The organism is Nocardia sp. NPDC049737 (assembly GCF_040674755.1).
GTDB lineage: Bacteria > Actinomycetota > Actinomycetes > Mycobacteriales > Mycobacteriaceae > Nocardia.
The window spans coordinates 113,811-161,271 of sequence record NZ_JBFANH010000022.1; the positions used below are offsets into that span (position 1 = coordinate 113,811).

At 64.1% G+C, this 47,461-nt stretch carries 37 protein-coding genes and 2 pseudogenes (1 of these 39 running past the window's edge); 15 read left to right on the plus strand and 24 right to left on the minus strand.

All coding sequences use genetic code 11. The features are described from left to right. On the minus strand, positions 1 to 131 hold the 5' portion of the coding sequence (locus AB0J47_RS27495; protein WP_364351938.1) for a hypothetical protein. The gene continues 40 nt to the left of window position 1, outside the view; only the first 131 of its 171 coding nucleotides appear in the window; it begins with the start codon at positions 129 to 131; the stop codon falls past the left edge of the window. Positions 132 to 149: 18 nt separating this feature from the next. Here AB0J47_RS27495 and AB0J47_RS27500 point away from each other — a divergent pair, with 18 nt between their 5' ends. Beyond that, positions 150 to 1,403 carry a DUF4192 domain-containing protein gene (locus AB0J47_RS27500; RefSeq protein ID WP_364351941.1) on the plus strand — a complete coding sequence of 418 codons (1,254 nt, stop codon included), beginning with the start codon at positions 150 to 152 and terminating at the stop codon, positions 1,401 to 1,403. Positions 1,404 to 1,499: 96 nt separating this feature from the next. Here AB0J47_RS27500 and galE read toward each other — a convergent pair whose 3' ends face one another. After that, positions 1,500 to 2,480, minus strand: a complete 981-nt coding sequence (gene galE / locus AB0J47_RS27505; RefSeq protein ID WP_364351944.1) for a UDP-glucose 4-epimerase GalE — start codon at positions 2,478 to 2,480, stop codon at positions 1,500 to 1,502. A 3-nt stretch (positions 2,481 to 2,483) separates the two neighbouring features. Continuing rightward, positions 2,484 to 3,170 carry an iron dependent repressor, metal binding and dimerization domain protein gene (locus AB0J47_RS27510; RefSeq protein WP_364351947.1) on the minus strand — a complete coding sequence of 229 codons (687 nt, stop codon included), beginning with the start codon at positions 3,168 to 3,170 and terminating at the stop codon, positions 2,484 to 2,486. Positions 3,171 to 3,491: 321 nt separating this feature from the next. Here AB0J47_RS27510 and AB0J47_RS27515 point away from each other — a divergent pair, with 321 nt between their 5' ends. Beyond that, positions 3,492 to 4,646, plus strand: coding sequence for an acetoin utilization protein AcuC (locus AB0J47_RS27515; protein ID WP_364352068.1), 1,155 nt, complete (start codon positions 3,492 to 3,494; stop codon positions 4,644 to 4,646). After that, positions 4,639 to 7,407 (plus strand): GNAT family N-acetyltransferase, encoded by a 2,769-nt coding sequence (locus AB0J47_RS27520; protein ID WP_364351950.1) that lies wholly within the window; start codon positions 4,639 to 4,641, stop codon positions 7,405 to 7,407. Before AB0J47_RS27515 ends, AB0J47_RS27520 begins: the two co-directional genes overlap by 8 nt. A 510-nt stretch (positions 7,408 to 7,917) precedes the next feature. On the opposite strand, the gene AB0J47_RS27525 is transcribed toward AB0J47_RS27520, so the two are convergent. Next, a complete protein-coding gene (locus AB0J47_RS27525; RefSeq protein ID WP_364351953.1) occupies positions 7,918 to 8,934 on the minus strand; it encodes a LacI family DNA-binding transcriptional regulator in 1,017 nt (338 codons plus the stop codon). A gap of 510 nt (positions 8,935 to 9,444) precedes the next feature. On the opposite strand from AB0J47_RS27525, the gene AB0J47_RS27530 reads away from it, so the two are divergent. Beyond that, complete coding sequence (locus tag AB0J47_RS27530) at positions 9,445 to 9,639, plus strand: hypothetical protein (RefSeq protein WP_364351956.1); 195 nt, start codon at positions 9,445 to 9,447, stop codon at positions 9,637 to 9,639. A 168-nt stretch (positions 9,640 to 9,807) separates the two neighbouring features. Here the strand turns inward: AB0J47_RS27530 and AB0J47_RS27535 are convergent, their stop codons facing one another. From AB0J47_RS27535 to AB0J47_RS27560, 6 genes and pseudogenes are all read right to left on the minus strand, one after another. Then, on the minus strand, positions 9,808 to 10,776 hold the full coding sequence (locus AB0J47_RS27535) for a sigma-70 family RNA polymerase sigma factor (protein ID WP_364351959.1): 969 nt from the start codon (positions 10,774 to 10,776) through the stop codon (positions 9,808 to 9,810). A gap of 194 nt (positions 10,777 to 10,970) precedes the next feature. Continuing rightward, positions 10,971 to 12,074 (minus strand): annotated as a pseudogene (locus tag AB0J47_RS27540) (methyltransferase); the annotation flags it as partial. Positions 12,075 to 12,211: 137 nt separating this feature from the next. Then, positions 12,212 to 13,465, minus strand: coding sequence for a hypothetical protein (locus AB0J47_RS27545; RefSeq protein WP_364351962.1), 1,254 nt, complete (start codon positions 13,463 to 13,465; stop codon positions 12,212 to 12,214). A 320-nt stretch (positions 13,466 to 13,785) separates the two neighbouring features. After that, positions 13,786 to 13,971 (minus strand): helix-turn-helix domain-containing protein, encoded by a 186-nt coding sequence (locus AB0J47_RS27550; RefSeq protein ID WP_329406653.1) that lies wholly within the window; start codon positions 13,969 to 13,971, stop codon positions 13,786 to 13,788. Positions 13,972 to 14,710: 739 nt separating this feature from the next. Continuing rightward, positions 14,711 to 16,219 carry a transposase gene (locus AB0J47_RS27555; protein ID WP_364351966.1) on the minus strand — a complete coding sequence of 503 codons (1,509 nt, stop codon included), beginning with the start codon at positions 16,217 to 16,219 and terminating at the stop codon, positions 14,711 to 14,713. A gap of 55 nt (positions 16,220 to 16,274) precedes the next feature. Beyond that, on the minus strand, positions 16,275 to 17,729 hold the full coding sequence (locus tag AB0J47_RS27560) for an NF041680 family putative transposase (protein WP_364351969.1): 1,455 nt from the start codon (positions 17,727 to 17,729) through the stop codon (positions 16,275 to 16,277). A gap of 554 nt (positions 17,730 to 18,283) precedes the next feature. Between AB0J47_RS27560 and AB0J47_RS27565 the strand changes: the two genes are divergently transcribed. Continuing rightward, positions 18,284 to 20,200: a TerD family protein gene (locus AB0J47_RS27565; RefSeq protein WP_364351972.1), complete on the plus strand. Its 1,917-nt coding sequence runs from the start codon at positions 18,284 to 18,286 to the stop codon at positions 20,198 to 20,200. 205 nt (positions 20,201 to 20,405) lie between these two features. Here the strand turns inward: AB0J47_RS27565 and AB0J47_RS27570 are convergent, their stop codons facing one another. Further along, entirely contained in the window at positions 20,406 to 20,642 is a 237-nt protein-coding gene (locus AB0J47_RS27570) for a hypothetical protein (protein ID WP_364351975.1), read from the minus strand. A 622-nt stretch (positions 20,643 to 21,264) separates the two neighbouring features. Here AB0J47_RS27570 and AB0J47_RS27575 point away from each other — a divergent pair. Beyond that, positions 21,265 to 22,227, plus strand: a complete 963-nt coding sequence (locus tag AB0J47_RS27575; RefSeq protein WP_364351978.1) for a hypothetical protein — start codon at positions 21,265 to 21,267, stop codon at positions 22,225 to 22,227. A 214-nt stretch (positions 22,228 to 22,441) separates the two neighbouring features. Here the strand turns inward: AB0J47_RS27575 and AB0J47_RS27580 are convergent, their stop codons facing one another. Continuing rightward, positions 22,442 to 23,740, minus strand: a complete 1,299-nt coding sequence (locus AB0J47_RS27580) for a competence protein CoiA family protein (RefSeq protein ID WP_364352071.1) — start codon at positions 23,738 to 23,740, stop codon at positions 22,442 to 22,444. Between the two features lie 728 nt (positions 23,741 to 24,468). Between AB0J47_RS27580 and AB0J47_RS27585 the strand changes: the two genes are divergently transcribed. Both AB0J47_RS27585 and AB0J47_RS27590 read left to right on the plus strand, forming a co-directional pair. After that, positions 24,469 to 25,068, plus strand: coding sequence for a hypothetical protein (locus AB0J47_RS27585; protein WP_364351981.1), 600 nt, complete (start codon positions 24,469 to 24,471; stop codon positions 25,066 to 25,068). A gap of 634 nt (positions 25,069 to 25,702) precedes the next feature. After that, the gene (locus AB0J47_RS27590) at positions 25,703 to 27,490 is read left to right on the plus strand and encodes an AAA family ATPase (RefSeq protein ID WP_364351984.1); all 1,788 of its coding nucleotides are present in this window, start codon (positions 25,703 to 25,705) and stop codon (positions 27,488 to 27,490) included. Between the two features lie 87 nt (positions 27,491 to 27,577). Here AB0J47_RS27590 and AB0J47_RS27595 read toward each other — a convergent pair whose 3' ends face one another. Both AB0J47_RS27595 and AB0J47_RS27600 read right to left on the minus strand, forming a co-directional pair. After that, positions 27,578 to 27,781 (minus strand): alpha/beta hydrolase, encoded by a 204-nt coding sequence (locus AB0J47_RS27595; protein ID WP_364351987.1) that lies wholly within the window; start codon positions 27,779 to 27,781, stop codon positions 27,578 to 27,580. Beyond that, positions 27,769 to 28,368 carry an alpha/beta fold hydrolase gene (locus AB0J47_RS27600; RefSeq protein ID WP_364351990.1) on the minus strand — a complete coding sequence of 200 codons (600 nt, stop codon included), beginning with the start codon at positions 28,366 to 28,368 and terminating at the stop codon, positions 27,769 to 27,771. Before AB0J47_RS27600 ends, AB0J47_RS27595 begins: the two co-directional genes overlap by 13 nt. 134 nt (positions 28,369 to 28,502) lie before the next feature. Here AB0J47_RS27600 and AB0J47_RS27605 point away from each other — a divergent pair, with 134 nt between their 5' ends. After that, positions 28,503 to 28,886, plus strand: coding sequence for a GFA family protein (locus AB0J47_RS27605; protein ID WP_364351993.1), 384 nt, complete (start codon positions 28,503 to 28,505; stop codon positions 28,884 to 28,886). A gap of 150 nt (positions 28,887 to 29,036) precedes the next feature. On the opposite strand, the gene AB0J47_RS27610 is transcribed toward AB0J47_RS27605, so the two are convergent. The 4 genes from AB0J47_RS27610 to AB0J47_RS27625 all read right to left on the minus strand — a co-directional run bounded on the left by AB0J47_RS27610 (position 29,037) and on the right by AB0J47_RS27625 (position 32,457). Beyond that, entirely contained in the window at positions 29,037 to 29,843 is an 807-nt protein-coding gene (locus tag AB0J47_RS27610) for a class I tRNA ligase family protein (RefSeq protein ID WP_364351996.1), read from the minus strand. Positions 29,844 to 29,920: 77 nt separating this feature from the next. Continuing rightward, positions 29,921 to 30,385, minus strand: coding sequence for an NUDIX domain-containing protein (locus AB0J47_RS27615; RefSeq protein WP_364351999.1), 465 nt, complete (start codon positions 30,383 to 30,385; stop codon positions 29,921 to 29,923). Between the two features lie 22 nt (positions 30,386 to 30,407). Beyond that, entirely contained in the window at positions 30,408 to 32,120 is a 1,713-nt protein-coding gene (locus AB0J47_RS27620; RefSeq protein ID WP_364352002.1) for a ribonucleotide reductase N-terminal alpha domain-containing protein, read from the minus strand. Between the two features lie 124 nt (positions 32,121 to 32,244). Beyond that, positions 32,245 to 32,457, minus strand: coding sequence for a hypothetical protein (locus tag AB0J47_RS27625; RefSeq protein ID WP_364352005.1), 213 nt, complete (start codon positions 32,455 to 32,457; stop codon positions 32,245 to 32,247). A 432-nt stretch (positions 32,458 to 32,889) separates the two neighbouring features. On the opposite strand from AB0J47_RS27625, the gene AB0J47_RS27630 reads away from it, so the two are divergent. Genes AB0J47_RS27630 through AB0J47_RS27640 form a run of 3 tightly spaced genes read left to right on the plus strand, consistent with a single transcriptional unit; the run spans position 32,890 to position 34,453 of the window. Beyond that, the gene (locus AB0J47_RS27630; RefSeq protein WP_364352008.1) at positions 32,890 to 33,090 is read left to right on the plus strand and encodes a hypothetical protein; all 201 of its coding nucleotides are present in this window, start codon (positions 32,890 to 32,892) and stop codon (positions 33,088 to 33,090) included. Further along, complete coding sequence (locus tag AB0J47_RS27635) at positions 33,087 to 33,626, plus strand: DUF6879 family protein (protein ID WP_364352011.1); 540 nt, start codon at positions 33,087 to 33,089, stop codon at positions 33,624 to 33,626. The genes AB0J47_RS27630 and AB0J47_RS27635 overlap by 4 nt, the downstream gene beginning before the upstream one ends. Continuing rightward, positions 33,623 to 34,453, plus strand: coding sequence for a helix-turn-helix transcriptional regulator (locus AB0J47_RS27640; protein WP_364352014.1), 831 nt, complete (start codon positions 33,623 to 33,625; stop codon positions 34,451 to 34,453). Before AB0J47_RS27635 ends, AB0J47_RS27640 begins: the two co-directional genes overlap by 4 nt. Before the next feature lie 47 nt (positions 34,454 to 34,500). Here AB0J47_RS27640 and AB0J47_RS27645 read toward each other — a convergent pair whose 3' ends face one another. Next, on the minus strand, positions 34,501 to 35,736 hold the full coding sequence (locus tag AB0J47_RS27645) for a helix-turn-helix transcriptional regulator (RefSeq protein WP_364352017.1): 1,236 nt from the start codon (positions 35,734 to 35,736) through the stop codon (positions 34,501 to 34,503). Positions 35,737 to 36,265: 529 nt separating this feature from the next. On the opposite strand from AB0J47_RS27645, the gene AB0J47_RS27650 reads away from it, so the two are divergent. The 3 genes from AB0J47_RS27650 to AB0J47_RS27660 all read left to right on the plus strand — a co-directional run bounded on the left by AB0J47_RS27650 (position 36,266) and on the right by AB0J47_RS27660 (position 37,293). Next, the gene (locus tag AB0J47_RS27650) at positions 36,266 to 36,868 is read left to right on the plus strand and encodes a hypothetical protein (protein ID WP_364352020.1); all 603 of its coding nucleotides are present in this window, start codon (positions 36,266 to 36,268) and stop codon (positions 36,866 to 36,868) included. Positions 36,869 to 36,874: 6 nt separating this feature from the next. Beyond that, a complete protein-coding gene (locus AB0J47_RS27655; protein ID WP_364352023.1) occupies positions 36,875 to 37,090 on the plus strand; it encodes a hypothetical protein in 216 nt (71 codons plus the stop codon). Between the two features lie 74 nt (positions 37,091 to 37,164). Next, entirely contained in the window at positions 37,165 to 37,293 is a 129-nt protein-coding gene (locus tag AB0J47_RS27660; protein ID WP_364352026.1) for a hypothetical protein, read from the plus strand. A 413-nt stretch (positions 37,294 to 37,706) separates the two neighbouring features. On the opposite strand, the gene mobF is transcribed toward AB0J47_RS27660, so the two are convergent. The 5 genes and pseudogenes from mobF to AB0J47_RS27685 form a co-directional block, all read right to left on the minus strand. Further along, positions 37,707 to 43,712 (minus strand): MobF family relaxase, encoded by a 6,006-nt coding sequence (gene mobF, locus AB0J47_RS27665; RefSeq protein WP_364352029.1) that lies wholly within the window; start codon positions 43,710 to 43,712, stop codon positions 37,707 to 37,709. Positions 43,713 to 44,095: 383 nt separating this feature from the next. Then, the gene (locus tag AB0J47_RS27670; RefSeq protein ID WP_364352032.1) at positions 44,096 to 44,482 is read right to left on the minus strand and encodes a hypothetical protein; all 387 of its coding nucleotides are present in this window, start codon (positions 44,480 to 44,482) and stop codon (positions 44,096 to 44,098) included. A gap of 99 nt (positions 44,483 to 44,581) precedes the next feature. Then, positions 44,582 to 46,147 (minus strand): hypothetical protein, encoded by a 1,566-nt coding sequence (locus AB0J47_RS27675; RefSeq protein WP_364352035.1) that lies wholly within the window; start codon positions 46,145 to 46,147, stop codon positions 44,582 to 44,584. A gap of 373 nt (positions 46,148 to 46,520) precedes the next feature. After that, positions 46,521 to 47,060: a hypothetical protein gene (locus AB0J47_RS27680; protein WP_364352038.1), complete on the minus strand. Its 540-nt coding sequence runs from the start codon at positions 47,058 to 47,060 to the stop codon at positions 46,521 to 46,523. 113 nt (positions 47,061 to 47,173) lie between these two features. Then, positions 47,174 to 47,461: pseudogene (locus tag AB0J47_RS27685) on the minus strand (hypothetical protein); the annotation flags it as partial.

Genomic DNA, 47,461 nt, shown 5'->3' on the forward strand with positions numbered 1-47,461 from the left:
GCCGCGGTGCGCGAATCGGCCAGCCATCGGAAAGTCCACAAGTCGACGAGCCGAATGACATCACGGATTCGAGTGACATTGCCTGTGCGTCGCGTTTCGCTGAACCAGCGGGCGATAGCGTTGGGGCGCATGCATATCGCACATGGCCCGTGGATGAGGTCTCGGCCCGATTCGATTCGATGTCCTTCTTCGACCCGGATGTCGACGACGAATCGCCGGAGTGCACACGTGGTTTCGGGAAAGAGTTGCGCCCGGGTATCTGTGCGGAACCGCCGCCGGAATTCGGGGATCGGATTCCGGGGGATTCGCTGCATGTCGACGATCCCGGTGAATTGATTGTGGCGGTGCCCGCCATGGTCGGATTCGTGCCGGAGCGGTCGCTGGTGGTGGCGGTGCTGCGCGGCGCCACCGATGCGGAGCAGAGTCCGATCATCGATGCGGTGGTGCGGTTCGATTTGGATCAGGAGGGTGGAAGTCGGCGCGGCCTCGCAGCGGCGTATGCCGAGTGTGTTTCGCATATCTGTGCCGCGGAGGGGGCGACGGAAGTACTCGCGGTAGTCGTCGATGACCGGGCGCGCGAACCGCGACGCACGCGCCGAAACGGTGTGGGGAGTACCGGGCCGTGGGGCACGCTCATCGCGGCGTTCGCGCGGCGACTGGCGCGGGCCGAGGTATACCTCGAGGGTGCCTGGGCGGTGCGCGCCATCGAGGCGGAGCAGCGGTGGTGGAGTCTGCTCGATGTGAATCACCGTGGGACGCTGCCGGATCCGGCGACATCGATGGTGACGGTGGCGCATGTGCTCGAAGGGCGACCGATCCGGGGCACCCGCTCGGAGCTGACCGATCTGGTCGCACCCGACGAGGAGCTGGCGCAACAGGTCGCGGTCCATCTCGACAGCGCCCGGGCACTCGCGCACGAGCGGTACGCGGCCGCCGTCCGGCGCGGTGATCCCGACGGATATCACCGGCGGGCGCTCGAACATATGCTGTGGCAGATCGCCAACATCGACTCCGGTGTGGCCCTCGCCGCCCAGGAGTACGCGGAACTGGCCGCGGCTCTGCGCGATCGGACAGTGCGCGACTCACTGTTCGGGTTGGCGGTCGGAGCCCACGCGGCCCCAGCCGAAACCCTGTGGGTGGTACTGACACATGCGCTGTCGGGCAGCGACCGTGCCGACGCCGCAACACTTCTCGGCTACAGCGCCTATATCCGCGGTGACGGGCCGCTCGCAGGCATCGCGCTGCAAGCGGCTCTCGAAGCCGATCCCGCCCATTCCATGGCGAGTCTGCTCGAGATCTCCCTACGCACCGGGATGCGCCCGGATACGCTGCGCCGCCTTGCCTACTGCGGGCTCGGTATTGCCGCGGACCTCGGCATCGACCTGGGGCCGGTTGTCCGGTGAGCCCGTACTCGGGCGGTCAGAGGTGAGCCGGCGAGTCACATGGTGGTTGCGGCAAGTACAGCACCACCATGTGACCGCGCTCGATAGTGAGCTGGCTTACTTCGCGCTGTGTGCCAGCGGACCGAGGTCGCGCAGGAATTCCCAGGCATCGGAGACGATTTCGTCGAGGTCGTTGTGCTTGGGCTGCCAACCGAGATCGGTGATGGCGCGATCGCTGGACGCGATCAGCGTGGCCGGGTCGCCGGCACGGCGCGGTGCGTCCTCGGCGGCGATGGGCAGGCCGGTGACGCGCTCGCAGGCCGAAATCACCTCACGGACCGAAAAACCGGTGCCGCTGCCGAGATTGAAGATGCGATGGGTGCCGGATTCCGCGGAGCCGAGGGCCAGCAGGTGGGCGTCGGCGAGGTCGCGGATGTGGATGTAATCACGGACCGCGGTGCCGTCGGGGGTGGGCCAGTCGGTGCCGAAGACCGAGATCGCCTTGCGATGACCGAGGGCGACCTGCAGCACCAGGGGGATGAGATGGGTTTCCACCACCCGGTTTTCGCCGAGGCCGCCGTAGGCGCCCGCGACGTTGAAATAGCGCAGGCTGGTCGCGGCCAAGCCGTGTGCGATCGAGTAGGAAGTGATGGCGTGGTCGATGGCCAGCTTGGAGGCACCGTAGGGGTTGGTCGGCCGGGTCGGCGCATCCTCGGTGATCGGCACTTGTTCGGGTTCGCCGTATACGGCTGCGGTCGAGGAGAAGACCAGCCTCGGCGTTTCGGTACGCCGCATCGCCTCCAGCAGTTCGAGCGTCTTCACCACATTGCCGTGCCAGTACTTCTCCGGCTGCAGCACCGACTCACCGACCAGCGACTGCGCCGCGAAATGCAGGACACCGTCGAAGGATTCGGCCTCGAGCAGTGCGGGCGCGGCGACCGCGACATCACCCTCGACGAACCGCGCCTCGGTGGGCACACCCTCGGCATTGCCGGTCGACAGATCGTCGACCACCACGACCTCGTGCCCCGATTCGAGCAGAACCTGCGCGCAGACGCCACCGACATAGCCCGCGCCACCCGTGACCAGAAGTTTCACGCCTCAGACCAACTTCACCTGGACGGCGTGGGCCATTTCGTCCGAGAGCTCGAAACCCTCGTGGCCGGGCACGGTGATGACTACCGAACCGGGCTTGGTCTCGACCGTCACACGGGCGTCGGGCACCACACCCGCCTCCCGCAACTGGCCGATGACCTCAGGATCGGTCTGGATGTGCTCGGCCAGGCGACGCACCACGACGGCATGCACCTGTCCGTGCGGCAGATCCGACAGCCGCACCAGGGTTTCGTCGGCGCCGCTCGACGGGATGATGCCCAGCTCGTCCAGCCCCGGAATCGGGTTGCCATAGGGGGAGGTCGTCGGGTGGTTGAGCACCTCGACCAGTCGCCGCTCGACATCCTCGCTCATGACGTGTTCCCAGCGGCACGCCTCGGCGTGCACGTTCTGCCAGTCGAGCCCGATGATGTCCACGAGCAGCCGCTCGGCGAGGCGATGCTTGCGCATGACCGCGACCGCCATGCTGCGGCCCTTGTCGGTCAGTTCGAGATGGCGATCACCGGCGACCAGCAGCAGACCATCGCGTTCCATCCGCGCGACGGTCTGGCTGACCGTCGGGCCACTCTGCTCGAGGCGCTCGGCGATGCGCGCACGCAGGGGCACCACGCCCTCTTCCTCGAGGTCGTAGATGGTACGGAGGTACATCTCCGTGGTGTCGACCAGATCCTTCACCTGTTACCCCTTCGTCGGCACGAATTCTACCCACGCACGTCGGCACCCCCGCGTGCCGCGTGGTTTCGCGCTACACCCGTGACTGCGCTGTGGGAATTCTGTCGGCGCACGGCCTGTCACCGTGTTCGCTCTTGCTTGTATTTCTACTGCATACGAACGTCCAACGGGGCCGTTACCTTCCCGCGTAGCGTTGCGAGCATGGCCACTGCACCGCACGGCGAACAGTCCGCGCCGCTCGACGAAGGTGATCTCGAGGCGCGATCCGGGACCGTCGTCTGGACCGACCGTTTCCTCGACTACGCGTGGACGCCGGAGCATCCCATGAAACCGGCGCGCCTGCAGTTCACCATGGCCTTGGCGGAAAGTCTCGGATTACTCGACGGTGTCGAGCGATTGGTGCCCGAGCGGGCCGAAGTGTCCGATTTGCTGCGCATCCACACCGCGGACTACATCGAAGCCGTCGAACACGCCACACCGCCCGCGGGTGCGCCGCTCGCACCTCCGTATGGCCTCGGCTCACCGGACAATCCGGTATTCCCGCGGATGCATCAGGCGGCCTCGGTGATCGTCGGCGGCACATTGACCGCCGCGCGCGAGATCGCCCACGGGCGGACCCGGCGCGCGGTGAGCATCGGCGGCGGCATGCACCACGCGATGCCGGATTCGGCGGCGGGATTCTGTATCTACAACGATGCGGCCGTGGCCATCTCCTGGCTGCTGGACAACGGATTCGACCGGATCGCCTACCTTGATGTCGACGTGCATCACGGCGACGGTGTGCAGCGCGCCTTTTACGGCGACCCCCGGGTACTGACGATCTCGATTCATCAGCATCCGGCCACCCTGTGGCCCAATACCGGTTGGCCGGAGGAGACCGGCCACGGTGCTGCCGAGGGCACCGCGATCAATCTGGCGGTCCTGCCGGGCACCCGAGATCCCCAGTGGCTGCGCGGCTTTCACGCGATCGTGCCCGGTGCGCTCGCGGCCTTCCGTCCGCAGATCGTGGTGAGCCAATGCGGTGTCGACACTCATCGCGAGGACCCGCTGGCCGATATGGAACTGACCGTCGACGGGCAACGCGCCGCCTTCATCGCCATGCGCGATCTGGCCGACGAATACGCCGAAGGCCGTTGGCTCGCCGTCGGTGGCGGTGGCTACGGCCTGGTGCGGGTGGTGCCGCGCGCCTGGACGCATCTGCTGGCGACTGCGCTGGACCGCACCATCGCACCGGAAACCGCGGTGCCGCAGGACTGGATCGATATGATCCGATCCGCGGCGCCGACCGTCGATCCGCCGCGCACCATGGGTGACGGTGGTAACACCGCCTACCACCCATGGGATGGTCCCGGCGGCACCGGGGAAACTGGGGACGCGCGCACCGACCGTGCGCAACGCGCAATCGATATGGCCGTATTGGCCACGCGCCGAGCCACCTTCGGGTTGCTCGGCCTGGATCCGGAGGACCCCCGTGACTGAGAACCCACCCGTCCCGGACTCCCCGAGCACGCCCGCGGTGCCGCCACCGCCGCCGCAGCACTGGTTCGCCGATGTACTGGCCTCCGACGGCGGCGTGGTGCGACTGTGCCCGATCACGCCCGATGATGCCGAGCGGCTGCAGGAATTCCACGCGGCGCTGTCGGATCGTTCCCGATATCTGCGCTACTTCGGTCCGTACCCGCGCATTTCGCCCAAGGATCTGTACCGCTCCACCCACGTCGACCACCACGACCGGGTCGGACTGCTGCTGGTCCTCGGTGAGGCGATCATCGCGGTCGGCCGCTATGAACTGCTGACCGACCGCATCGGACCACGCGCCGCCGAAGTCGCATTCGTGGTGGCAGACGAACACCAGGGACGCGGACTCGGATCGATTCTGCTCGAACATCTGGCGGGCGCGGCCGCGGAGAACAAGATCGAGACGTTCGTCGCGGAGGTGCTCGCGGAGAACACTGTGATGGTCACCGTATTCCGTGACGCGGGCTACCAGGTGGAGCGCGCCAGGGACGGTTCGGTGCTGCATCTGGAATTCGCCATCGATCCCACCGAAGCTCTGCTCTCGGTGCGGGATTCGCGTGAGCGCGCCTCGGAGGCGCGCAGTGTCGGCAATCTGCTCGCGCCGCGTTCGGTCGCGGTGATCGGCGCCACCATGGGCCCGGCCCGGGTCGGTGGAGTGATCCTGGCCAATTTGCTGTCCGGAATGTTCCAGGGGCCGGTTTTCCCGGTCAATCCGAATCGGCGATCGGTGCGCGGGGTACGGGCGTACCCGACGGTGCGCGATATTCCCGATGAGGTGGATCTCGCGGTGGTCGCCGTGCCACCCGAGGCGATCAGTTCGGTTCTGGACGACTGTATGGCCAAGGGCGTCAAGGGATTGGTGGTGCTCACCGCGGGCTTCGCGGAAACCGGCGAAGATGGTGTGGTCGCCGAACACGAGCTGGTAGCCGCGGTGCGCGGGCACGGGATGCGGGTGGTCGGGCCGAGTGCGCTCGGCATCGCCAATACCGATGCCTCGGTTTCCTTGAACGCGACCCTGGCCTCGGTGCTGCCCGGGCGCGGGCGCATCGGATTCTTCTGTCAGTCCGGTCCATTGGGTGCGGCCATCCTCGGTGAAGCTGCCGCACGCAATCTGGGGTTGTCGACCTTCGTTTCGGCGGGCAATCGCGCCGATGTGTCCGGCAACGACCTGCTGCAGTACTGGGACACCGACTCCGCCACCGATGTGATCCTGCTGTATCTGGAGAGCTTCGGTAATCCGCGCAAATTCTCCCGGATCGCGCGTCGGGTCGCGCGGAGTAAACCGATCGTCGCGGTGAGCAGTGGACGTTTGGCAGCGCGGTCCCAGCCGACCGGGGATATGGATCGATCCATCGTGCGCGACCTGTTCGTGCAGTCGGGAATCGTTCAGGTCGACTCTATTTCGGAACTGTTCGACTGTGCGGCGCTGCTGGGTTATCAGCCGCTGCCCGCGGGTCCGCGGGTCGCTGTGATCGGCAATAGTGCGGCGTTGAACTGGTTGGCCGTCGATGCCGCGCGCGGTGAGGGGCTCGAGGTTCGACGTCCCGCCACGGTGCCGTACGACGGCGTTCGACGCCCGCGCCCGACCGAGCGTGTGGTGGACGAGCAGTCGATCGGCGATCCAGTGAGCCTGGGACCGGACGCGACGCCGGGTGCCTACTTGGATGCGGTGGTCGCCGCGTTGCGCTCGGACGAGATCGATTCGGTGATCGTGGTTTTCGCGCCGCCGGTGCCGCTGCGGATGGCCGGATTCGCCGATGCCATTCGCGAGGCCGCGGCGGCCGTACCCGATGCGGCGAAACCTATTCTCACCACTTTCGTCGCCGAGCAGGGGATTCCGAACCTGCTGGCCATGCGTGGTCCGGCCGGTACAGCGGTGCGCGGCTCGATACCGTCCTATCCGGATCCGGAGCGCGCCGCACGGGCGCTGGCCAGGGCACATCGGTACGCGCAGTGGCGCACGAAACCGGTGTCGACGGTAGTGCGTCCGGCCGGTATCGACGCGGAACAGGCCAAGCGGCTGGTCGCGGGCTGGATGGCCGAATCCGACGGGCGTTGGCTCACCGACCTGGAAGCCGTCGATCTATTGGACTGCTACGGGATTCACGTCGTCGAATTCCGCGAGGTCCGCAGCGCCGACGAGGCGGTGGCGGCGGCCGAGGAACTCGGCTATCCGGTCGCGGCCAAGGCGACCGGCGAAATGTGGCGGCGCCGACCGGATCTCAGCGGGGTTCGTTTGGACCTGTGGCGCCCGGAGGCCGTTCGCCAAGCCTATGCGCATCTGGTGGAACTGTGCGGTGATCCGGCCGTGCACATCCAGAAGATGGCCTCCCCCGGTGTTGGCTGTGTGCTGCGGGTGCAGGACGACCCGTCCTTCGGTTCGGTCATCGAATTCGGCCTCTCCGGCATGATCATCGAACTCCTCGGCGACCGCGCCTACCGCGCCCTCCCACTCACGGCCGACGAAGCGAGCGCCCTCATCGACGCCCCTCGCGCCGCCCCTCTCCTCTCCGGCACCCCCGCCAGCCCCCGCGTCGACAAACCCGCCCTTGTCGAACTCGTCCAACGCGTCTCGGCCCTCTTCGACGACCTCCCCGAAATGCGAGAACTGTCCTTCGACCCCGTCCTCGCCTCCGCCAACGCCGCCGCGATCCTCTACGCCCGAGCCCGCTTCGGCCGCCAACCCAGCCGCTTCGACTCCGGCCCCCGCCGCCTCGGCTGAGCCCCGCTGCCCCGGACCGTGCGAGCCCGCCGCCACCCAATTCGCCGATCTGCTGTTCTCGCACGCATCGAAATCCCACGTCAGCGGTGCGAATCGCCGCCGGGCGTTGGCCGGTTCGATCGGGGCGCGCAGTGCACCCGCACCCGCGGCGGCGCCGGGGAGTATCGGGCGCTCGTCGACCACCGCGGAGTTGCGCGGGCTGCTGGTGCTGTCCGGTCAACGCGGCGGCGGCCTGCTGCACTCGCGAGCGTAGGGGTCTCGCGTTGGCTGGTGCGAAGCGCCGTCGGGTAGCGCATATACCGATTCGCTCGGTGGTTAGCGGTGCAGAGGACCGTGGCTGCGGCCGAGGAATCTGTGGGGTTGCGGTTGCGGTCGGATCGGTCAGCGCGGAGGCCCGGAGCAGGTAGTTCGCATCGCCGCTGCGTAGCGCACGGACCCAGTTCGATCGGTGGTGAGTATGCAGGGACTGTGGCCTGTGCGCGGGAGCACGCGTAGTAACCGCGGGATACATCAGCGGTGCGGTGGGGCGGTGGAGCTGCGTACGACGAGGGACGGGGGGAGGAGAACGGAGCGGTGGGTTCGGGTGGGTTCGGCGATGGATTCCAGGAGCATGCGCGCGCCTTCGCGGCCGATGTCGCGGTGCGGGATGGCGATGGTGGTCAGCGGGGGACTGAGCTTGTCGAGATAGGGCATGCCGTTGAAGCCGGTCACGCTGATGTCGGTGGGGCAGCTGATGTTTCGTTCGGCGAAGACGTCGTAGCAGCCGAGGGCGATGAGGTCGTTTCCGGCGACAATCGCGGTGAAATCGTCGGCGGAGTTCAGTGCGGTGTGCAGCGCTCGGGCTCCGGCGTCTTCGGTCCACCTGTCGCACACCATGATTCGATCGGAGTCGTCAAGACCGTGTTCGTGAGCGGCGGTCCGGAAGGCACGCAGACGCTCGACACCGGTGGAGGTGGTTTGTGGGCCTGCGAGGTGCAGGATCCGGCGGTGGCCCAGTTCGACGAGATGCTTGACGGCGAGCCCGATGCCAGCCGCGTCATCGGCGGCGACAGATCCGACAGCGAGACCCTGGGTGCGGCAATTGACCAGCACCATCGGCACGCGCTGCTCATGCAACTGCTGCAGCAGTGGATGTTCCAGCAGTGCGGTGGCGATTATCAAACCCTCGGCCTGGCGCGAGCGCAGCGAGGTGATCTGCGCCTGCTCGCGATCGGGCCGGTGGTCGGTGTCGACGATGAGGCTGCTGTACCCGGCGGCGGCCAGTACATCCTCGATGCCGCGCACGATCGACGGAAACAACGGGTTGGTGAGATCGGGGATGACCAGCCCGATCGTCCCTGACTTTCCGGTCTTCAAACCCCTGGCAATCGGATTCGGCCGATAACCGAGCGTTTCCGCCGCCCGCAACACCCGCCGCGCGGTCTCCGGATTCACCAAGGCGCGGGCATTGGGATTCAAAGCGCGCGACGCCGTTGCCGTGTGCACACCAGCCGCGTTGGCCACATCCCGGAGCGTGGGTCCCTGCATCGCAGAAATACTAAGCGGCCGCCGCACCACCCCACCTCCCGTCATCCCTACTCCAAGCGCCGGATTCAGATCCGGGAGCAGCCTGCCCGCCATGGCGTGCAGATATCAGCAGCGCGGCAGGCGTCCCTCCGTTGTCCTCCGATAACGACTACAGCCACCATCTGGCGCGGTTCGGGCGTTCAGCTGAGTCGAATTGTTTACGCCGGCGGCGGGTGATCAGTGGCGACGGGTATCGGATATCGGCGCAAGCGCGATAGACGGCAGCGTGCGGTGGACAGGCGGCGGCGCGCGATAACGATGGGCCGCGGCGTCCGATAGGCGGTGCGCCCGATAGGCGGTGCGCCCGATAGGCGGTGCGCCCGATAGGCGGTGCGCCCGATAGGCGGTGCGCCCGATAGGCGGTGCGCCCGATAGGCGATGCGCCCGATAGGCGGTGCGCCCGATAGGCGGTGCGCCCGATAGGCGATGCGCCCGATAGGCGATGCGCCCGATGGGCGGCAGGCGGGATGGATGGCAGGCGGGATGGGCGGCAACTCGATGTGCCTGCCGCTCGCGCCGGCCACCGCACGACCTGTCCAGGCCAGCGTCGGAATCGGCCGAGTGCAGGAGGATTTGGCGATTCGGTTCGATCTGCAGGCCGAGAACTCCGCACTCGCACTGAAACCGGAGAACGTCACGGTCAACGACGAACTCGGCGGGGATTGAATGAGGTTCGCCGACCGGCTCGCGCGAACCCGGAGGGGGCGGGACGCGCGGTCACCGGCCGGCGTTCGAGGTGACCGCCCGGGTCACCAAGCCGGACGCCGGAGCGGCCTCGGAGGGGTCCGGCGTCATGGGCACGTGCCGGGATCACCGGCACGGGTTATTGCGAAATCAGCTGGCGTAGGCGCGCAGGCGGTCGGCCCGCTCACCCTTGCGCAGCTTCGACATGACCTCACGCTCTATCTGACGAACACGCTCGCGGGAGAGTCCGAAGAGCTTGCCGATCTGATCGAGGGTGCGCGGCTGGCCGTCGTCCAGGCCGAAGCGCAGCCGGATGACCTGCTGCTCGCGCTCGTCCAGGGTGGCGAGCACGCTGCGCACATCGTGGTGCAGGAGCCCGGCGATCACGGCGGATTCGGCCGAGGTGGCCTCGGAGTCCTCGATGAAATCGCCCAGCGGTGCCTCTTCGTCATTGCCGACCGGCATATCCAGGCTTACCGGGTCGCGGCTGTGGTCGAGCAGATCGGAGATCTTGTCGACCGGAATGCCGGACTCCTTGGCGAGTTCGGCATCGGTGGCCTCGCGACCGAGCTGCTGATGCAGTTCGCGCTTGATCCTGGCCAGCTTGTTGACCTGCTCGACCAGATGCACGGGCAGGCGGATGGTGCGGCTCTGATCGGCCATACCGCGCGTGATGGCCTGTCGAATCCACCAGGTGGCATAGGTGGAGAACTTGAATCCCTTGGAGTAGTCGAACTTCTCCATTGCCCTGATCAGGCCGAGGTTGCCCTCCTGGATCAGGTCCAGCAGCGGCATACCGCGGCCGGTGTAGCGCTTGGCGAGGGAGACCACGAGCCGGAGGTTGGCTTCGAGTAGATGCGAGCGTGCCGACTGGCCTTCGCGAACGATGATGGCCAGATCGCGCTTGCGGGTGGCCGACAATCGCTTGCCGGTCTCCAGCAGATGCTGCGCATAGAGGCCCGCCTCGATGCGCTTGGCCAGCTCGACCTCATCGGCTGCCGTGAGCAGTGCGGTACGGCCGATCCCGTTCAGGTACACGCGTACCAGGTCGGCTGCAGGGCTCTGGGCGTCGAGGTCCGAATCGCTGGTGCGCACACGAGTGGTGGCGGGGCTTGTCATGACTTGCCTCCTGTCGGTGGTGTCTCACTCCGAACAACGGACCCGACAAGTAGAAAGTTCCCCGCTATAGCTCCGATAAACCGCTCTGAACTGCGGTTTCCATCACTTGCGTCTGAGAAGTTCCTGAGAACCCCGCCCTGTCGGAACCACCCGTGCGCGAAGCGTCCGGCGGGACGGGAATGGTTGCCGCTTCGTTACACGGGCCGCACCAAACCGTGGCGAACCAACCCGGCCACCACGGATAATGCGTCCGCCGTGAACTCCTCGGTGACTTCGCCCGATCCGTGGGCGAGCGCGAGCAGTTCTATCAGCTGTTGTAACGGCAAACCGTCGGCGCGCATTCCCGCGACGAGTGCGATGGTGGACTCGTCCACCTCGTGCTGCCAGCGCGGACCGTCGCCGCGGTGCAGCCGCGCGACCTGCTGCTCCCAACCGAATTCGCCGTGCAGATAGACCCGTTCCAGTGCGGTCGCGGGATCGACCACGAAACGTGTTGACCAGGCGAGGTTTTCCTCGGCGGCGGCACGGCGCAACCAGGCCGAGCGCTCGAAATACGCAGTGGCTTCGGCGCCGAGCGGATCGTCGAAGCCGTGCGTCAGATCCTCGGCAAGCAGTTCGGTCGGACCATCGATGGCATGCAGATAGACGAAGCCGAAGCCGATGCCCTCGACATCCGCGGCGGTGAAGGCGTCCAGCCACTGTTCGGCGCGGGCCTGTGCGGCCGGGTCGCGCGGATCCAAACCCGCGTCGCGTAGCCATGTTCCGACATAGAGGGCCGGATCGGCGATATCGCGTTGGACCACCCAGGCATCGACGCCGTGCGGCGGCAGCCAGGACGAGACGCGCTGGCGCCAGTCCTCGCCGTCCACATGCACCCACGCGGCCAGCATCGCGGCGGTGCCACCGGGGGCGAGCACACTAGGAACCTGCGAGATCACCAATTCGCTTGCGCCGTCGAGTGCTAGGCCGGAGTCGCGGTAGGTGTGCTCTATGCGTGCCGGCCCGACGACGAACGGCGGATTGGCCACCACCTGGTCGAAGCGCCGACCGGCCACCGGCTCGAACCAGGAACCAGGTAGAAGTTCGATATCGAGTCCGTTGAGTGCGGCCGTCGCCTCGGCCAACCACAGGGCACGCGGGTTCACGTCGGTCGCGGTCACCCGGTCCGCATACGCGGCGGCGTGGACGGCCTGAACGCCGCAGCCGGTGCCCAGGTCCAGGACCGAACCGACGCGGCGGGTAGGAGTGGCGCGCAGCAGCGAGAGGGAGGCGTGGCCGACGCCGAGCACATGATCCTCGGTCAGGGTGCGTCGCAGGTTCAAATCCTGTCAGCCCGACAGAAAAACCCCTTCTGACCTCGGTCGGGAGGGGTTTTTGTTTTCAGGTCGAGGGTCGGGATTTGACCCGATCCCACATTAATCTCACACTTTCGGGCCTATTCGCCCCGTGCCCACCGCTCGAGGACGTCCCGATTGTCCGGCACGGTTTCCGGGATGTCGATGTAGTGGCCCTTCGCTACAGCCGTGGTGTTACCCAGTTGGCGGGCCGCGCGCTCGGGGTCGTCGTACTCGTGGTCGACGGCGGTGGCGGCGCCCTTGCGGAAGGTTCGCGGTGTGATCCATGCGAAGGTTTCGCCGCGGGCGGCGCGCCAGGTCCTGCCGAAGTTGTTCGGGTTGCGCAGTGTCCCGACTCGGGACGGGAACAGCAGTCCCATCGGGTTCGGCTGCCCTGAGGTCTTCAGGTGCTCGATGGCCTCGCGGATCGACTCGATGGTGTGTGGTGGCAACAGGATTCGGCGCCATCCGTTTTCGGTCTTCGGAGCGGGCTTGCGGATCCATCCGCCGGTGCCTTTGCCCTTCTGCTCGACCAGGGTTCCGGTGATGTCCAGATACGGGTCTTCAGCATCGAGATCGATGTCTTCGAGGAGCAGCGCGAATACCTCGTGCGGGCGCATGCCGGTCCCGGTGATCACGTCGATCACCCACACCACTGCCCAGTCCCGTGCGGGCCCGGTCGTGTAGGCAGGGGTGCCGGGGATCTCCTCGCCACGCGCCCACGCGCGGACCTGGGCGCGGAAAGCGGGCAACGCATGCTGGTCTTGGACCTTGCCGCGGGCTTGCTTTTTGCGCCTGGTGAACGCGCCGACACCGTCGATCGGGTTCGTCTCGACGGCACCGTGGCGGACAGCGATCTGCAGCATCGCGCGTAGGACGATCTTGTGCTGCTTGGCTTTGCGGCGTAAACCCAGGATCACCAGGCGTTTGAGGTGCCGATCCAGTTCTCCGGCCGTGGCCTGCCAGACCTGAAGGTTGCCCAGGGAGTTCTCGATCTTGATCGTCTTGGGGTCGGCACGCTTGTCTTTGGATACGTAGATCTCGCGGCGGTAGTCCTCGATGTTCCCCTCGGTGTAGGCGTCATCACCCTCCAGCTCGACGAGGAGTTCGGCGGCCAGATCGATCAGCTTGGTGGTGCGGGTGATGCGCCGAGATCCCAGTTGTTCCCGGTGGTCGCGCATGGCTTCGGCAAGCCGGTTGCGTGCGTCGTCGGCGGTAACACCGATCCGCTCGATCTGGGTACTTCCCGCGGCACCATAGAACCGAACGGTGGCGCGCCAGCGTCCGTTCTTCTGCTTCTTCGGCTTCGTCGGTGTGCCGAAGGTCCCAATGGGTTTGGGGAGTCTGCCGCCCAATTGTGCTTTCTCCGTTCGGTACTCGGTGTGCGGATTGCTGCGTGTTGCGCTTGGTCCAGTCGGGGACTTAAGTGGCGTGACAGGTCCGTGAGATGGCTTCGTCGGACTGGCTGATCGTTCGAGGTAGGTAGCGATGCCCAGCGGCGACGAGTCTCGAAGATCGAAAACTCGTTTTCAAGACCCGAAAGTTTGCTAACTAGTAGCTAACAATGGCAATGCTCAGCCTGGTTGCGGCGATTCCGTGGTGAAACCGCGCGCGACAATGGACAATTGGGATGAGTGGCTGCCGTGCGCTCGGTGCGCAGCAACACAGCAGCCGGTCACGTCTTGTCCAGTTGCTCTTGCTCCCACGCGAGTAGATCGCTGAGTCGATAGCGCCGGTACCGTCCCATTCGTGCGAATCGAGGACCGCGTCCAGCGCTCGCCCAGGCGGCAAGAGTCTTCTTCGGAATCTTCAGCCGTTCGGCGACATCGTCGGTGCTGAGCCAGACCACTTCACCGGACATGGGGGTCTCCGTGTGAAACCGCCGCACTGCACTGGCTGTCGATGTGTTCGTCGCCGAGGACGAGGTGAGCCGAACAGGACTGTGCTACAGGCCGATTCGCTTCTCGTCGGCGCAGAGGTGGCCCGGAAGACTCCACGCTGAGTCGGTGAGCAGCTGTGCGCGCACCGAGGAAACTGACTGGCAGTCCATGGCCAGTGACCGAAGTGATGCCGATCGATCGACGGGGCCAACTGACAGCGATACGCCCTCGCTTGGAATCCCTTGCCCCGAACATGGACAGCGCTGTTGTGCTTGGTGGAATGGCCGCGCGGGAAGAATCAAGGGGGAGTGGATACATGGGTTACTCATTCCTCACCCGATCCGCGATTCATCCCCAACTTCCATGAAACCCCAAATCCCACATTTTCGCCACCGATCTTGTAACGGCGAACGCTTTCGTGTGCGCGCCAGTCTTCACATTCGGTCGACAACTCGGGGAGCATGAAGTTGCCCGTCGGCCGGAGTTGGCGCTCGATGTGACCAAGGACGATCGCCGAATGAAGCCATCGGTTATCGGGGCCGAGTTCTTCACGGTGAGCTCGAAGACGCTGTCGCATCCGGTCGGCGGAACGTGTGATGCGCTGAAAGTTCGAGTGTCACAGTCACATCGAGGTTAAGGAGCCTGTTGCCGAATTGGTTGTGGTCTCTGGTCGGGTGTGATGGTGATCGTGGTCGGGGGCTATGGGCCCCGCGGCCGCGATCAGGTGGCGGGTGCGGCTTGGTGGGTGATGTAGCGCAGCAGGTTGGTGGCGGTGGCGGCGAGTTTCAGCTCGGCGGCGCAGGCGGCCAGGCCGCGGCGGGAGAATCGTGAGAGTCCTCGCCGGTCTTTGATGTGGGCGTTGACGGGTTCGACGATCGCGCCGCGGCGACGGTAAATATGTTGTCCTTCAGGTGTTTTCAATCGTTGGGCCATGGCTGTGAGTGTCGGGTTGGTGTGGTGGCGAGCGCCGGTGTCGGGGTTGGTGCCGCGTTGGAATCGGTCCTTGGCCACCGCGATCAACCGGTCCGGCCCCGGGGTGTGTGCGGGGTCGATGTTGGTGATCGAGCAGTAACCGGCATCGGCGGTCACGACACCGATCCTGCGCTCGTGCCCGGCTGCCCGTAGCGCGTCGAGTTCGTTGCGGGCCGCAGCAAGCATCGGAACGAATTGGTGGGTGTCGGCCGGTTCGTCGGTGAGCTCGCAGGCGATGATCACGTGGTCCTCGGAAACGACGAGTTGGGCGTTGTATCCCTGAACGAATCCGGTGCGGGTCTTCATCAGTCGTGATTGCACGTCGGTGAGATTGCGTTTCTTGACCGGTTGTTTAGCCAGTTTGGCCGTCATCGCCGCCTGGGCCGCCTCCACCCGTGCGGCCAACGCCATGATCCGAGTGGTCTGCTCCGGTGGTTTACGCACCCGGCCGGTGATCTTGCCGCCCGCCGCGAGGATGTCCTGCTGGGCCTGCCACGCCCGCTGCTGAGTGGCCAGGACCCGCTCATAGGTCGCGCGCACGGTATCCAGGCGCCGCTGTGAGAACCGCATCGCCTGTGATGGCTTCTCGATGCGTTCGGTCTCGATCGAGGCCAACGCCGCACGGATCGTTTCCCGCCGCCGCCCCGCACGCATCGACGCTGGAGTGTCATCGTCACCGTCATCGGTGCGGTCCTCGGCCTCATCGACGGCCTGGGCTTCGGCCACGATGGTGGCCGCGGTCTCGGCGAGCATTTTTCGCAGTGTGTCCTCGCTGCGGTTGGCGAACATACTCGCATCCGCGGCGATCTTGGTGCCATCGAGGGCGACCACTCCCACCCTCACCATCCCCGCCCGCGCGCACAACAACAACACCTGGGAAAACAAGGCCGTGAACGCCGCCTCATGCTCGGCGCGGAACCGCGCGATCACCGTGTGATCAGGCACATCCTGAGCACACACCACCCGAAACGCCACATCGGTGTGACACGCGCGTTCGATCGCCCGCGACGAACGCACCCCGACACAATAGGCATACAACAACAACCCCACCAGCATGTCCGGGTCGTAACCACGCTGCCCCGCAACAGATTTCACAGTCTTGCGCCGTGACCGGCAGCGATGCAACACCGAGGTATCCAACTCGGCGACGATATCGAGCAACTGCCATACCAGGTGATCGGCATCCAGCCACTCCCGCATATCCGGCGGCAACAAAAACTGCTGATCCCGCACCACCGGCCGATACGACTTCGCCACCGACCCATACTCCTCGAGACCACACCAATTCGGCAACAGCCTCTAAGCTTGCCGTTTAACCCGTGCGCCGAGGCTTGGTGCCCTTCTTGTGGTGTGCCGGGCGGGTGTAGGGCTCGCCGGTGGCAAGGATCCGTCCCACGTCGTGGCGGGCGGCGCGGCTGCGGTTTTTGGAGCCGGAGGGGCGGCCAGGCCCGGGTCGGGTAGGTTTTGGTGCATCCGCTGGTGATCCCGTCTTCGCGGCGATGCAGCGAAACCCCCGCCGAACTCGTGCGGGTGTAAGCCGTTGCGGTTCAACGGGTTTCTCCCAGGGACGCCGGAGGTCATCGGCCAGCGGTCGGGCTAAGCGTAGCTGGGTATAGGCCACCAGGGTCAGCCAGGTCCAGCGGTCGGCCGATTCGGGCTCACGCAGCTGCGGCCGTGTCCAGCCCAAAGTTTGTTTCCACATCCGGAACATGTGCTCGATATCGAAGCGGCGCAAGAACATGCGCCAACACCAGTCGACATCCGCGGCGGTGGCATCGACACCGGACCACCACAGCCACACCGGTTTGTTCACCCCACCGCTGGGAAGATGCTCGACCCGCAACCGGATGACGGTTCCGGAGATGATCGGCAACTCACCTTCGTATCCGGCCCACGCTGCTCGGCGGGTCAAGATCGGATGCAACCGATCCCACGCCTGCGCGGTCACCGTTCCGTAAAGCCTCGTGCCACAGGAAGTTTCAACGTCGGTGTCCTGCCAGGTGGCTGGGTCGCCGAAGACGAACTCGCTACCGTGTTTGGGTGGGCGGCCACCGGCAGGGTTGGGCACCCACGCCCCGGCCGCGCGCCGCAGCACCCGGTCCGACCGCATCCGCGCCAGAATCTGCACCGGCAGATCCGCCAGCAGGTAGGCGATGCGCGGCCCCTCGTAGCCGGCGTCGAGCACGAACCAGATGTCAGGATCTCCTTCACGCCACTGACCAGCGGAGATAAGGCGCTGGGTGACATCACGGATCTGGGCGACGGTGACCGCGGCGACATCGGCGCCGGGCGCGAGGCGCTGCGCGTCTAACGGCGCCGTCCATGACGTGCCGCCGGTTTCCAGCGCCGCGACGATCGAATACGGCCAGCCCGGAATCATCCGATGCTCGTCTTTCCCGCGCCCGTAGGTGTGGCAGAACGACCGATCCGGGCAGGTCGCGCCGTCCGGGCGCAGCCACGGTGACACATCCACCGCCAATACCAGGCGTCCATCGGCCGCGCGTGGCAATCGCACCTGCGTCAAGGCTGTTCGCAGCCGGTCGATTTCGACCCGGCCGTGGTTCACCGCGTCATACAGGGCGCCGTGGCCGCGCCGGTGTTCCGGTGCCAGGGACAACCCGACCATCGACCGCACCGGCCCGTCGCTGCACAGCACTGCCTCACACAGCTCGAACAACGCATCGCCGCGTCTGGCCAGGCTGTCGTAGAAGCCCTGCCGGAACGCCACCAGGTCCCCCAGCGCGTCTTCGCGCCCGCTGTCGGTCATACTGATCACTGCAGCCCTTGTTTGAGATTCGTTGTGTCGCAACATCAATCATCGAACAAGGGCTGCTTTCATGATCAACCAGGGTCACGCCACCGGCTGGGCCGAGGTTAAACGGCAAGCTAAGACCCTTGTCTCTGTCCAGAAACCTTGAAGGACAAGGGAACTACGCCGACTGGAGCGAAGCGGCACAATGGCGCTGGACCACCCTCGGATCGCCGATGCGCCCTTGCTGCACCAAGTGCTCGCGGACGAGGTGCGGAGCTGTCTCACCCATATTTTACGCGGTTCTCTACTCCATCGAGTCGGACTATGTGCTGGTTATCGCGGTGATACACAGCCGCCACAAGCCGGGATACTGGTGGAAGCGAGTTTCGCGAAAGCGGCTGGTGGGGAAGCGCGCACGTGAGGCACCGTGGAGCCGCCAAATTCGGCAGCTGGGCCGCACTTGGGATGTAACGGGTCGTCTTCGGTGCCGAAAACCATCGCAAGACTGCCGATGAGTTGGCGGTCGGGGCGCGGTTCGGGGCAGTCTGGTTGGAGATAGGTGGGAATCTGTGAGCGCTTCGCTGTACAAGGGGCAGAATGTGTCGCTGCCGAATGGTGTCGGTCGCATCGAGGTCATCCTGGGGTGGGCGGAGGGGGAGATCGAGGTGGATGCCTCGGCTCTGCTGCTCGGGCCGGATGGGAAGGTCAGTTCCGACCGCGATTTTGTCTTCTACAATGAGCCGGCATCGTCGGATGGTTCTGTGCGATTTCTGGGCACGCGCGTGATTGGGGCGGGCGCCCAAGCGCGGATCGCGATCGACTGCCCTGCCGTTCCGGAGACCGTGGAGCGGGTGGCGCTCGTCGGTAGCCTTGCCGTGGGCAATTTCGGGGCGCTCGGAAAAGTTTCGTTTCGTGTCGTCGACGGGGCCGGGCACACGCTGGCCGAGTACACCACGGATGATGCCAGCACCGAGTCTGCGTTCCACTTCGGCGAGGTGTACCGCCGCAACGGCCAATGGAAGGTCCGGGCGGTGGGGCAGGGCTGGGATTCCGGCTTAGCCGGTCTGGCAAGGGATTTCGGAGTTGACGTCGACGACGATCCGGCACCGATCGCCGCGGTGGGGCCTGTGAACTCGAGTCCGGCGGTGGCATACCCAGCCGGATCCTCGTATCGGCTGTGGGGACAGGCACGGACATATTGCGACTACGAGCTGAACGTCGAGGAAGAATTTCTCCCGGCGATCCGCAGCTTGTTTCCGCCCGACTTTACCGACGGAAGTGAAACGCTACGTCCTGACGTCCAATTGATTTCCGAGCCGGACGGGCCGCGGGGTCAGTGGGCGATATCGGTTCGTACCGGGGGCCGAACGATCGGTTACCTCGGCGCCGATGACGCACCGCAGTGGGCTGGAGTGCTCCGGCGCATCCTGGCATCAGGATTAATCCCTACCACATCCAGCCGGATATGGGCACGTGAGTACGAGGGCTGGGATGGTGACGACTTCAGCGCGTACGTGCAGATCGCCCTCGGTAAACCTAGCGAAGCGATACCGGCGAATGAGCCACCGGCGGTGCCGTACACGATGCTGCCGCGGTCGACGATCGTGCAGGTAACCAGGGAACACGACTATTTCGACGTTCTTCGGAAACATGTGCCTGCCCAAGGGTACGGCCTGATGTTTGTTACCCTCCACGAGAATGTGCCAGACTCCGGTCGTTCCAAACCTCACGTCGAGGTCCGAATCGACAATGAGCGGGTCGGTCAGCTGACCCCGCAGATGAGCCAGCGTTTTCTTCCAATGATCCAGCACCTGGATGGCCGAGAACTCGTCACTGCGTGCTGGGCCGACATCACTGGCTCGGCTGTCGCTGCCAAGGTCCGGATCGACGGAATCAAAGCCAATGAGGCAACGGACGAGGTGTTGAACGGGCCACCGGTCACGATTCCCGCCCTGCTGCCTGAATTGATGGACCCCCTCGCATACGACATGAGCTTCATGCGGGCACACTTGCGCCCACTTCCCTTGGTACGAGCCGTATCTCGACCGATACCTGCCGAGCCACCGAATGGAGCACTGGTTCGTTTCAACAGAAGTAGGTACACCTTCATTGCCGTTCGGCAAGGAGACGTTTGGGAGACGACATCAACGCAGACCGGGGCTGCGATCGACGAGGCAATGTCGTGGAGTGCCTTGGCATCACGGGTGCGCAAGTTCGAAATCGCCACCGCGTGGGCGCCGGTCGATCGGCGCGGGGACGCACGGGTCCGCGCATCCCTCGCGGTCGTTCGGTTCAGCATCGGCGGCAGATATCTTGCGGCCCTCAACATCTCATCCAACGGAACCGAAGAAGGCGACTGGTACACGACGATCACCGAACGAGCCGGACGTCATCTTCCGTTCGGCAGCTACGCGGACTGGTCGGATATCGCGCAGCACGGCAAGCAGATCCAGGTGGTGACCGCATGGGCACCGCTCCCTGACTGAATGCCGTCACTGCACGGACGCGGGCCGCTCACGGCCACAGACATCGGGCAGAACATTGAGCGCGGCACAGCGGAAATTATGAGTCATTTCGCCAACTTCAGTCGTTGCTGTGTTTGTGGTGAAAGGCCAATGGGATGCTTGCGATTCATCGACGCACACGACCGTGTTCGATTGGTGTGATCACCCGGAGGTGCTGGCGCACGCTTCACGAGGAATGGTGGCCGCGATAGTGTTCGGGGTCCCTGATCCGGCAACCAGTCCTCGCCGTCTGGCGGCCCATACTTGGGCGGTCCACCATGGCGACGAGCCGGTGGCGTTCGTCGGTGGTGACGTCGTTGCCGAGTGGGTTACGCCCGAACAGTTCTACCCAGCCCGACCCCTCAGTGGAGATGCCGGGACTGCTGATGACGATATCGACGCTGGTCCCGATCCTCACTGCCATGCGTACAGCGCCGATCCTTCGAGACCGGCGGCGTCCGGACGGCACCGAACGCCTCGTGAACGGCTTCCTTGATCATTGCGGTGCTCCTGAAGATCTGCTTCTCCCCAGCGCGGCCCGCTTGTCGCTCAGCTTCGCGATGCGCGAATCCAGATGCGCCGAAACTTGATCAGTGCCCTCGTCCCGTTCGTCGGCAGCTATTTCCTAAAGTGTCGTCAGACTCTTGCGATGATTGTCCTGGATATAGGTGAGCAGGTTGCGGTGCCGGCCTTCGGGGAAGTCCTACCGGTGTTCCTTGCGGCAGCGGGCAGGAAGTCGAGAAGGGGCAGACGTGTAGTGGTCATGCCATTGAATTTGGTTGTCGCGGTGTGGGTTTCAGCGAGAATCGAAGGTACCGGTACTCGGCAGGACACACAAACATGGACAACCGGGAAACACCTGGTCATCATGGGTACGTACCGGATCTGAGTGCCACGGTGTCCTACGCCTATTGGGCTGCCGCGTGATCGCGGACGGTGATTGTTCGGGGATGGTGGGCATCGCGCGGGCGCGGTGGAGCTGTCGGCGGTAGCCGACGGGCGGCGATGGTGCACTCTTGTCCAGTTTCGCGTAGGAGGATGAGACCATGACGGCGGTCGAGAATGCGTTCAGATGGGCTCGCATCCAAGCCGTTCGGCACATGGCCGCGTGCGACCAGACCGGCCTGCGGTGGAGCGAGACGACAATCACCGAGCTCGTGACAGCTCATACCTCCCGAGCAGTCACCGTCGTTCCGTTTACGCAGCGAGCCGAAGCTCTCAGTGGCGCTGACTGGGTCTGGTGGTGGGTGGACGGCGCGGATGCGTACGGGATGCTCGTCCAGGCGAAGCGCGTGACCGTGGCGAGGAGCAGGTGGAACTTCGACTTCGGCTACAGAGCGAGGGGCGCGGCGCGCTCGCAACGTGAGCTACCTCGTTCCACTGCTGCGGCGCTGGGACTCCTACCTGTTTATGCCCTTTACCTTGGGACAGGTGACTACCGGAGGTGGGAGCGTTGCTCGGACGTTCACCGGAGCGGGCGCTGCCTCCATTGCGTCAAGCGTGCTGTCTCCCTGATGCCTGCGCTGCTTGCAGATGAACTGTTTGTGAGTGACGCGGCGTCGACCTATGGGTGGTCTGTGGCACTGGAGGACTTGTGGACACGCCCCACGGCGAGCGCACCGCTAATACCGGCGCTCAAGAAGCAGCTCGTACCAGAACTCTCGGACTTCCTACAGAATCGACAGGACGGAACACGAGCAGTCGCCCGTTCGATGATCGACCGGGTGTTGAGTGCTCGCTCCGGGCAGTTCAGCGCAGTATCGACGAGTGTCGCAAGCGAGCACTACGGCAACCACGACCAGCTTGGACCGGTCTTCGGCGACGTCCCCGACGACACCGGGCACTGGGGACTAAGGTACTTCGAGCACACGCTCAACCCTCTGCGGCACACGCCGCCCGGCTACGTCCTTGAGATCACCACGGGCGACTTCAATGAGGACCGCTTGGCATCGAACATGCCGGGCAACGTCGCAGGCATCGTCGTGGTGCGAGTGCCGCAACACGAGTGAGTAGCAGCGGGTAGCCAGCCGAAAGCCCGGGGGGCTTCAATCCTCCCGAAGGTCATGACTTCGAATTCGATTGTCGCGGTGCAAGTTTCATCGAGCGTGGCCTGCCCGGGGATGGGGCACTCCCGCTTGCTCGGCCATAGCATCGGCCTGCATCCGAAGTGATGCCACAAGGGAGTGACCCGAGTTGCGAGCCTGGTGTGACAGCGGGTTCGAGTTAGAAGAGGGGGAGTTGGTCTGGGTTGGTGGTTTGGCCGCGTGTGGTTGATCGGGTACGGGTGGTCGCCTTGGGCGATGTAGGAAGTCGAGACGTTGGTGCATTCAGCTCGGGGCGGGTGTGGAGTGGCCGGTTTGGTGCCTGTGGCGACTGACGGTTGTCTCGTAGTGGCGTGAATCGCGGCGTGCATGTCGGAATGTCGGCGAGAGTGCTCTGTGATGAAACGGTGAGGCCACAGTTGATGCATTGCACAAGTTGATGTTTCGCGCACGGACGCCGGAGGCGTGGTGCGTCTTGGTATGTGGGGAGGTGGCCAACCTTCATGAAGTGGTTTTGGAGTGCGATCCAAGTCAGGTGCGCGAGTGCATGTGCGTCGATGACTGAGCGAGGTGCTGTGGGGGAGGCGACGCTCTCAGCGGACGCGGCGGACGCGGCGGGTCGCGTGCGTGGTAGAAGGGCATGTTCGTTCCGGTCGTTATCTTGTTGCCGGAGCATGAGGGTTCGGTTGTGTGCGCGTGAGAGTTCCGCGGCCAGCGACTCTTGCAGTGCTGTGGGGATCTCGATGCCGTGCGGGGTCAGGGTGAGCTCGTCCAGGGAGTACTGGTGGGGTATCAGTTCGTCGTGGATACATGGAGGCAGGTGCGGGACTCGGTGGGCGATGTCGTCCGGAGCTGGTGGTTCGGGCCACAACGTTCGATGTGGTGCGCCAACCATGAGGGTGACGGATCGCTGGTCTGGGTCGAAGGCCCATAGTTGCTGTTGGTGGTTGGGATCGCTGAGGACGATCCGGTGTGGTCGGCTGGCGGGGTGCCACAGCCAGATGTCGACTACGCCGTTGTGGCGGTAGTCGCGGTGCCGGTTGGTCCATTCGGTATCGGTCAGGGGATAGCCCTGGATCTCGATGGCGACCTCGCGCTCGTCGGCGAACACGACACGGACATCGGCACGGCGTTCGTGGTTGGGCAGCCATACCTCGGTTCGGACGTCGACCACGCCGGGCTGTCTTCGCGCCCATGTGACCAGTGTCGATTTGCTGGTCAGGTGCCACATGGTTTCGGGGTTGTGTCGACCGTCGGGCGGCGCGCAGCCTGATGGGTGGGCGAAGTGCGGTCGGCGTTGGCCGCCCACGCGGGATCTGACGACGACGGGAACCCTGCTGCCGCGTTCGGCATGGCAGAGAGCGCACACGAGCGTCCGGTCACCTGCGATGCTCTTGTTTCTGAGTTCATGCGTGCGCGGGTCGGTCGGATCCGTTGGCATGCAGACGTATTGGCCGCGCGCCAGATCGAGCGCGACCATTATTTCGTTGGAGGAACCCAACTCGAAACACCCCTGTCGAATAGGACGTCGAGCCTTCCGGCGATGACCGGAGGGCTGAGACGGGCCGCGCTATTCGAAGAGATTTAAGGGTTCGGCTGAGGTGAGTGCAAGGAGCCTGAATCGGCTGGAGTATCAGTACGAGTATGTATCGCCGAGTGAGTACGAGAGTTGAGTTGTGCATGCGGTGCGGTCCGTACTGACAGGGTAGGGCTACTCGGGGGTGCTTGTCGACATCGGTTGTGGGCGGACTCATTTCGGCAACAGGACTGTGGATGCCCGCTCACGTCGGGGTGGAGCACGGCATAGTTGGTAGATGGGGGATCAACAGGAACACCGATCGACAATGTCGATGCCTGAGGCGCGCAGAATCGACACCGATCCACCGGTTCGTGTCCGTGCCGAGGACATTCCGACACATCAGCGGACGTGGTCCAGCGGTGTGTTGCGTTGCGGACTGTGAGGCGGTCGTGCAGGCGGTGTATCCGCCGCCGAAGGAACGGTCGCGGCCGCAGCGGCCCTACTTCCGTCGCAAGCCAGAACGCGGCGGCGGTAATCAACATGCCCGGAACTGCTACTACAACGTTGGCGAGAGGATCCGGGTGATACGCGACAGCAGCGGCGAGGCGCTGGTGCGTGACCGATCCACCGATGGACGCCCACGGTACCGGTTGGTGGTTCCGGAAGCGTTCGGGCCAGCCGACCCCCGCGTGAGCGTCGGCGGCGGCAGCCAAGTAGTAGTCGAGAGACTGACCACGGTTCTCAACACTGCCGCGAAAATCGCTGCGCTGCTGGAAGACTACGCAGCCCGCGGTGCTGACCCCAACATCGAGTGGATTGCCGAATGTCGGGGCGAACGCGTGGAGTGGCTGAACTTCCTCTACGTGCCACAGCGAATCTGGGTACTGCGCAACCGACTACCGGTGGACGGCTCGGACCTGACGCACCCGGTCGCGGTGATTTTTCTCGCGCAACAGAAGAAGACCACTCTGGGCAGACCATTCTTGTGGGGTATACCGCTGGTGAGCTATCGCTCAGCGACGTACGCCTTGCCGCCAGAGCCGACGCAACCGAGGTCGGAGAAGCTGTTCGTGTCCGGTGATCATCAGCTGCTACAGCATGCCTTCGCCGATGGGCTGGGGAAGTACTACATCGGATACGGCATGTGGAAGCGTGTCAGCTACCGCGAACCGAACCCACCGCGACTGACACTGGAAATGGACAACGCGGCCCAAATTGCACGGATTCCCGACGACATCGGCAGCGTGGCACCATCACGGTGGAAAGACTGGCGTCGTACTTCTTCGTGATCAGTAGCTGGCGTCCCGCACCAGCCATACCTGCGGCGCTCCCGCGTGGATTCGCCAGAGTCGGGAACCGTGTTGCTAACGTGATACAGCCCGCGATACAACAGGTTCCGACGCTATTGTCGGGGGACGGGCCTGTGCTGCCAATCGAGCTGGCCGCCGCCGCGCTGGTTCGGCGATCAGGTGAGCTGGGCGTGCCGGGCGGTGTCGATCCGGATAGCAATGGTTATTTCCTTGCCGGTACCGTCGGGTGTGGACATAGCTCGTCCTCGGTGCGACCGGTTGGTTAACGGTTGCTGCGCTGACGGGCACGGTCACCGGACACCGACGCCCAGGATGGGGTGGCGAGCCGGACCGCACCGCGAGGACGTCGTGGTTTCATGAAGAACAGCAACCAATCACGATGGTGGCCGTTAGCGACTCAAACGTCCGAACGGGCGACGGGGGACCAATGAGATGTACGACCAGGCCTTGATCGGCGAGGCAGGACACCCACGTAGGTACCGGGCGCGGAGACTGCTGATGTGTTGCGGAATGCACAATCCGAGATGGCAGGCTCCTCCATCGCTGGCATTAGTAACGCCGAATCTGGCTGTCCGATAACAGTCCGAACGAGGTGCACCTGTGAGGAGGGGGCATGGATAGTTTTGCGGGATTCGGCATAAAAGGCTTTAAAAGCTTCGGCGGCGATTCCGTCGAGCTTATAGGTCCGATGGATCAGATTCATTTGCTGGTGGGCAAGAACAACGTCGGTAAGTCTAATGCTCTCCATACTATGAGGGACGTTGTTTCCTCTTTTCGTACGAAAGTAGGGCGTAGTTCCAATATTGGCGCAACTGTCCTATTCGACCCTGTCAGTCTACCTCGTAACCAGGCGCCAGACTCGCCGCGGGTTGTGAGTATCGGCCTCAAGATGAGCGAAGAAATATTTGAGCCCTTTGCCGGCTATCTGGAAGCTGAGCAGAACCGATACTTGCAGGCCGATATTGTGAGTCTGTTTCGTACCGAGGCGTATAGTCGAGGCTGTCCAAACACGGTATGGCTCGATTTTATCATTACACCTAACCCATCGGCTTCGAATTCTGTTTCCGTAACCTTGTCCGAAGATCAGTTCATGCTCGGTCTATCCCAGACTTCCGGGCCCGGCATCGACGCCTGGCTCAACCGAACGGTTCAAGCCCTTCATCTCGACCGTAGCACTCCATTCGCCCATCTGGGGGAGCTTGTTAGCTTGATGCCTTTCGAATGGATCATTCCTCGTGTGAAGTGGATTGACGCAATTCGCGAACTAAGGGTCAATGATGATCCAGAGAGCCCGGACCCATGGAGGAACGGCCGCGGTCTAGTCAAGGAGATTGCGAAGCTCCAGAGTCCGGAAGATGACGTCTACGACGATTTTGAGGCTCGGTTCGATTGGCTGAACGATTTTCTGCAGGCTATCTTTGACGATGGACGGGCGCGGCTTCAAGTACCTGATTCGAAGTCGGACATCTTCCTTCACCTGCGCGGAACTCGTATGTCGGTGCGTAGACTTGGCACAGGCATCAGCGAGCTGGTAGTACTGGCTGCCACTGCGGCCTGCACCACGGGACATCTCATCTGCATCGAAGAACCTGAGGTGCATCTCCACCCGGCGTTGCAGCGGCGACTTATCAAGTACCTGGCCGAAGATACGGAGAACAGGTATCTCATCTCTACACACTCAGCTGCAATACTTGATGCGCAAGTCGCCTCTATTTCGCACATAACTATGGGTGATGACGGGTGGAGTCACCTTAGCCCGGTCGTGTCTAGGCATGGCCTTTTCGCGGCCGTGTCGGATCTCGGGAATAAGGCGTCGGATATTGTTCAGTCGAACTTCATTATCTGGGTTGAGGGTGCAGCCGACCGCATCTATATCAGCCACTGGTTGAAGAAGTTTGCTCCGAGCTTGATCGAGGGGGTTCATTACTCGATCATGTTTTATGGCGGATCTATGTTGAATCATTTGACGGCTGATGACTTGGAGGTGGACGAATTTATTCAACTCGCGATGATCAATCGGAATCTGGCGATCGTGATTGACTCCGATAGGGAGAGCCCTGACGATGATCTAAATGATACGAAGCGACGCATACTGGATGAGTTGAAAAGCGTTGAGGCGCAAGGTTGGGTGACCGAAGGGTATACGATAGAGAATTATGTTCCGCGTGACATTCTGGAGTCAGTGATCGCCGAGAAATATCCGAATCAGACATACCAGGTGCCGCAGAGCTTGTACCTCTCGCCGCTGGGCAATAAGTTTGCGGGTAAGGGTTATTATCCTAGCAAAGTGACTGTCGCTCGGGCAGTTGTCGATAGAGATATTTCTGTACAAGCGTGGTCAGAAAATCTTCAGCAGGAAGTTCGCAAGCTTGCGGAGAATATCGAGCTGGCCAACCGGTAGCCTGATGCCAGCACGCCGAACAGCGGGTTCCCCGACGATGGCGGATTCGCCGAGCCGGCCGGATCGGCGCATACAGCTGCGAGAGCCTCACGCCCGGCACGACATCGACTGTTCGAGCATCCAGTCGATGGTCGTGCTGATCGCTTGGTCTTCGCGTGCTCGGGAGTCGAATCCGTGGTCTGCCCCGGCGATCGTGTGCAGCGTGGTGTGTGATCGTGATCGCGCGGCTTGGGCGGCGACGTCATACGACACTGCGGTGTCGTGGTCGCCGTGCACGATCAGCGTCGGCACGTCTGCGGCATGGAAGTCATCCAGCGGCTGGTAGTGCGCGAACTCGGCGAACAGGACACGACCGAGCTGGAACTCACCGTCAACGAGCAGAAAATCGTTGTCGGCCAGATGTTTCTGCCCGGCAGCGCCGAAATTTCCTCGCCCCACGCCAACTCCGGAACCAGAAATGTGCGCAGATCCAGTACCGGGTTCCACAGCACCAGCCGATACAGATCGTCGAGCCACGACAGCGACAGGGCCGTCGACACGGCACCGAAGCTGGCCGCCACAATCGACATTCGCTGCCCGGCGAATCGCTCGCGGACTGCGGTCACTGCGGCCTGCAGATCCAGGCATTCACCGGCGATCGTCACCCCCTGCTGCGTCCCACCGCTCGCACCGTGCCCTCGGAAGGAGAACCGCACGACATCGAACCCCTGCAACACCAACTGCTGCGCCAACCGGACAAACATCCCCCCCACCTCATCCATGTCCACCGTGATGCCGTGCACCAACAGCACCACTCCTAGTGTGGGCTCGACTGTGCAGTGGTGGACCGCGAAGTCCAGCCGGATACCGTCCACAGAACTCAATTCGAGGCGTTGCACAGGTCAGCTCCCGTTCACTCGGCCGCCCAGCTGGGCGTGCTGATGTACGCTTGCCGCGTCCGTTCCTCGGCCGAAACGCAAGGTCGTCAATTCGCTTTTGTCGCAATGTAATTCGAACGAGAGGGGTAAGTCTGATGTATGAGGGTGGCTGTCTGTGCGGCCGGCTCCGGTTCCGTGCCGATGCGGAGCCGATTTGGCCGCACTTGTGCTCGTGCCCGCACTGCCAGAAGCTTGCCGGCGGTCCGGTCGCCGCCTGGGTCGATTTCCCCTTCGAGAGGTTCGAATGGACCGGCGACGGCGGCGAACCGACCTGGTACAACACATACCCGACCACCAAGCGCGGGTTCTGTCCCACCTGCGGCTCGCTCGTCGCCGCGATCGACGACGGTGGTGCTTTCATGGGCATCACCATGATGGCGTTGGATGACTACAGCGGCCTGACCCCAGTTCACCAGGGCTCCAAAGACAACGCTGTGGCGTGGCTGCCCACAATCGAAACCATCGACGCCGGTGCCTAATCCAGACGGTCGCCGCGCCGGGTGTGTTTGCTCGGCGCGGCGATTCGCGCGCCACCGGGATCACGTAGTGGCGTGCATTTACGTCTCCAGTGCAGCGTGTCGGTGAATTTGGGAGGCGCTGCGTTCGATGGGGACGCGGCTGACACTGGCCTACTGCTGCAGGAGCTCGAGTTGGCGTCGGATCCGCTGAGCATCCTGTTGCGCGGTCTGCTGGCGAGCGCGGATTCCTTCAACGACATTGGCGGGTGCCTTGGCCAGGAACCCTTCGTTGCCGAGTTTCTTTGCCGCAGTATCCAGCTCCTTCTCGGCGGCCATGAGGGCTTTCTGCAAGCGACGTCGTTCGGCTTCAACGTCGATAGCCTGTGAAAGGTCGAGACTTACTCGTGCTTGGCCGATCGGCAACGTCGCCGTCGCGCTGAACCCCTCCGTGGCAGGTTCGAGCCGCAGCAGTTGCCGAATCGCGGACTCGTGCGCCGCCAATGCAGATGTGAGCTCGAGCTTGGCAGGTACACGCTGGCTCGTGCGCACCCCCTGGTCGGAGCGGAAACGACGAACTTCGGTGACGAGCTCTTGCAGCTCGGCGATTTCGGATTCTGCGTCGCGGTCGCGATAGCCGGGATCTGTTGGCCAGGAAGCGATGACGACGGATTCCTGCCCGGTGAGGGTGGTCCAGAGCTTGTCGGTGACGAACGGGACGATGGGATGCAGCAGGCGGAGAAGGCTGTCCAGAACATGTCCGAGGACCCGGCATGAGGCGTCGGCTGCTGCGCCACCTGCGGAGTAGGTCGTCTTGGAAAGCTCGAGGTACCAGTCGAACACTTCGTCCCACGCGAAGTGATACAGCAACTCGGAAAGATTGGCGAACTGGTAGTCATCGAACAGTACGTCTGCTTCGGCTATGACGGGCGAGGCATCGGGCGCGATCGCACGCGGCCAGCCGAAACCGAGACCTTCCATGGCTGCGATTTCGGGAACATCCGGGCGTACGCGGATGTGCTGGCTCGGTGTGAAGCAGTTCAATGATGTATTGACGGCTACAGCCTCGTGAGTCCTTCACCCTTCTTCACCAGCTTGCCGATCTGCGTCGCCCACTGAACAGCAGCCGGTATGGTGTCAATCTTCGGCTCGAATGAATCCAGCTCGCCTACAGGCACCCAGGCGTAGTCCGAGTACTCCTCGTCCAGTTCGATGTCGCCGCCTTCGTACTCAGCGTAGAAGTGCGGCAGGATCATGCTGTTGCCGTCCTTCTTCTTGAAAAGGACGTTGTACGAGAGGTTTTCGGCGATTGCGATGATGGCCGCCTTGCCGATCTCCTCTTCCTTCTCGCGACGGATCGCATCCAGGATGGAGCCGTCGGTGGTCTCCATCTTCCCGCCGATGAGGGAGTAGACGCCGTCGTAGTCGGCTTCTCCCTTGCGCCGAGCCAGCAGGACGCTGTCGGTCGCGGGGTCGATGACCACGAGCTTCTGACAGTACTGAAAGTGAGTGGTGTCGCTCATGCGGCTGTGTCCAATTCCTTTCTTACCGCAGCTTCTTCGGTTGGGTAGTGCGGCTGCCGTCCACGTATACCGTGATTCCGCTCAAGTTTGCCTGGTAGCCAGCGATATAGGCGGCCTTGACGTCGTCGGCCGTGGAACCGGCCGGGAGGTTGATCGTCTTGGCGATGGCCTCATCGGTGTAGCGTTGCAGCGCGGCGGCCATGGCAACGTGGCCGTTCGTGCTGATGCTCGGTGCCGAGCCGAGGAGCTGCCGGACCGGCGCCGACTGCGTGGCGTGGTCGGCATAGATCGACTGGCCGTACTTCATCCACACGATTTTCTCGAGTTGATTGAGGACCGCATCGTTCGCGGCGAAGGTATCGAAATGCGGTTCCACCCCGGTGGAGGCGTCGATGACCAGGGCGCTGCGGCCGGTTGGCGGCAAGGCGATCGTTGAGACGTTGCGGAGCATGCCGGTCGCAGCAATGTGCCGGGACAGCGTGCACCATTCTTCGGCCGCTACGGCGCCGGAGGTCAGGCCTCCGTAGAGCCTCTCAATATGTCCTGGCTGCCCGCGGTGACGGTTGCCCACAACCATCGTCCGCATCGCACCGCACGGACCGCGCGTCTCGGCCAAGCGGACGGAAGCTTCCTTGGACGCGAAGTTGATGAACGACAGTATGTCGGCCATCAGGTCGCGGGCCGGAGCCGAATCGTAGTGCAGGCCGACGATGCTGAGGGCGTCGGCGACGCCGCAGAGGCCGATGCCGATCTTGCGTTTCTGATGCGAGATATATTGTGCCCGTGGCCCGTTCAGGTTCTGCTCGCTGACCGCAAGGCAGTTGTCCAGTGCGCGGGTCATCAGGGCGGTGGTCTGTTCGAGCCTCGCGAAGTCAGCGACGGGCTGGCCCGCGCTGTCGGTCGAGACGAACTTGCCGACGTTGAGGTAGCCAAACTGGCACGTCTCGCCCGCGATCAGTCCCACCTCGGCGCACGGCGCCGTGGTTGTGTACGCCCCCATCCCTGGAATTGGGTTGCGTGTGTTCATCCGATCGAGGAATACCACGCCAGGATCAGCACACGCCGCCGCTGCAACGCAGAGATCATCGAATAGGCGACCGGCATCAGCCCGGTGACCGTCCTCCAGCTCGACATGATCGCCATCATGGACCGCCATCATGAACGCGCTGTCGAGGTCGACAGAGATGTTGAACTTCCAATCGGTGGCACCAGAGGCGGCGTCGGCTTTGGCGGTGATGAACTCGTGAATCTTCGGGTGCCGGACACTGAGGATCGCCATGTTGCCGACGGGCCGGTCTTCCCGGCCGGACGTCGCGCTGTCGACCGCCACCTGGTTGAGAAACCGCAGTGTGACCACGGGATCCTTGGTCGTGTCGAGATTGAACCCGGTCCCCATGCCCTGCTCGTGAAGGACGACGACTTCCTCGCGTAACCGCTGTGCCTCGGACGAGCCGATGTCCACAGTCGGCACCGCGCACGCGGTAAGCGGCCGGTCAGCGTAGCGGCCCGCATTCGTCATGATCGGCGTGCTCATGACGATTTCCCGACTGTCGAAGGCAGATTCGAATTCGGCGGCAAAGGTCTCGGCTTGGCGCTGGCCGCAGGACGCCGCGTCTTGCTGTGCCAGACAGCGTGTTACGCGCTCGACCATGGCCGCTGGCGTCTCCTCTGGGCCGATAATCCTACCGCTTCGAAGGATGTGCTCAGCCGATGCGGACGGGTGAAAGCGAGACATGATCAGCTCATTTCAATGACGCGAGCGCTTTTGGTTTGAGGTCTGAAGGCAGCACGCAGTAACTCGCGACAGCCGCGGGGCGTCTGTGGGAGTGCGGTACTGCGCGGGTTATTTCGGTGTGCGACTAGGCGGCATCAGGCGGACCGGTCACGGTCACCAGGCCCCAGCGTGTGGCCTCTCCGGTAGCGGAGGCGAACTCCTCGACGCTATTCACCACTCGGCCTTCGGTCAGATCAACGCCGAATGACGCGAGGGCAACACCGGTTACCTCAGCGATCATGGAGTGTGCGGTGGCCTCGATCGCCTTCTTGTGCTCGACCAGGACCCATCGGTTCACGGCCGGCACATGGACCACCCACCGGATACCGCAGCAATGCACCTTCACCAGGTACTGACGCACAGCCGTTCACTCCCCTCGCAGCAGGTGGTGGGCACTCGGCACCAAGAAGATGCAAGCCAATTGTGCTGTCCCGAGCAGGCTTTCACCGGTGCCGAGCGCCTGATCATCGACGGTAGAAGGCCAGCTCAACGGGCTGCCAGGCTTTTGCTCGGATTTGCTTCGGGCATGCCTGGACCATTGACCGGCCGCCCCGTGACGAGCCACGATGACGACGTTCGAGCAAATTCGCGCATCATCAGATCAAGGACGGTCGCCATGCGTTTACGATGCCTCGGTGTTGGCAGTCAGAACGGAACGTGCCCAACGCTTTTCGCGTCCGATCAGGGAACGTATGTCATCCAGGGATGGCGTACCGGACCGGACGGCTCCGTGATCGAGATCCCGCACATGCTGCTGGGCTTCCTGGAGACCGGCACCTGCCTGGGGACGTCGCTCACGGATACCGGGCGCGGAACGTTCACGCTCAGCGGCACCCCCGTAACGGACCTGGAAGCCCTGCAACGGATGGAGTTGCCCGATCACGAAACAGCCATCGAAGTGCCGATCGGAAAGGAAATCCGGCCCGTATGAAGCTGATCCAGGGCGAGGACTTTGTCGACCTCTTCCGCACCGGTGCGTGGAAGCGGGCCTTCCACCTGGAAACTCAGGACGAATACCTCGTCGCCGATGAGCACGAGCCATTCCGCAAGTTCCTCGCCGGAGAACCCGACGACTACGAATGGTGCCGTTCGTGGGATGACCTGATCCGCGACGTCACCAGTCTCGGCAAGCAAGTGCACCGGGTGCGGCTGGTCAGCGTGCCGCACGTGGACTACACCCGGTTCGGCCTCACCATCGCCCCGCTGAACATCGAAGCGGGTGAAGAGATCAAGTGGCTCCCGCGGCCCCTGATCGACCCAGCTGAGCTGACCAGTGATGACTACTGGTTGTTCGATGACCGGCTGGTCGTGTTCGTCACCTTCAAAGACGATGGTGACTTCGGCGGGTTCGCCGTCACCGAAGATCCGGTGATCGCGGCTCACCTCGTGGCCATTCGCGACAAGGTGTGGGGTCTCGGCATCCCGCACGCTGACTATGTGGGAAGCGACTACGCTGCTGCCAAGTGACCAGCTCCAGCGTTCGTGATGCCAGAGAGGCATTAGGCTTCCGTCTTCGGGAGCTACGCAAAGACGCGGGCCTCTCTGGCGTCCAGCTGGCCGAGCTGGCGGGGTGGCACTCCTCCAAAGTTTCGAAGATCGAGAGCGGCAAGCAGGCGCCGACCGAAGCCGACATTCGTATCTGGTGCCGCCACTGCAAAGCCAGAGAGCAGATACCCGATCTGATCGCCACCCTGCGCAACGTCGAAGCCGCCTACGTCGAGTGGAAACGAATCGCTGGCATCCGGCGCAAGCAGCAACAACTGCACACCTTGGAAGAGGACACGCGGCTGACGCGCTGGTTCGAGCCGGTCATCATGCCGGGCCTGCTTCAAACCCCGGATTACATGCGCGCCATGCTCACCAAGGTCGCTGCGTTCTACGCTCACGACGAACCCGTTGACGACGGCATCACTGCTCGGCTGGAACGGCAGCAAGTCCTTCGGCACGGCAACCACCGCTTCAATTTCGTTCTCGCCGAACAAGTTCTCTACACCACCGTCGGCTCGGACGACGTGATGATCGACCAGCTCGACCACTTGCTCAGTGTGATGCGTCTGCCGAACGTGGTGGTGAGCATCATCCCGGCGATGTCCGACTACCAGGTGCCGACAACGAACTTCGCCATCTTCGACCGCAAGGTGGCCCACGTCGAAACGATCTCGGCTGAGCTGACTATCACGCAACCGCGGGAACTGGTGCTGTACGAGCAGGTTTTCCAGACGCTGCTGAACCAAGCGGTCGTTGGTGAAGCGGCTCGGGTGCTCATCGGCAAGGCAATGGGACGGCGGCAGTGACAGTCCACTGGCGGACCGTGACCCCCGCCCTTGATAGTCCTGAAAGGTCAGCGGCTGGCCGCCAGCCCGAGAAGCTCACGAACCTCCGGCACCGTCGCATGCGGATGAATCTCCTGCACGACGCTGTCGATAGTGGACTGCAGTCGCGTCGACGCGACACTGTTGATCTGGTCGAAGTGGTCGATCAGGATCTGGCAGCCGTCTGCGATCTCACCGCCTTGAATGTGGTTCTCGGCCAACTTGATACGCCACCCGACATTCTCCCGTGGCCATGACGTCGTGCCGTCGACTGCCTCTTGCAAATAGGCCGTCGCGGTGCGATGGTCACCGATCCGCATGTACGACCAGCCGGTCATGCCGGCCAGGGCCGCTGGTGGCAGATACACCCAGTCCGGATCGTGACCACGACCCGATTCGTAGGCACGGTGCGCTCGGCTGATGGCATTCGTCATCGCGCTTGCGTCGCCCGTCGCACTGTGGGCGCCTGCTTCGTAGATAGCACCCAAGGCGCGCACTCTCGGCCCACCGTCGCGACGCGCGGCGGTTTGCGCGGCGTCGGCCAGATTGACCCCGTCTCTGGGACGCGCCTCCCTCGAGGGTTTCGACGGGCCGAAGCCACCTTGGAAGCTCTGCATACTGGCGTTGAGCAGGGCATGGGATGCCGCGAGCCCGTCACCTGCCGCAGCTGCGGTCTGTGCCGCTTCCGCGTAGTAGCGTCGTGCTTGGTCCAAGCGGCCAGCGTCGTAATGAACCCATCCGGCAGCCGTCATCATCTCGGCGGCGGCACTGGTGAGCTGACGACCGATGGCCTCGCTGTAGCTGGCGGCACTCAGCAGCTGCTCGACGTACCGAACTTCGTTGGCAGCGAGGCGACACAGCCGATCACCGCCAACGAGCAGATCAAGCTCATGGATCTGGTTTGTACTGGTGTTGATCTCAGCGATATCGGCGGCACCGACATGGATGGTTCCTGTGGATGAAGCTGCTGCAACGGCTTGTCCTGTGGCACCGACAGTCGTGGCGGTTCCGGCGCCGAATGCGCTGGCTCGTAGGAAATTGCGACGATTCACGTCTGCCTCCTCGTCCGACTCCACTACCAGTATGGCAAGCGGAACGTGAAGCGCCTTGGCAATTCGTCGCAGGACCCGTACGTCGTGCACGGCGGCACCATCGTGTTCAAGCTGCGAAATAACGGGCTGGGTGTAGCCGAGGATGGCTCCCAGCTCGGTTTGGGTCATCCCGAGTGATTTACGAACTCGGCGGATGACCTCGCCGGTTGTCATGTGCATCCTGCTGTCTCCGCTCTTAAATGAACGTACATTTGCAAGATCGGCTAAACGCTCGGGACCCGTTGCCGGTCAAGGGTTTTCGTCCCTGACGGCACCATATACGGTTTTCCGAATATTTTAGAGGTTTCGCCTATTTGCGCCGGTCAACGGCCAAAAACCACCTTACGGTCGGGACCGCACCCGGCACCGGGACGACGCCTTCAGCCCCCCGGGCAGGCGCACCGGTCGCCGGAGAGGCTGGCAGACCGGTGGCTACGAGCCCTCGGTGCCGGGTGCATCTCCAATCCCGCTACGAACCGAGGTCCGACATGCACACCCTGGCCATGCACCAGACAATCGCGATGACCGAGGAGGAAACCCACTCCGCGCCTGAGATTCCGTTCAGCGTCGACCGAGCCCACCTTGTCGTGCAGTTCCACATTGCCTGTCGCGCAATGTGCTGCCCGCGCAAGGCTGCCGCACTCCAGGCTCTCGCTGAGGCCGGCCGCTTGGTGCCGTCCACGACGCATCAGCGGTGAGCCGGATGAACCCACTGCCCGAACAGGGCGGATCAGAGGATCGCCCGTCTGGCACCAGCGACTCGGAGTCCGGTGTCGAAATCCCGGAGTGGGCTCCAATTGAGCCGCTTCCGTCGAGCGAGATGGTCCTCGCTGCTTTCGTGGGCATGGTGCCGGTAACGGCGACTGACATCCTCGATCCGGCTGGAGAGTTTGTTGAATGCCAACGCCAGTACCGGTTGGCGCTCGACGTGCTCAGCCAGACGGGTGCAGCTGCCGAACAGTTGAAAGAAGCTGCCGCAGAGCTTGTCTCGGCGAGGTCGGATATCGAGATGCTGATCATGGTCATCGACGAGTCGGTGGCCGACCGGCAGTTGCAGCGTCGGAAGGACAAGTTGCGCGTGCGGCCGGTGATACCTCGTGCCGGAAGCGCGCCGAACGGCGTTATGCATACGGAGTCGGTCGGAATGATCGCTGCCCGGATGGCCGATTTGTGGGAGAGGTTGGTCGCGAAGGCATCGGACCTGGACGAACTGCCGGAGGCTTACCAGGTGTGCGAGTTGTGTGCGGCCTATGACGTTTTCGCGGCCGAGATCGAATCTGGCCGACGCCTGCCGCCAGGGTTGTGATCCACCATGCGCCCGGCAAACCCACCGCGCCGCATCCGGCACATTCACATCGAGTCCGGCGCGTTGAAGCTGGATTACCAGGCCTCGGCCGAGCAAGCGCAGAACGTGGCTGACGCGTTGATGGGCAACGGCTACTCGGAGTTGAAGCTGCGAATCACCGTCGACGACAACGTCACCGACGATCTGCCTGCACTTCCCTGCGCCGAGCTGTGGGAAGAGTAATGCCGCCCCCAGACCCATTGCCGCACAGAACATTTGTCCATGCAGATAGCAAGCTGGCTGAATTCATGTGCCAGGTGTCCTTGCTGGAGTTGACGGTTGAACGCGCTCGAGAGCTGCGGCGCATCCACCGTTTTGATCATCCGGACGAGTGCATTGTGCATCTCGAGGCGGCGTATCTGCTGCTGATCGAGGACGGCTCCTGAATGACGGCATCACTCGTTTGGCTCCTCGGGCCTACCTCGGTGATCTTCACGGCGGTGCTGAGTTACCGGGTTGGTGCCTACTGGGATTCGGACGGTCACTCAGGGCGACACCGAGCGGGACGGATGCCGCGTCATGATTCGTGGGACGGCGAGCTGGTCGAGGATGAAGTGATCCGACCGCCATCATCGTTGCCACTACGGCCGGTGCGCTGGTGGGGCGACGAGGACGATACGGAAGTGCTGCCGCAGATTGGAGATGAGTGAGCGAGGTTGTAACAACACTTGTGGCGGAAGAGGAACTGTCGCTGAGGACATACCACGCTGCCAGCACGGTGTGCTCTGCGCAACGCTTCCGGCTGAAGACTTGGCGCCGATGTTTCACGGTGGCCGACGCGGCTTCGTGATATCCGCGGTTACAGCTCGAGATCGTAGCCGCGCTGTGGCTCGCTGAGTTCGACAGCGTCGTCGAAGCTGTCGAATGCGTCGTGCTCGGGGGCGCTGAGTTGTTGGCGTAGTTGTTGTTCGCTGGCGGCTTCGGTGGGGTTCAGTTGGGTGCGTCGGTGTTGTTCGGTTAGCAACTGTTCGAGTTGTTGTTCGAAGTCGGCGATGCGGGCGGTGTGGGCTTGTTCGGCCGAGTCCATGTTGGCTGGCGGTGGGGTGGTGGATGCGGGGGCAGGCCGAGTGTCGGCGGTCAGGATGTGTTCCCATTCTTCGGCGGGGCCGGCGATCTGTAGAGCGCGACGTTGGGCGTGGCGGGCGGTGGTGCGTGCGGAATCCCTCAGGTGGGTGCGGCGTCGTCGTTCGGTTTCAAGGCTCGTGATCTGGGCGTTCAGGGCGCGGCGTTGGCTACGGCGGTAGACGGGTGTGTTTGCGAGTGTGGTTCTGGCGCTGTTGAGTTGGGTGGCGAGGGCGCGGACAGCGCGTTCGGCGTCTTCGAATTCGCGGATGCTGGTGTGGGCGTTGTGGATGGCTTGGCGGGCTTCTTGCTGATGGCGGACTGGGTCTTCGTCGTGGGGGTCTGGCGGGTTCGGGTGGGGGTTGTAGATGATTGCGTCGGTGTCGGCGAGTGCGATGCGCTGGTAGAGGTCGTTGATGCTCTGGTGGAGTTCGGTTTCGCTGAGCATTGCGAGTGCGTCGAGCGTGGGTGCGGTGACCGGTTCGGGGAGGGGATGAGCTGTGGTCCATGCGGTGATTTGCGCGCGGGCGAGGGGGCCGCTGGCGCGCCAGTCGCGTCGCAGTATCGCGCGGGCTGCCTCGGGTGGGTGGGTGGCGGCGATGTGGTCGCAGCGGGCTCGGATGTGGTCGGTGGGGTTGTGGTGGGGGATTCCGGGTTCGTTGTTGTCGCGGCAGTCGCTGCAGAGTCCGTCGTCGCTGCGGCGCAACGAGTTCGGCGTGATGTCGATGTGGGCGCGTTCGAGTCCGCAGCAGACGCAGCTCAGGCCGTGGGTGTCGGGAATGGCGGCGAGGTCGTAGTCCAGGACGTAGCCATCGGGCTGTGATTCGGGGATGACGTCGCGGTGGTAGTTGTGGGGAACTCCTTCGGGGAGTGGCTGATCGAAGGGGTTGTCGTCGACCTCGGCGCGGGTATCGAGGTAGTCCTCGACCGCTTTTGCGGCGTCTTCGTCGATCGGCTGCGGGATCGTGTCGGGTCGACTCGACCCTGTGCGGGTGGGGTTGTCGCGGGCGGCTTCGTGGCGCCGGTCGCGGCGATATGTGGGTGCGGCGGGGTCGGTTGCTGGTTGGTATACGTGCGGATCGCTGCTCGGTGTGCAGGCTTCGATGAGTGCGCGATGCTCCGGGTATTGGTCGGCGGCGTGGCGTAGCCGAGCGAGCGCGATGGGAAATGCGTAGTGGTACAGGGTTTCCGCGACGCGTTCGATGATTGCGTATTGTTCGTCGGTGGCGTTGTCGGTCAGTTCGTGGAACGCGGCAGCGGCGGTACGGATCTGGCCGGTCCGCAACAACTCCGCGATCTCACCGATGTCGACCGGGACGGTCTCGGCCTCGAAATCACCACTGTGGGAGCGCGTTTTCGGACGGTCCCCAGGGGTGATGTTGGACGGACGGTCGGATTCGGTATCGACATGCGCCTGAGGTACTGCGTCGACGTTAGGGGCGTTGTTGGTGGGTTGGTGTTGTAGGAGTGCGTCGATCCGCCATGCGAGTGCGCTGGCGAGTTGATCGGGTCGTAGGACTTGCGTGTTGTCGGGCTGGGCGGCTTGGAGGAGTTCGTATGCGGTGGTGAGCAGTTCATAAGGTGTCCAGTCGGTGCCGGTGGCGCAGTCGATGACCGCGACGATGCGCGGCCAAGCCGGATCGTTGATGACTCGGTCGGCGGTGTCGGTGCCGAGGATGTCGTGCAACTCGGTGGTCCATGTCGGGCGCAGATCGCGGTCGCCGCTGGCGCCGTCGAGCGCGGAGGGTTCGAGTTCCAGGCGTGACCACAATGCGGCGGCGGGCATTTCGTCGGGCAAGGGGCGTAGGGCAGCGGCGACGCGGAGGCGGGTTCGGATGTCGATTCCGGCGCGGTCGGCGAGGTCGAGTTTGTCGGCCAGGGTGGGCCAGTAGGGATCGGTGGTGATGCGTTCGTCGAGTCGTTTCATCACGGGCGACCATGTGGTGACGGGCCGATCGATGTCGCCGGTGGCGTCGATGACTTGGGCGTGGAGTAGTTGCTGATGTTCGCGTTCCAGGGTGGTGTGGCGGGCGGGTCCGGTGGGGCGCAGGTCGCGGTCATCGACATGCAGCGAGGCTCGCCAGACCGCGAGGTCGGCGAGCAGTTGCGGGTCGCTACCGATGAGGGGGCGCGCCCAGAACGGTGCTGTGGCCGCGGTCCAGTCTCGGGCGTCGGCGCGGATCGTGGTGGCGAGGTCGGCGACGATCCGCGCTCGTGCCGTCAGCTGTCCGGATTCGGTGTCTTCGTCCAGGCCGCGGGGCAGTCCCCGTGTCCAGGGCAGCGGCCCAACCCCGCACGAATGCATAGCAGAGGAATCCAGGCGCCAATCCAACACGGCGGCAGCATCGTCGGCGGTGTCGAGTTCCCGCACCGACGCGGCAGTGTGCAATGCGGTGATGGGATCAGCTCCGGTGAGCGCGATGCTCGCGAGGTGTTGCCGCAATATCGGGTAGGCGGGGCAGTCGGTGAGCCCGCTGTGCATTGCTTCGGCCGCGGCGTCGAGTGCGGCGAGTCCGTCGGTGCCGAGGGCGTTTTCGGCGGCGACGCCGATCGCGTCGAGGTAGATATCGACCGCGCGGCCGATGCGGCGGAACGGATTCAGTGCGTCCCGTAGCTCGGTGTGCGCGGATTTCTGTGTGCCGTCGCGCCCGAAAATACGTAACAGGACTTCGACCGCGGTGCGCGGAAACACCGCAGGCTCGCTGTAAAACGATGTCTCGTTGCCGTCCAAAGTTGTTGGTAGGTAGGCGTGGTTTGTGTGCGCGCCGCGGGTCATCGCGACATACAACTGCGCGCGAGTTTCGTATCCAGTGAGCGCGACGTGACACGTTTCCGCGGTCACTCCTTGGGCTGAATCGATCGTTGTCGCGTACCCGAGACGCACAAACGTGGACACGTATTGCGCGGGAAGTGTCACCGTGTGACCGCGTTCGCGACCCGAACGCAGGTGCGTGACGGTCAAACTTCCGTTGTCGTGCACGCCGGAAACGGTCCACCGATACCCGTTGCGAACCCAATCCTGATCGCCGACACGCAGTCGTCGGTCGTTGCGTCGGGTCAGGATTGTGTCACCCACCGACGCATAAAGCCCGTCAGCGAGGGCGCATTCCGGCCCGATATGTGCACCGGAACGCGCGATCCGATCCGCGCGAGCGCGCTGGTTGAGCTCACCCACGACGTCGTGGCTGGCCGCGAGCATGATGCTGTCGCGACCGCCCAGGTGGTCATCGATCCACCCGGTATAGGTGTCGTCATGAGTGAAAGCGGCAGAGCCGGAGTGGATACGGCGGTGATCGAGGTAGAACCCGAGCGCGGCCGGATCCCCCTCCCGCAATAACAAACTCGCCGACGCTTCGCCAGGAGAGGCGAAGCGCACGACGTGGCTGAGGGTGAGCGCGGCGCTGCCGGTGGCGTTGTTCATGTCGGTGTGGGCGCCACCGGCCTCGATGGAGGGTAACTGTTTCGGGTCACCCAGGCAGCGGATCGTCGCGCCCCGTCCGGACAGGAATTGGAGTAGGCGCAGGCGTTTGAGGTTCCCGATTTTGATGTGTTCGTCGATGATCACCAACGTGTCGGAGTCGATTTGCAGCACCCATTGCGGCAGCGATAGTGGTGGCCGATTCCCGTCGCGGGCAGAGTTTTCTAGTGTCGGTGTGTGGCGGTCCAGGACGTCGAGGAGTTTGTCGACGGTCTCCACCCGCGCACCGATCGATGTACCCAACTCTGCTGCCGCTGCCGCGGTGGGTGCGAGACCGAGGACGGTGCCACCGCTGGAGTGCCAGGCGTCGGTGAGCACCCGCATCGCGGTGGTCTTGCCGGTGCCGGCGGGTGCGTCGATGGTGTGCACCCGCAACGGGGAGGACGCGAACCCGTGCACGGCCGCGATCTGTCCGGCGTTGAGCTGTTTGTCGGGGTGGGTGGTGTTGTATGCGTGGACCGCTTGTTCGATGGTGGCGGACGGGATTTGGCGGCCTCCGGGTTGGACCGCGAGGTCGATCAACTGTTGCGTGACACCCAAAACCTGCTTGGAGGTATAGATCTGGGACCCGGCGCGGGTGTGCACGCTGGAGCCGTCGCGGCGGGCGAACATCACCGGCACTGCTCGTAGTCGGGGCTCGTCGAAGATGTCGGGGTCACCACGTGCGATCACCGATGTCGGTGACAGTGCCTCGGTGACGACGGCGTCGGTGATGCGTTCCCACTCGGAAAGGCGGATGTGTCCGCGGATTTGGCGTTCGGTTTCGCTGCGGATGTGGTGGTGTTGCCAGGCCGAACGCTGCGCTGACACTGTTTCGATCACCGTCGCGGCGGTGCGCGCGATCCACGCTTCATCGACCTCCTCCCGCGCCCGTCGGACCGGATTCAGGGCGGCGGAAACCATCTGCGCCACCGCTTCCCGGCCACCCAACACCGTGAGGGCTTGGGCGCGCCAGTCGCTGCGCTGCTGGGCGTGGGAGCGTTTGAGGTGTTTGTCGGGGCGGGTTTGCAGGGTGGCGCGGTCCATCAAATCAAACATCTCCACCGGTAGCGGTTCGCGCCCGAAGCGGCGTTGGAACTGCACGGTGAGCCGTCCGAGATGTCTGGTGATCGCCGCATCACGCGCAGACCACAACTCATTCAACTTGGTTGGGATACCGACAATTTCGCGGATCGGGCGCTTGGACGGGTCCAGGCCGGGCCGTTCGCTGAACTCCACACCCACCATGTCCTCGAGGAACAGCTCCAGGCTGGTGTTGTAGATCTCGGAGACGGTGACCACGTTCTGGTAGATCATCGCGCCGTCAAGGGTGCGCCACTGCCCGTCCAGGGTGCGGACACGGTTGGCGATGAGCATGTGGGTGTGCAGGTCCGGGTCACCGGCACGGCTCTCCCGATGGGTGAACACCGCCGCCACCACGCCCTCGACATCGACCTGCCGGACGCCGTTGCGACCCAACCTGGTGAAGATCGCGTGCTGTTCCAGCCATCGCACTGCCACCTCGACCGCGGCGTCGTGGGCGGCTTCGATCTTCTCGGAGACCGCGCTCGGTGCCAGCGCCCAGAGCACGGAGACGGACTTGACGGGACTGAAGGTGATGTCGAAACCCGCGACCGCGGTCGCTTTCGGGCGCGAGTTCCGTGCCGCCCAAGTCGATAATTCACGTGCGTCCAAGGGTGCGCGGTCGTACTGTTCGGTGAACATTTCCGTTGCGATTTCGGTGCGGATTCGTGCGCGAATTTCATCGGGAATGTCGTCATCGACGCCTGAACCGTTCGCGATATTGTGTTCCTCGTAGGCTTGTGCGCACCGCTTCCGGTATTCGGTAACATCGGAATACACCCGGAAAGGATGCCCCAACTTCGATGCTTTATCGGCCGCGCGCGAGGCGTCTTTGATTTTCGCGCCCGCATCTATCTGCTCGTCGAACACGTGCGCTTCGATCGCGTCGGCGTTCGGGTGACGACCCAACCCGAACAGGGACTTCATCTGATCCTCGGTCACCTCCTCACCGAGTTGGATCCCCAACGCCGCCAATCCACTACCGTGCCAACGCCCCGGCGACTCCCCATGAACCGAGTAGTAGTCGGCCAGGCTGGACCGGCCGCGAGCGGGATCATCATTCGCAGCGACATTGCGCAGGTAATACTGGTAGCCATTTCCTGCGACGACTTTATGCAGTGTCGCGGTCATACCTCCAGCAGGCACCACATCCGCGATAAAAGCTAGGCTCGCAATTAACCTAATTATCGGCAAATCAAACAAAATCCCTGGTCGTTATTGAATTGTGACAGTTGTGGAAGCTGGAGAAGGGTAAATGATGTATCAACAACCTGAAATCGACGCAACAGAGTCGCGCGGAAACTGTTCCGATAGTCCACCTAGGCGACCGCGACGTTGTCGCGTTTCCGGCGATAGTCCGGAAAGGCCCCCTCGATGCAAGAGGTCTGCTTGCTGGATAGTGGAAATGGGGAGAGGTGAGGGTGTGGATTGAGAGTGTAGGTGGTGGTGGTGGGTGTGGTGTGTGGATAGTTGGGGAAGGTGAATGTTGGTGGGAAGTGAGGATTGAGAGAGATGGGGGTCGAGTGGGTGGGAAGGGGTTGGGACCGTTTGCGCGGTCCCGGCTCGGCCGCTGACACAGCGAGCGCTCAGGTGAGCGGTGTGGCGACGCGTGTCCACCCGGCGGACTGGCAGGCGTAGTAGCGGTCGTCGAGGGCGACGACGTCACCGACCGCCAGCGACCGGAACCGTTTGGCGGCCCACGCTTGGGCGTGGGTGTGGTCGTCGTCGTGTTCGGGGAATCCGTTGAACGCGGCGAAGGCACGCTCGAGCAGTACTTCGTCGGCTGGTGCGTTGTCGGCGGAGACGGAGTAGGTGTATGCGAGGACCAGAGCCGCGTCGGGGGTGTAGCCGTGCAAGAGGAAGTGAGGCTGCTGGTTGAGGAACACCCGCATGGTGACGGCACGGTGGTGCGGTGCGAACATCTGGCGCAACGCTCGGGTGAAGCGGCGTAGGCCGGTCGGGGGTCGGTGCATCACAAGAGCTCCTGGAGGTTGGGGTGGTGGACCGGTCCGCCGTGGGCGCGGGGCAGCTACGGCGGACCGGTGATCAGGGGAATGCAGCGAGCGCTCGGGTCAGGCCGCTTGGGACCGTCGGGATCGAGCGGGCGCGAGACCGAGGTCGACGCGGCAGGTGAGGCAGTAATTGTCGGGGTGGATGACTGTGTAGTGGGTGCAGCCGTCGCAGCGGCCGTGACGCTGACCGGCTCCCAACGTCGCCTTGGCCTTCCGCGCGGCCGTGCGGGGACGCTGCGGTGCTTCGGCGACTTGGACTGCGAGCTGGAGCGGTTTGGCCGGGTTCGGGGTCAGCTCGGGATGGGTGGCGAGGAATTTGGTGATGTGGCGGCAGATCGGGTGCGGTGCCGCACGGTGCCACACCTCCACGATCAGGGCATGCGCCGCGGCGGGGTAGGCGGCGGTGAGGAATTCGCAGCGGGAGAACACGAACTGCTCGGCGGTGAACTGGTCGGGCAGGGGTGGGATCCCGGGGCGGTCGTCGTCGCGGCAGGAGTCGCAGAGCCCGTCGTCGGAGACCAGCTGTCCGTGGCGGATGTGGATGGGCCGCTGGTCGGTCATGGGGCGTTCGATGAAGCAGGACACGCATCGCCATCCCATCGTCGGGACCATCGCGGCGCCGTCGTAGTCCAGGCCGTTGCCTTGGCGGGGGATCTCTGGGCGGGCGTCGTCACGGCCCCGCAATCCGGTGCGTGCGTCGGCGAAGGCTTTGGCTTCGTCCTCGGTGATCGGGCCCCGCCGCCTTGGCGTACCGCCCAAGCGGTTTCGCTGTGAACGTCGTGCGCGTGGGGTGGTGTCGTCGTGGCTGTCGAAGTAGGCGCGGGTGGCCTCGTCCGAGGTCTGCTCGGTGTGCTCGTCCTCGTGTTCGGTTTTCCAGGCGGTGCGGTGCTCGTCGTCGTACTGGCCGGCGACGTAGTTGACATAGACGCGGTCCCACGCCTGGGTGGCTTCGTCGTGGTCGCGGGCATAGCGACGGCGCTGGCGCTTGGCGCGTGCGGTCTCGGAGTCGGGATCGGGCACCGGCACCTTGATCGGGCGCTGGAGTGGTTCGGGCGCGGCGTCGGGGTCGGCGATGGTGGTGCCGTCGGTGAACATGGCGCTGGTCGCGTACCCGGTGATCATCGCCTCGGTCGCGATCGCATACCGCAGCAGGTGGCTACGGTGATCGCCGGGCAGGCTCGGCGTCGGGATGGGGCGGGCCTGGTTGCGGGCGGCGACCTTGTCGCGCGCGTTGCGGGCGGCGTCGGTCGCGCGGGACGGGACGCGGTGGGTGATCAGGGGGCGGGGCCGGTTGCGCACCGGCATGGGCGGGAGTTCGGCGGCGGCGTAGGAGACCTCGACGATCTGGGGCAGCTCCCGGGTGTACAGGCCGGGGTCGGTGTCAGGTGCGCAGGCGTTGATCAGCTCGCGGCGCTCGGGGTCGGCGGCTTTCCACATCGCGTCGAGCCGCTTGTGCGCCGTCTGGAACGGGTAGCGGGTGAAGGTGTCGGCGAGCTCGTCGAGGAAGGCACGCTCGGCCGGTGTAGCGAGGGCGAGCACGCCGGGGAACTGCTCGCGTGCGGCGCGGGGGTTGTCGAGGTGCAGGTGGTGCAGGCACAGCAGAGCATCGTGGAACGCACTGGGCATGGCGAATGTCCTTGTCTCGCGAGGAAAACCGGAACCCACCCCGCAAGATCGCGTGCGCTTGTCAACGACACGAGGGGTGGGCGGCTGGTCGGGTGACCCGCCTGAAGGGCGATCGACCGGGGTGATGAGCGACGCGCGGGGAGGGAACGCGCCGACCTCGGGTGGGCGCGAATTCCCCGCGCACACAACCCGACACGCAGGCACGGCGTTGACGTCGCGCCGGGGGAATTCGTGCACGCACGGGCGCGGGCCCGGACAGCGCGGCGCACACCACCCTGGTAGCCCTTCAGTCAGGCGGGGCGCTCGACCAGACGAACACCCCGGACCCCCACCTGACCCCTTCTCCTGTTCTCCGTCGCGAGAACGAGAAGGGTCAGGCCACCAACACCGGACGGTCAGCGAAGTAGGCGTCGGTGTCGGCCTCGCCGCGGCGGCGACGCTCGGCGCTGCGTTCGTCGCGGGCACGGTGACGCAGGACCACGGCCCCGACAGGTTGGGGTGTGTGGCGGGCACGGCGACGAGCGACCGCTTCCGGTGTTGTGCGCGTGGCGTCGGTGGCCGCGGCCGGGATCGCGTGTAGACGCGGTTCATCGGCCAGTTCCCGGGCCGAGGTCCGCATCCATGGGGTGAGTTCGTCTTGTATTGGGACCTCGGCGGCGTCGGCGAGGGCGTGAAGGTTGGTGTATGGATCGGTGTCCTCGTCGCCGGTGTGGCGGCGGTTCGCGATCGAGACCAGTTGTGCCAATACCGATTGCGGGTTGAGTCTCAGCAACGCCCAGTCGGTGGGGGACAAGGTCTGCAACACCGCTGCGATGGCGGCGCGGGCTCGATGGGGTTGGGTGTCGACCAGCTCGGGCAGGGTGGCGAGTTCGGTCTCGGATGGGAACAACGCGATCGCAGTGGGGGATGACATCACAACGGCTCCTGATACTGTGCGGTGCAATGGAGGGGGTCGGGTCGATGCCGCAGCGGTGCCCAGTGGTGAAAATCCGCGCCGGGCACCGCTGTTGGCGACGACAAGTGGTGTCAGAACGGCGGTTCGGTGCCGGATCCCCCGCCGAAGGACCCCGCCGCGTTGACCGCCCACGGGTCGTCGGCCCCGCCGGTGGCCGCTGCTGCACCGACGAGTTCGCCGGACCGGTCATCGGCACTCGGGCGAGATGTCGAGTGCCTGAAACCGTTGTCGGCGTTGGTGGCTCGTTTGACGCGGGTGACCTTCGCTATCCCGAAACCCGTAGGTTTGCCGTATCGGTCCGGCTGGCAGAATCCCCTGTGGTCAGGGTGTTTTCGCCGCGAGGAGACCGCTTGGAATTT

What these genes read in the sequence shown, in the direction of transcription:
- AB0J47_RS27550 (WP_329406653.1), bottom strand. Translation starts at nt 13,971, where the DNA reads ATGTCCGGTGAAGTGGTCTGGCTCAGCACCGACGATGTCGCCGAACGG.
- AB0J47_RS27670 (WP_364352032.1), bottom strand. Translation starts at nt 44,482, where the DNA reads ATGCACCGACCCCCGACCGGCCTACGCCGCTTCACCCGAGCGTTGCGC.
- AB0J47_RS27515 (WP_364352068.1), top strand. Translation starts at nt 3,492, where the DNA reads ATGAAACCGGCGCGCCTGCAGTTCACCATGGCCTTGGCGGAAAGTCTC.
- AB0J47_RS27525 (WP_364351953.1), bottom strand. Translation starts at nt 8,934, where the DNA reads ATGCAGGGACCCACGCTCCGGGATGTGGCCAACGCGGCTGGTGTGCAC.
- AB0J47_RS27575 (WP_364351978.1), top strand. Translation starts at nt 21,265, where the DNA reads ATGACGGCGGTCGAGAATGCGTTCAGATGGGCTCGCATCCAAGCCGTT.
- AB0J47_RS27635 (WP_364352011.1), top strand. Translation starts at nt 33,087, where the DNA reads ATGAAGCTGATCCAGGGCGAGGACTTTGTCGACCTCTTCCGCACCGGT.
- AB0J47_RS27620 (WP_364352002.1), bottom strand. Translation starts at nt 32,120, where the DNA reads ATGTCTCGCTTTCACCCGTCCGCATCGGCTGAGCACATCCTTCGAAGC.
- AB0J47_RS27680 (WP_364352038.1), bottom strand. Translation starts at nt 47,060, where the DNA reads ATGTCATCCCCCACTGCGATCGCGTTGTTCCCATCCGAGACCGAACTC.
- AB0J47_RS27560 (WP_364351969.1), bottom strand. Translation starts at nt 17,729, where the DNA reads ATGACCGACAGCGGGCGCGAAGACGCGCTGGGGGACCTGGTGGCGTTC.
- AB0J47_RS27645 (WP_364352017.1), bottom strand. Translation starts at nt 35,736, where the DNA reads ATGACAACCGGCGAGGTCATCCGCCGAGTTCGTAAATCACTCGGGATG.
- AB0J47_RS27605 (WP_364351993.1), top strand. Translation starts at nt 28,503, where the DNA reads ATGTATGAGGGTGGCTGTCTGTGCGGCCGGCTCCGGTTCCGTGCCGAT.
- AB0J47_RS27590 (WP_364351984.1), top strand. Translation starts at nt 25,703, where the DNA reads ATGGATAGTTTTGCGGGATTCGGCATAAAAGGCTTTAAAAGCTTCGGC.
- AB0J47_RS27610 (WP_364351996.1), bottom strand. Translation starts at nt 29,843, where the DNA reads ATGGAAGGTCTCGGTTTCGGCTGGCCGCGTGCGATCGCGCCCGATGCC.
- AB0J47_RS27615 (WP_364351999.1), bottom strand. Translation starts at nt 30,385, where the DNA reads ATGAGCGACACCACTCACTTTCAGTACTGTCAGAAGCTCGTGGTCATC.
- AB0J47_RS27570 (WP_364351975.1), bottom strand. Translation starts at nt 20,642, where the DNA reads ATGGCAGTGAGGATCGGGACCAGCGTCGATATCGTCATCAGCAGTCCC.
- AB0J47_RS27535 (WP_364351959.1), bottom strand. Translation starts at nt 10,776, where the DNA reads ATGACAAGCCCCGCCACCACTCGTGTGCGCACCAGCGATTCGGACCTC.
- AB0J47_RS27675 (WP_364352035.1), bottom strand. Translation starts at nt 46,147, where the DNA reads ATGCCCAGTGCGTTCCACGATGCTCTGCTGTGCCTGCACCACCTGCAC.
- AB0J47_RS27530 (WP_364351956.1), top strand. Translation starts at nt 9,445, where the DNA reads ATGGCAGGCGGGATGGGCGGCAACTCGATGTGCCTGCCGCTCGCGCCG.
- AB0J47_RS27650 (WP_364352020.1), top strand. Translation starts at nt 36,266, where the DNA reads ATGAACCCACTGCCCGAACAGGGCGGATCAGAGGATCGCCCGTCTGGC.
- AB0J47_RS27580 (WP_364352071.1), bottom strand. Translation starts at nt 23,740, where the DNA reads ATGGTCGCGCTCGATCTGGCGCGCGGCCAATACGTCTGCATGCCAACG.
- AB0J47_RS27655 (WP_364352023.1), top strand. Translation starts at nt 36,875, where the DNA reads ATGCGCCCGGCAAACCCACCGCGCCGCATCCGGCACATTCACATCGAG.